48 protein-coding genes (1 of these 48 running past the window's edge) are annotated in these 57671 nt (G+C 56.8%); 28 read left to right on the top strand and 20 right to left on the bottom strand.

The annotated features are described in order from the left end of the window. Positions 1-107 precede the first annotated feature (107 nt). Positions 108-701: an NAAT family transporter YhgN gene (gene yhgN / locus FU672_RS19645; protein WP_003861574.1), complete on the bottom strand. Its 594-nt coding sequence runs from the start codon at positions 699-701 to the stop codon at positions 108-110. Between the two features lie 177 nt (positions 702-878). On the opposite strand from yhgN, the gene asd reads away from it, so the two are divergent. The 6 genes from asd (at position 879) to glgP (ending at position 11600) form a co-directional block, all read left to right on the top strand. Next, positions 879-1982: an aspartate-semialdehyde dehydrogenase gene (gene asd / locus FU672_RS19650; RefSeq protein WP_032662235.1), complete on the top strand. Its 1104-nt coding sequence runs from the start codon at positions 879-881 to the stop codon at positions 1980-1982. 249 nt (positions 1983-2231) lie between these two features. Continuing rightward, complete coding sequence (gene glgB / locus FU672_RS19655; RefSeq protein ID WP_148244485.1) at positions 2232-4418, top strand: 1,4-alpha-glucan branching enzyme; 2187 nt, start codon at positions 2232-2234, stop codon at positions 4416-4418. Next, positions 4415-6388 carry a glycogen debranching protein GlgX gene (glgX, locus tag FU672_RS19660; protein ID WP_148244486.1) on the top strand — a complete coding sequence of 658 codons (1974 nt, stop codon included), beginning with the start codon at positions 4415-4417 and terminating at the stop codon, positions 6386-6388. Before glgB ends, glgX begins: the two co-directional genes overlap by 4 nt. A gap of 17 nt (positions 6389-6405) precedes the next feature. After that, positions 6406-7701 (top strand): glucose-1-phosphate adenylyltransferase, encoded by a 1296-nt coding sequence (glgC, locus tag FU672_RS19665; protein ID WP_148244487.1) that lies wholly within the window; start codon positions 6406-6408, stop codon positions 7699-7701. Then, positions 7701-9134 (top strand): glycogen synthase GlgA, encoded by a 1434-nt coding sequence (glgA, locus tag FU672_RS19670; protein ID WP_148244534.1) that lies wholly within the window; start codon positions 7701-7703, stop codon positions 9132-9134. The genes glgC and glgA overlap by 1 nt, the downstream gene beginning before the upstream one ends. An 18-nt stretch (positions 9135-9152) precedes the next feature. Beyond that, positions 9153-11600 (top strand): glycogen phosphorylase, encoded by a 2448-nt coding sequence (glgP, locus tag FU672_RS19675; RefSeq protein ID WP_148244488.1) that lies wholly within the window; start codon positions 9153-9155, stop codon positions 11598-11600. A gap of 88 nt (positions 11601-11688) precedes the next feature. Here glgP and glpD read toward each other — a convergent pair whose 3' ends face one another. After that, entirely contained in the window at positions 11689-13197 is a 1509-nt protein-coding gene (glpD, locus tag FU672_RS19680) for a glycerol-3-phosphate dehydrogenase (protein ID WP_148244489.1), read from the bottom strand. A gap of 188 nt (positions 13198-13385) precedes the next feature. On the opposite strand from glpD, the gene glpE reads away from it, so the two are divergent. Genes glpE through FU672_RS19695 form a run of 3 tightly spaced genes read left to right on the top strand, consistent with a single transcriptional unit; the run spans position 13386 to position 15371 of the window. After that, a complete protein-coding gene (gene glpE, locus FU672_RS19685) occupies positions 13386-13718 on the top strand; it encodes a thiosulfate sulfurtransferase GlpE (RefSeq protein ID WP_148244490.1) in 333 nt (110 codons plus the stop codon). Positions 13719-13765: 47 nt separating this feature from the next. Beyond that, positions 13766-14596: a rhomboid family intramembrane serine protease GlpG gene (glpG, locus tag FU672_RS19690; RefSeq protein ID WP_148244491.1), complete on the top strand. Its 831-nt coding sequence runs from the start codon at positions 13766-13768 to the stop codon at positions 14594-14596. 16 nt (positions 14597-14612) lie between these two features. After that, positions 14613-15371 (top strand): DeoR/GlpR family transcriptional regulator, encoded by a 759-nt coding sequence (locus tag FU672_RS19695; RefSeq protein ID WP_008503060.1) that lies wholly within the window; start codon positions 14613-14615, stop codon positions 15369-15371. Positions 15372-15433: 62 nt separating this feature from the next. Here the strand turns inward: FU672_RS19695 and malT are convergent, their stop codons facing one another. After that, positions 15434-18139, bottom strand: coding sequence for an HTH-type transcriptional regulator MalT (gene malT / locus FU672_RS19700; RefSeq protein ID WP_148244492.1), 2706 nt, complete (start codon positions 18137-18139; stop codon positions 15434-15436). Positions 18140-18725: 586 nt separating this feature from the next. On the opposite strand from malT, the gene malP reads away from it, so the two are divergent. Beyond that, a complete protein-coding gene (gene malP / locus FU672_RS19705; RefSeq protein WP_148244493.1) occupies positions 18726-21119 on the top strand; it encodes a maltodextrin phosphorylase in 2394 nt (797 codons plus the stop codon). A gap of 9 nt (positions 21120-21128) precedes the next feature. Continuing rightward, on the top strand, positions 21129-23207 hold the full coding sequence (gene malQ / locus FU672_RS19710) for a 4-alpha-glucanotransferase (protein ID WP_148244494.1): 2079 nt from the start codon (positions 21129-21131) through the stop codon (positions 23205-23207). Positions 23208-23316: 109 nt separating this feature from the next. Here the strand turns inward: malQ and gntT are convergent, their stop codons facing one another. The 3 genes from gntT to gntX all read right to left on the bottom strand — a co-directional run bounded on the left by gntT (position 23317) and on the right by gntX (position 26284). Then, positions 23317-24633: a gluconate transporter gene (gene gntT, locus FU672_RS19715; protein ID WP_033146827.1), complete on the bottom strand. Its 1317-nt coding sequence runs from the start codon at positions 24631-24633 to the stop codon at positions 23317-23319. 330 nt (positions 24634-24963) lie between these two features. Beyond that, positions 24964-25539, bottom strand: a complete 576-nt coding sequence (nfuA, locus tag FU672_RS19720; protein ID WP_014072124.1) for a Fe-S biogenesis protein NfuA — start codon at positions 25537-25539, stop codon at positions 24964-24966. Positions 25540-25600: 61 nt separating this feature from the next. After that, the gene (gntX, locus tag FU672_RS19725; RefSeq protein ID WP_148244495.1) at positions 25601-26284 is read right to left on the bottom strand and encodes a DNA utilization protein GntX; all 684 of its coding nucleotides are present in this window, start codon (positions 26282-26284) and stop codon (positions 25601-25603) included. A 36-nt stretch (positions 26285-26320) separates the two neighbouring features. On the opposite strand from gntX, the gene bioH reads away from it, so the two are divergent. Next, positions 26321-27094: a pimeloyl-ACP methyl ester esterase BioH gene (bioH, locus tag FU672_RS19730; protein ID WP_148244496.1), complete on the top strand. Its 774-nt coding sequence runs from the start codon at positions 26321-26323 to the stop codon at positions 27092-27094. Positions 27095-27205: 111 nt separating this feature from the next. Further along, complete coding sequence (locus tag FU672_RS19735; RefSeq protein WP_048226350.1) at positions 27206-27475, top strand: YdgH/BhsA/McbA-like domain containing protein; 270 nt, start codon at positions 27206-27208, stop codon at positions 27473-27475. A gap of 33 nt (positions 27476-27508) precedes the next feature. On the opposite strand, the gene feoC is transcribed toward FU672_RS19735, so the two are convergent. From feoC to greB, 5 genes are all read right to left on the bottom strand, one after another. Next, positions 27509-27745, bottom strand: a complete 237-nt coding sequence (gene feoC, locus FU672_RS19740) for a [Fe-S]-dependent transcriptional repressor FeoC (RefSeq protein ID WP_024907906.1) — start codon at positions 27743-27745, stop codon at positions 27509-27511. Positions 27746-27755: 10 nt separating this feature from the next. After that, entirely contained in the window at positions 27756-30074 is a 2319-nt protein-coding gene (gene feoB, locus FU672_RS19745; RefSeq protein ID WP_148244497.1) for a Fe(2+) transporter permease subunit FeoB, read from the bottom strand. Positions 30075-30103: 29 nt separating this feature from the next. Then, positions 30104-30331 carry a ferrous iron transporter A gene (gene feoA / locus FU672_RS19750; protein WP_008503050.1) on the bottom strand — a complete coding sequence of 76 codons (228 nt, stop codon included), beginning with the start codon at positions 30329-30331 and terminating at the stop codon, positions 30104-30106. 319 nt (positions 30332-30650) lie between these two features. Further along, the gene (locus tag FU672_RS19755) at positions 30651-32972 is read right to left on the bottom strand and encodes a Tex family protein (RefSeq protein WP_148244498.1); all 2322 of its coding nucleotides are present in this window, start codon (positions 32970-32972) and stop codon (positions 30651-30653) included. A gap of 87 nt (positions 32973-33059) precedes the next feature. Continuing rightward, positions 33060-33533, bottom strand: a complete 474-nt coding sequence (gene greB / locus FU672_RS19760) for a transcription elongation factor GreB (protein ID WP_112779962.1) — start codon at positions 33531-33533, stop codon at positions 33060-33062. A 232-nt stretch (positions 33534-33765) separates the two neighbouring features. Here greB and ompR point away from each other — a divergent pair, with 232 nt between their 5' ends. Next, positions 33766-34485, top strand: coding sequence for an osmolarity response regulator transcription factor OmpR (gene ompR, locus FU672_RS19765; RefSeq protein WP_006177890.1), 720 nt, complete (start codon positions 33766-33768; stop codon positions 34483-34485). Continuing rightward, positions 34482-35828 (top strand): two-component system sensor histidine kinase EnvZ, encoded by a 1347-nt coding sequence (gene envZ, locus FU672_RS19770; protein WP_008503047.1) that lies wholly within the window; start codon positions 34482-34484, stop codon positions 35826-35828. The genes ompR and envZ overlap by 4 nt, the downstream gene beginning before the upstream one ends. Positions 35829-35954: 126 nt before the next feature. Here envZ and pckA read toward each other — a convergent pair whose 3' ends face one another. The 5 genes from pckA to FU672_RS19795 all read right to left on the bottom strand — a co-directional run bounded on the left by pckA (position 35955) and on the right by FU672_RS19795 (position 42111). Further along, positions 35955-37574, bottom strand: a complete 1620-nt coding sequence (gene pckA, locus FU672_RS19775; protein WP_047345740.1) for a phosphoenolpyruvate carboxykinase (ATP) — start codon at positions 37572-37574, stop codon at positions 35955-35957. A 350-nt stretch (positions 37575-37924) separates the two neighbouring features. Further along, positions 37925-38809, bottom strand: a complete 885-nt coding sequence (gene hslO, locus FU672_RS19780; protein WP_162269339.1) for an Hsp33 family molecular chaperone HslO — start codon at positions 38807-38809, stop codon at positions 37925-37927. Positions 38810-38826: 17 nt separating this feature from the next. Continuing rightward, positions 38827-39228 carry a ribosome-associated heat shock protein Hsp15 gene (gene hslR, locus FU672_RS19785; RefSeq protein WP_023333710.1) on the bottom strand — a complete coding sequence of 134 codons (402 nt, stop codon included), beginning with the start codon at positions 39226-39228 and terminating at the stop codon, positions 38827-38829. Further along, a complete protein-coding gene (gene yrfG / locus FU672_RS19790; protein WP_032641117.1) occupies positions 39225-39908 on the bottom strand; it encodes a GMP/IMP nucleotidase in 684 nt (227 codons plus the stop codon). Before yrfG ends, hslR begins: the two co-directional genes overlap by 4 nt. 67 nt (positions 39909-39975) lie before the next feature. Beyond that, positions 39976-42111: an intracellular growth attenuator family protein gene (locus tag FU672_RS19795; protein ID WP_148244499.1), complete on the bottom strand. Its 2136-nt coding sequence runs from the start codon at positions 42109-42111 to the stop codon at positions 39976-39978. 321 nt (positions 42112-42432) lie between these two features. Here FU672_RS19795 and nudE point away from each other — a divergent pair, with 321 nt between their 5' ends. Further along, positions 42433-42993, top strand: coding sequence for an ADP compounds hydrolase NudE (gene nudE / locus FU672_RS19800; protein ID WP_148244500.1), 561 nt, complete (start codon positions 42433-42435; stop codon positions 42991-42993). An 88-nt stretch (positions 42994-43081) separates the two neighbouring features. Here the strand turns inward: nudE and mrcA are convergent, their stop codons facing one another. Then, positions 43082-45634, bottom strand: a complete 2553-nt coding sequence (gene mrcA / locus FU672_RS19805) for a peptidoglycan glycosyltransferase/peptidoglycan DD-transpeptidase MrcA (protein ID WP_187360835.1) — start codon at positions 45632-45634, stop codon at positions 43082-43084. Between the two features lie 120 nt (positions 45635-45754). Here mrcA and FU672_RS19810 point away from each other — a divergent pair, with 120 nt between their 5' ends. The 12 genes from FU672_RS19810 to trpS all read left to right on the top strand — a co-directional run bounded on the left by FU672_RS19810 (position 45755) and on the right by trpS (position 55726). After that, entirely contained in the window at positions 45755-46531 is a 777-nt protein-coding gene (locus FU672_RS19810; RefSeq protein WP_148244502.1) for a pilus assembly protein PilM, read from the top strand. Continuing rightward, positions 46528-47010, top strand: a complete 483-nt coding sequence (locus FU672_RS19815) for a PilN domain-containing protein (RefSeq protein ID WP_148244503.1) — start codon at positions 46528-46530, stop codon at positions 47008-47010. Before FU672_RS19810 ends, FU672_RS19815 begins: the two co-directional genes overlap by 4 nt. Before the next feature lie 3 nt (positions 47011-47013). Then, a complete protein-coding gene (locus FU672_RS19820; RefSeq protein WP_148244504.1) occupies positions 47014-47469 on the top strand; it encodes a HofO family protein in 456 nt (151 codons plus the stop codon). Continuing rightward, positions 47459-47863 carry a HofP DNA utilization family protein gene (locus tag FU672_RS19825; RefSeq protein WP_148244505.1) on the top strand — a complete coding sequence of 135 codons (405 nt, stop codon included), beginning with the start codon at positions 47459-47461 and terminating at the stop codon, positions 47861-47863. The genes FU672_RS19820 and FU672_RS19825 overlap by 11 nt, the downstream gene beginning before the upstream one ends. Then, a complete protein-coding gene (hofQ, locus tag FU672_RS19830) occupies positions 47790-49013 on the top strand; it encodes a DNA uptake porin HofQ (RefSeq protein WP_262349031.1) in 1224 nt (407 codons plus the stop codon). The genes FU672_RS19825 and hofQ overlap by 74 nt, the downstream gene beginning before the upstream one ends. Before the next feature lie 286 nt (positions 49014-49299). Then, entirely contained in the window at positions 49300-49821 is a 522-nt protein-coding gene (aroK, locus tag FU672_RS19835) for a shikimate kinase AroK (RefSeq protein ID WP_003861630.1), read from the top strand. A 57-nt stretch (positions 49822-49878) separates the two neighbouring features. Then, positions 49879-50967 carry a 3-dehydroquinate synthase gene (gene aroB / locus FU672_RS19840; protein WP_133551014.1) on the top strand — a complete coding sequence of 363 codons (1089 nt, stop codon included), beginning with the start codon at positions 49879-49881 and terminating at the stop codon, positions 50965-50967. A 92-nt stretch (positions 50968-51059) separates the two neighbouring features. Next, on the top strand, positions 51060-52376 hold the full coding sequence (gene damX / locus FU672_RS19845; RefSeq protein ID WP_148244507.1) for a cell division protein DamX: 1317 nt from the start codon (positions 51060-51062) through the stop codon (positions 52374-52376). Positions 52377-52443: 67 nt separating this feature from the next. Continuing rightward, entirely contained in the window at positions 52444-53256 is an 813-nt protein-coding gene (gene dam / locus FU672_RS19850; protein ID WP_148244508.1) for an adenine-specific DNA-methyltransferase, read from the top strand. Between the two features lie 41 nt (positions 53257-53297). After that, positions 53298-53975 (top strand): ribulose-phosphate 3-epimerase, encoded by a 678-nt coding sequence (gene rpe, locus FU672_RS19855; protein WP_024907923.1) that lies wholly within the window; start codon positions 53298-53300, stop codon positions 53973-53975. Beyond that, positions 53968-54729, top strand: a complete 762-nt coding sequence (gph, locus tag FU672_RS19860; protein WP_148244509.1) for a phosphoglycolate phosphatase — start codon at positions 53968-53970, stop codon at positions 54727-54729. Before rpe ends, gph begins: the two co-directional genes overlap by 8 nt. Then, positions 54722-55726, top strand: a complete 1005-nt coding sequence (trpS, locus tag FU672_RS19865; RefSeq protein WP_148244510.1) for a tryptophan--tRNA ligase — start codon at positions 54722-54724, stop codon at positions 55724-55726. The genes gph and trpS overlap by 8 nt, the downstream gene beginning before the upstream one ends. Before the next feature lie 144 nt (positions 55727-55870). On the opposite strand, the gene FU672_RS19870 is transcribed toward trpS, so the two are convergent. The 3 genes from FU672_RS19870 to nirD all read right to left on the bottom strand — a co-directional run. Beyond that, positions 55871-56041, bottom strand: coding sequence for a YhfL family protein (locus FU672_RS19870; protein WP_008503029.1), 171 nt, complete (start codon positions 56039-56041; stop codon positions 55871-55873). A 143-nt stretch (positions 56042-56184) separates the two neighbouring features. After that, positions 56185-57558 (bottom strand): siroheme synthase CysG, encoded by a 1374-nt coding sequence (cysG, locus tag FU672_RS19875; protein WP_148244511.1) that lies wholly within the window; start codon positions 57556-57558, stop codon positions 56185-56187. Positions 57559-57667: 109 nt separating this feature from the next. Then, positions 57668-57671 carry the 3' end of a nitrite reductase small subunit NirD gene (gene nirD, locus FU672_RS19880; RefSeq protein WP_148244512.1) on the bottom strand. Its footprint extends 323 nt past the window's final position, so 4 of the gene's 327 nt are visible here — the last part of the coding sequence; its start codon lies off the right edge, out of view — the gene reads right to left on this strand; the stop codon is at positions 57668-57670.

Raw genomic sequence — 57671 nt, forward strand, 5'->3', positions numbered from 1 at the left:
AGCCGTATGTTCCCCCTCACCCCAGCCCTCTCCCTCAAGGGAGAGGGGGTTGTCCGTGCAGGCATTATTTTGTGGGGGACCCTCAGCCCTGTTGGAGAGGGAGAAAGTCATCCTTTCATCCACGCCCTGATCCCGTCCAGGAACATCTGCGTCGCCATCATTACCAGAATCAGCCCCATCAGACGTTCCAGCGCATTCACCCCTTTCTCACCCAGCAGGCGCAGGAACAGGGACGACTGCAGCAGGATAATAAACGTCCCGCCCCAGGCAATCAGCAGGGCAATCACCAGATGGCTCATCTGGTTCGGATACTGATGCGACAGCAGCATCAGCGTGGCCAGAATCGTTGGCCCGGCGACGAGGGGGATCGCCAGTGGCACAATAAACGGTTCTTCACCCGCAGGCAGGCCGCTGCTGCTGCCTTCCGCGCTCGGGAAAATCATCTTAATGGCAATCAGGAACAGAATAATCCCGCCGGAAATCGACACGGTTTCGGCGCGCAGGTTCAGGAACGCGAGAATTTTTTCACCCGCAAACAGGAAGATAAACATCACCAGCAGGGCGATGAGCAGCTCACGGATCATGATCGCCCGGCGGCGCTTCGGCTCGGTGTGCTTCAGCACCGACATGAAGATCGGCAGGTTGCCCAGTGGATCCATTATCAGAATCAATAAAACCGCTGCGGAAATGATTTCACTCATGTAAATTATCCCTGAAATTCTCTATGGTTATTATGATAATTAGCTGTATTTCTGATTGCCGGGCAATCATCGATTAATTTCGCTTGCGACTTTGGCAGCATTTTGTAATGTGAAGCATATCCCAGTTCAATACTGGCTTGCACAAACAGCACACACCCTCAGCAGGAAAAAAATGCTATGAAAAACGTTGGTTTTATCGGCTGGCGCGGTATGGTCGGCTCTGTACTCATGCAACGCATGGTTGAAGAGCGCGATTTCGACGCTATCCGCCCGGTCTTCTTCTCCACTTCCCAGCTTGGCCAGGCTGCTCCGTCCTTTGGTGGTACCACAGGCACGTTGCAGGATGCTTACGATCTGGAAGCGCTGAAGGCACTCGACATTATTGTGACGTGCCAGGGCGGCGATTATACCAACGAAATCTATCCAAAGCTGCGTGAAAGCGGCTGGCAGGGCTACTGGATTGACGCGGCCTCTTCGCTGCGTATGAAAGACGATGCCATCATCATTCTCGACCCGGTGAACCAGGGCGTCATCACCGACGGCCTGAACAACGGCGTGAAAACCTTTGTTGGCGGCAACTGCACCGTCAGCCTGATGTTGATGTCCCTCGGCGGCCTGTTCGCGCAGGATCTGGTGGAGTGGGTCTCCGTGGCGACCTACCAGGCCGCGTCCGGCGGCGGTGCGCGTCATATGCGCGAGCTGCTGACCCAGATGGGCCAGCTGCACCACAGCGTGGCGACCGAGCTGGCAAACCCGGCGTCCGCTATTCTTGATATCGAGCGTAAGGTTACTCAGCTGACCCGCAGCGGCGAGCTGCCGGTGGATAACTTCGGCGTACCGCTGGCCGGTGGCCTGATCCCGTGGATCGACAAACAGCTGGATAACGGCCAGACCCGCGAAGAGTGGAAGGGCCAGGCCGAGACCAACAAAATCCTCGCGACTGCGAACACCATTCCGGTTGACGGTCTGTGCGTGCGTATCGGCGCGCTGCGCTGCCACAGCCAGGCCTTCACCATTAAACTGAAAAAAGATGTGTCTATTCCGACCGTGGAAGAGCTGCTGGCCGCGCACAACCCGTGGGCGAAAGTGGTACCAAACGATCGCGATATCACCATGCGTGAGCTGACCCCTGCTGCCGTTACCGGCACGCTGACCACGCCGGTTGGCCGTCTGCGCAAACTGAACATGGGGCCGGAGTATCTCTCTGCGTTCACCGTCGGTGACCAGCTCCTGTGGGGCGCCGCCGAGCCGTTGCGCCGCATGCTGCGCCAGCTGGCGTAATAATTTGTTAAATACCGGGGGTGATTTTCACCCCTTTTTTTTGCGTACTACATGGAGTAACACGCGTATGTCTTATTTTTTATCAGGAGTCATCTAGAGCGTTGGCTATGCTTTAAGGAAGAGTCATTTCTTACCTGAGGTTCGAACGGAGCAGAATGGATGCACATTTTTGTGCTGTCCCGTTCAGGTCACATTAAAAGTCGTCCCGGAGCGCTTAAAAAGGACGACATAAAAAACAGGATGAATACCATGTCCGATCGTGTGGATAGAGACGTGATTAATGCGCTTATTGCGGGTCATTTTGCTGACCCCTTTTCTGTGCTTGGGATGCATCATACTGAGGATGGCCTTGAAGTTCGGGCACTGTTACCGGATGCCACAGAAGTCTGGGTGATTGAACCCAAAACCGGCCGCAAGGTCGGTAATCTTGAATGCCTCGATTCCCGTGGCTTCTTCTCGGGCGTGATGCCCCGTCGTAAAAACCCTTTTCGCTATCAGCTCGCCGTTCTCTGGCACGGTCAGCAAAACCTGATTGACGATCCTTACAGCTTTGGCCCTCTGCTTAAAGAGATGGATGCCTGGCTGCTCTCCGAAGGAACGCATCTTCGCCCTTATGAAACGCTGGGTGCCCATGCCGATACCATGGACGGCATTACCGGCACGCGGTTCTCCGTGTGGGCGCCTAACGCCCAGCGTGTCTCCGTTGTCGGCCAGTTCAACTACTGGGACGGTCGCCGCCACCCGATGCGCCTGCGCCGGGAAACCGGTATCTGGGAGCTGTTTATCCCCGGGGCACATCACGGGCAGCTTTATAAATTTGAGATGATCGACGCCCACGGCAAGCTGCGCATTAAAGCCGACCCGTATGCCTTCGAAGCACAGATGCGCCCGGATACCGCGTCGCTGATTTGCGGCCTGCCGGAGAAGGTCGTTCAGACGGAGGAGCGTAAACAGGCCAACCGCTTTGATGCGCCGATCTCCGTCTATGAAGTACACCTTGGCTCCTGGCGTCGCCACACCGATAACAACTTCTGGCTGAGTTACCGGGAGCTTGCCGACCAGCTGGTGCCGTATGCCAAATGGATGGGCTTTACTCACCTTGAGCTGCTGCCGGTTAACGAGCACCCGTTCGACGGCAGCTGGGGCTATCAGCCCACCGGGCTGTATGCGCCAACGCGCCGCTTCGGCACGCGCGATGACTTCCGCTATTTCATTGATGCCGCGCACGCCGCCGGGCTGAACGTCATCCTCGACTGGGTGCCGGGCCATTTCCCGTCGGATGATTTTGCGCTGGCAGAGTTTGACGGCACGAAGCTGTACGAGCACAGCGATCCGCGCGAAGGCTATCACCAGGACTGGAATACGCTGATCTACAACTACGGTCGCCGTGAAGTCGCAAACTACCTGGTCGGGAATGCCCTGTACTGGATCGAGCGGTTTGGTATTGATGCCCTGCGCGTCGATGCGGTGGCGTCGATGATCTACCGCGACTACAGCCGTAAAGAGGGCGAGTGGATCCCGAACGAGTTTGGCGGCCGTGAAAACCTGGAAGCGATTGAATTTCTGCGCAATACCAACCGCATTATCGGCGAGCAGGTGGACGGTGCCGTGACCATGGCGGAAGAGTCGACCGACTTTGCGGGCGTCTCCCGTCCGCCGTCATTAGGCGGCCTGGGGTTCTGGTATAAGTGGAACCTGGGCTGGATGCACGACACGCTCGACTACATGAAGCTGGATCCGGTTCACCGTCAGTACCATCACGATAAGCTGACGTTCGGGATGCTCTACAACTACACCGAAAACTTCATGCTGCCGCTGTCGCACGATGAAGTGGTGCACGGCAAAAAATCCATTCTCGACCGCATGCCGGGCGACGCGTGGCAGAAGTTTGCCAACCTGCGTGCCTACTACGGCTGGATGTTTGCCTTCCCGGGCAAAAAACTGCTGTTTATGGGCAATGAGTTCGCCCAGGGGCGCGAGTGGAACCACGACGCCAGCCTCGACTGGCATCTGCTGGAAGGCGGCGACAACTGGCACCACGGGGTGCAGCGTCTGGTGCGCGACCTGAACCTGACCTACCGCCATCACAAAGCGCTGCACGAGCTCGACTTCGATCCGTACGGCTTTGAATGGCTGGTGGTGGACGACCATGAACGCTCGGTGTTTGTCTTTGTGCGTCGTGACAAAGCGGGTAACGAGATCATCGTCGCCAGCAACTTCACGCCGGTGCCGCGCGAACACTACCGCTTCGGCATTAACCAGCCGGGCAAATGGCGCGAGATTCTGAATACCGACTCGATGCACTACCACGGCAGCAACGCCGGTAACGGCGGGCTGGTACAGAGCGATGCCATCGAAAGCCACGGGCGACCAAACTCCCTGAGCCTGACGCTACCGCCGCTTGGCACTATCTGGCTGATGCGGGAGGGTGAATGACGCAGCTTACGGCAGGTAAACCCGAACCGCTCGGCGCGCGTTTTGACGGAAAGGGTGTCAATTTCACCCTCTTTTCCGCTCACGCTGAGCGGGTAGAACTGTGCGTGTTTGATGGGGAAGGTAACGAGCACCGTTACGATTTACCTGAGCGCACGGGGGATACCTGGCACGGCTACCTGGCCGGAGGACGGCCAGGCATGCATTATGGCTTTCGCGTACATGGTCCATGGGAACCGGCGCAGGGGCACTGGTTTAACCCGGCGAAGCTGTTGATTGACCCGTGCGCGCACCGCGTGGACGGTGAATTTAAAGACGACCCGCTCTTCCACGTGGGCTACGGCGAGCCAGACCACCGCGACAGCGCGCCCGTCGCGCTAAAAAGCGTGGTGGTGAACGATCTTTATGACTGGGAAGACGATGCCCCACCGAAGACACCGTGGGGCAATACCGTCATTTATGAAGCCCACGTCAAAGGGCTGACGTACCTGCACCCGTCGATCCCCAAAGAGATGCGCGGCACCTATAAGGCGCTCGGGCATCCCACCATGATCGCCTACCTGAAACACCTCGGCATCACCGCCCTGGAACTGTTACCCATCGCCCATTTTGCCAGCGAGCCGCGCCTGCAGCGGCTGGGGCTAAGCAACTACTGGGGCTACAACCCGCTGGCGATGTTCGCGCTTGAACCACGCTATGCCGCCCATCCGGAAAAGGCGCGGGACGAGTTTCGCGATGCGGTGAAGGCGCTCCATACGGCGGGCATTGAGGTCATTCTGGACATCGTGCTGAACCACAGTGCAGAAAGCGATCTCGACGGTCCGACGCTCTCCATGCGCGGAATTGATAACCGTAGCTATTATTGGATCAGGCAGGATGGCGATTATGAGAACTGGACCGGCTGCGGTAACACGCTCAACCTCAGCCATCCGGCGGTTACGCATTTTGCTTATGAATGCCTGAAATACTGGGTGGAGACGTTCCACGTCGACGGTTTTCGTTTTGACCTGGCGCCCGTGATGGGGCGCACGCCGGCGTTCAGCCAGCAGGCGCCGCTGTTTGAGGCGATAAAAAACTGTCCGGTGCTCTCGCAGGTGAAGCTCATTGCCGAGCCGTGGGACATCGGTGAAGGCGGTTATCAGGTCGGGAATTTCCCGCCGCTGTTTGCCGAGTGGAACGATCACTACCGCGATGCCGCGCGCCGCTTCTGGCTGGAACGGAATCTGTCGCTGGGAGAGTTCGCCGGACGCTTTGCCGCTTCAAGCGATCTCTTTAAGCGCGACGGCAAACGCCCGTCGGCCACCGTCAATCTGTTGACGGCACACGACGGTTTTACGCTCAGGGACTGCGTTTGTTTCAATCAGAAACACAATGAGGCAAACGGCGAAGAGAATCGCGATGGTACTAACAATAACCATAGCTTTAATCATGGTATAGAAGGGTTAGGCGGAAGCCTTGATGTTATCGAGCGGCGACGCGCCAGCGTTCATGCGCTACTGACAACGCTTTTATTGTCGCAGGGCACGCCGATGCTGCTGGCAGGCGATGAACACGGCCACAGCCAGCACGGTAACAACAATGCGTATTGCCAGGACAACACGTTAACCTGGCTCGACTGGGGTGAAGCCAACAGCGGGCTGATTCATTTTACCGCTGCGCTGATCCATCTTCGCCAGCAGATCCCCGCGCTGACCGCCGACCGCTGGTGGGAAGAGGGTGACGGCAACGTTCGCTGGTTGAATCAAGACGCGCAACCGTTAAGCGCGCAAGAGTGGCAACACGGCGTACCACGCCTGCAAATCCTGCTCTCGGATAAATGGCTGGTCACGCTGAACGCGACGGATGACGTCGCAGAGATTGTTTTACCTGAAGGGGAATGGCGAGCTGTTCCCCCCTTTGCCGGAGCGGATAATCCGGTAGTAATGGCTGTCTGGCACGGGCCTGCGCACGGAGTGTGCGTATTCCAAAGATGATAAAAAAGGAGTTAGTCATGGTTAGATTAGAGAAGAACGATCCCTTAATGTTGGCACGCCAGCTACCCTTAAAAACGGTTGCCCTGATACTTGCGGGTGGGCGTGGTACCCGTCTGAAAGATTTGACCATCAAGCGCGCCAAACCGGCTGTCCACTTTGGTGGTAAGTTCCGCATCATCGACTTTGCGCTCTCCAACTGCCTGAACTCGGGCATTCGCCGTATTGGCGTCATTACGCAGTATCAGTCGCACACGCTGGTTCAGCATATCCAGCGCGGCTGGTCATTCTTCAGCGAAGAGATGAACGAGTTTGTCGATCTCCTTCCTGCTCAGCAACGCGTCCACGGCGAGAACTGGTACCGCGGGACGGCGGATGCGGTGACGCAGAACCTCGATATCATTCGTCGCTACAGCGCGGAATATATCGTGATCCTCGCCGGGGACCACATCTACAAGCAAGATTACTCCCACATGCTCATCGACCACGTCGAAAAAGGGGCGCGCTGCACCGTGGCGTGTCTGCCCGTGCCCGTTGCTGAAGCGACAGCGTTTGGCGTGATGCACGTGGATGCCGACGACAAAATTATCGAGTTTGTTGAAAAACCGGCGAACCCGCCAACTATGCCGGGAGATGACACCAAATCGCTTGCCAGCATGGGGATCTACATCTTTGATGCAGAATATCTTTATGAGCTGCTGGAAGAAGACGACAAGGACGAAAACTCCAGCCACGACTTCGGTAAAGACATCATTCCGAAAATCACGAAAGCTGGCATGGCGTATGCACATCCTTTCCCGCTGTCCTGCGTGCAGTCCGACCCGAATGCGGAACCCTACTGGCGCGATGTGGGAACGCTGGAAGCGTACTGGAAAGCGAACCTCGACCTGGCGTCAGTCACGCCTGAGCTGGATATGTACGACCAGAACTGGCCGATTCGTACCCATATGGAATCGCTGCCGCCGGCCAAATTTGTTCAGGATCGCTCCGGCAGCCACGGTATGACGCTGAACTCGCTGGTGTCCGGCGGGTGCATTATTTCAGGCTCGGTAGTGGTGCAGTCGGTGCTGTTCCCCCGCGTGCGGATAAATTCATTCTGTAATATCGATTCGGCAGTCTTACTGCCTGATGTCTGGGTAGGTCGCTCGTGTCGTCTGCGTCGCTGCGTGATCGATCGTGCCTGCGTCATTCCTGAAGGGATGGTGATTGGTGAAAACGCGGAAGAAGACGCGCGTCGTTTCTATCGTTCGGAAGAGGGGATCGTGTTAGTCACACGGGAAATGTTGCGGAAGCTGCAGATCAAACAGGAGCGATGATGCAGGTTTTACACGTATGTTCTGAGATGTTCCCGTTGTTAAAAACGGGCGGTCTGGCAGATGTTCTGGGGGCATTACCGGCAGCGCAAATCGCCGGAGGGGTGGATACCCGAGTCCTGCTGCCCGCCTTTCCGGATATCCGGCGTGGTATTCCCGATGCAAAAGTGGTGACCCGCCGTGAGACCTTCGCCGGACGCATCACCCTGCTGTTTGGACATTACAATGGCGTAGGGATTTACCTGATCGACGCGCCGCACTTATACGATCGACCGGGCAGCCCGTATCACGATACGAACCTGTTTGCCTACACCGACAACGTGCTGCGCTTTGCGCTACTCGGTTGGGTCGGTGCAGAAATGGCGGTAGGGCTGGATCCGTTCTGGCGCCCGGACGTGGTGCACGCGCACGACTGGCACGCCGGGCTTGCCCCGGCGTATCTCGCGGCGCGCGGTCACCCGGCGAAATCGGTCTTTACCGTGCATAACCTGGCGTATCAGGGGATGTACTATGCCCATCACATGAGTGAAATCGATCTGCCATTATCGTTCTATAACATGCACGGACTGGAATTTAACGGGCAGATCTCGTTCCTGAAAGCCGGGCTCTATTACGCCGATCATATTACCGCCGTGAGCCCAACCTACGCGCGTGAGATCACCCAGCCGGAGTTTGGCTACGGCATGGAAGGGTTGTTGCAGCAGCGCCATCGCGAAGGCCGCCTGTCGGGCATTCTGAACGGCGTGGATGAAAAGATCTGGAGCCCGGAAACCGATCTCCTGCTGGCAGCACGCTATGGTCGTGATTCTGTGGAAGACAAAGCGGAAAACAAACGCCAGCTGCAGATTGCGATGGGCCTGAAGGTTAACGACAAGGTGCCGCTGTTCGCGGTAGTGAGCCGCCTGACCAGTCAGAAAGGGCTGGATCTGGTACTTGAGGCGCTGCCCGGTTTACTGGAGCAGGGCGGACAGCTGGCGCTGCTCGGCGCGGGTGACCCGGTGCTGCAGGAAGGTTTCCTTGCCGCCGCGGCGGAACATCCGGGGCAGGTGGGCGTGCAGATTGGTTACCACGAGGCATTTTCGCACCGCATTATGGGCGGCGCGGACGTCATCCTGGTGCCAAGCCGTTTCGAACCCTGCGGCCTGACGCAGCTTTACGGCCTGAAATACGGCACGCTGCCGCTGGTACGCCGCACGGGCGGACTGGCGGATACCATATCCGATAGCTCTCTGGAAAACCTGGCGGACGGTATCGCCAGCGGGTTTGTCTTTGAGGACAGTAATGCCTGGTCGCTGCTTCGGGCGATTCGGCGTGCTTTCGTCTTGTGGTCCCGTCCATCACTCTGGCGTTACGTACAGCGCCAGGCGATGTCCATGGACTTTAGCTGGCATGTCGCGGCGCAGTCATACCGCGATCTCTATCAACGCTTGATGTAACGAGGCGAAGTTACTGATATGAATGCTCCATTTAGCTACTCTTCACCTACACTCAGCGTTGAGGCGTTAAAGCACTCCATCGCCTACAAGCTGATGTTCACCATCGGGAAAGATCCGGTTATTGCAAACAAGCACGAGTGGCTGAACGCCACCCTGTTTGCGGTGCGTGACCGTTTAGTGGAACGCTGGCTGCGCTCAAACCGCGCCCAGCTCTCGCAGGAAACGCGTCAGGTTTACTACCTGTCGATGGAATTTTTGATTGGCCGCACGCTTTCCAATGCGCTGTTGTCGCTCGGTATTTATGACGACGTCAAAACCGCACTGGAAGAGATGGGGTTAGATTTAGAAGAACTGATTGACGAAGAGAACGACCCGGGCCTCGGCAACGGCGGTCTCGGGCGTCTCGCCGCCTGCTTCCTCGATTCGCTGGCAACGCTGGCGCTGCCGGGCCGCGGCTACGGTATTCGCTACGACTACGGTATGTTCAAACAGAACATCGTCGATGGGCGCCAGAAAGAGTCGCCGGACTACTGGCTGGAGTACGGCAACCCGTGGGAGTTCAAGCGCCACAATACGCGTTACAAAGTGCGCTTTGGCGGGCGTATCCAGCAGGAAGGCAAAAAATCCCGCTGGGTAGAAACGGAAGAGATCCTGGCCGTGGCCTACGACCAGATTATCCCCGGCTATGATACCGATGCCACCAACACGCTGCGCCTGTGGAGTGCCCAGGCCAGTAGCGAAATTAACCTCGGTAAATTCAACCAGGGGGACTACTTTGCGGCGGTGGAAGATAAAAACCACTCCGAGAACGTGTCCCGCGTGCTGTACCCGGATGACTCGACCTACTCCGGCCGCGAGCTGCGCCTGCGTCAGGAGTATTTCCTCGTCTCCTCGACGATTCAGGATATCCTCAGCCGCCACCATCAGCTGCACAAAACCTACGCCAACCTGGCAGAGAAAACCGCGATCCACCTTAACGACACCCACCCGGTGCTCTCCATTCCGGAGTTGATGCGCCTGCTGATCGACGAGCATAAGTTCAGCTGGGATGACGCGTTTGAAGTGACCTGTCAGGTGTTCTCCTACACCAACCACACGCTGATGAGTGAAGCGCTGGAAACGTGGCCGGTGGACATGCTCGGCAAAATCCTGCCGCGCCATCTGCAGATTATCTTTGAGATTAACGACTACTTCCTCAAGACGCTGCAGGAGCAGTACCCGAACGATACCGGGTTGCTGAGCAGGGCTTCCATCATTGATGAATCGAATGGTCGCCGCGTGCGCATGGCCTGGCTGGCGGTCGTCATCAGCCACAAGGTCAACGGGGTGTCCGAGCTACATTCGAACCTGATGGTGCAGTCGCTGTTTGCGGACTTCGCGAAGATCTTCCCGACGCGGTTCTGTAACGTGACCAACGGCGTCACGCCACGCCGCTGGCTGGCGCTGGCCAACCAGCCGCTCTCTGAGGTGCTGGACGAGAATATCGGCCGTACCTGGCGTACCGATTTGAGCCAGCTGAGCGAGCTGGAACAACATATTGATTTCCCGACGGTGAACAAAGCCGTGCGCGAAGCCAAGCTGCTGAACAAAAAGCGTCTGGCCGTCTGGCTGGCGATGCACCTTAACGTGGTAGCAAACCCGAAAGCGCTGTTCGACGTTCAGATCAAACGCATTCACGAATACAAGCGTCAGCTGATGAACGTGCTGCACGTGATCACCCATTACAACCGCATCAAGGCCGATCCAACGGCCGAATGGGTACCGCGCGTGAAGATCTTCGCCGGTAAGGCGGCTTCTGCCTACTACATGGCGAAGCACATCATTCATCTCATCAACGATGTGGCGAAGGTGGTCAATCAGGATCCGGACATTGGCGACAAGCTGAAGGTGGTGTTCATTCCTAACTACAGCGTAAGCCTGGCGCAGATGATCATCCCGGCGGCGGATCTCTCTGAGCAGATTTCCACGGCGGGTACGGAAGCATCGGGTACCAGTAACATGAAGTTTGCCCTTAACGGCGCGCTGACCATTGGTACGCTTGACGGGGCGAATGTCGAGATGCTGGAGCACGTGGGCGAAGAAAATATCTTTATCTTCGGTAATACGACGGAAGAGGTGGAGGCGCTGCGCAGGAAAGGCTACTCGCCACGTCAATATTACGAAGGGGATGAAGAGTTACGCCAGGTGCTGACGCAGATCGCGACCGGCGTGTTTAGCCCTGATGAACCGAGCCGCTATCGCGATCTGGTGGATTCGCTGATTAACTTTGGCGATCACTACCAGGTGCTGGCGGATTATCGCAGCTACGTTGACTGTCAGGATAAGGTAGACGAACTGTATCGTCAGCAGGAGAAGTGGACCAGCGCCGCGATGTATAACATTGCCAATATGGGGTATTTCTCGTCTGACAGGACCATCAAGGAATATGCCGATACGATCTGGCATATTGATCCGGTGAGGTTGTAAAAACAAAGCCGGGTGGCGGCTTCGCCTTACCCGGCCTACTCGATCCCGTAGGCCCGGTAAGCGCAGCGCCACCGGGCATTTTTTCTAATTACGACGCGAGTGACAATTCACGCTTTCCCGCATTTTGCAGCAACCACTGCGCCACGCGAGACTGCTGCTCGGCGTTGAGCCACATCCCTTCTTTGGTACGACGCCAGATAGCATCATCCAGACGACGCACCCACTCGTGCTCAACCAGGTAGCGCAGCTCGGCTTCATATAGCTCGTGGCCGAAATGTTCGCCCAGATCCGCAATGTCCTTCGCATCGCCCAGGAACAGCTCGGTATTGCTGCCGTAGGTGCGGGCATAGTGGCGCGCCATCCCTTCGGTGATGAACGGGAAACGACGGCGCAGCTTCGCGGCGTAATCATCGCGGTTATCGCCGATATCACCACCGGGCAGTACCGCGCCTTTGGTCCATGCCGGGCCAATGCCTTTATAGTACGGCGCCAGTTTTTCCAGCGCGTGCTCGGCCAGCTTGCGGTAGGTGGTCAGCTTGCCGCCAAACACGGAAAGCAGCGGTGCCTGACCGTCAACGTCGTGAATATCGAGCGTATAGTCGCGGGTAATGGCCTGCGGTGAGTCAGACTCGTCATCGCACAGCGGACGCACGCCGGAGTAGGTCCAGACCACGTCATCGCGTGACAGCTGTTTCCTGAAGTGCGCGTTATACACTTTGAGCAGGTAGTTCACTTCGCTTTCGTCGATCTCGACGTTCTTCGGATCGCCTTTGTACTCCACGTCGGTGGTACCGATGATCGAGAATTCGTCCATCCACGGGATCACAAACACGATGCGCTTGTCTTCGTTCTGCAGAATGTAGGCCTGCTTCTGCGTATGCACGCGCGGTACCACAATGTGGCTGCCCTTGATCAGGCGAATGCCGTACGGCGAAGGCAGATGCATGCCGTCGTCGAAGAACTGCTTCACCCACGGGCCGGTAGCGTTCACCAGGCCGCGCGCTTTCCAGCTGAATTTCTCGCCGGTATCGATGTCTTCCGCTTCCACAATCCACAGGCCGTTTTCACGACGGGCAGCGGTCGCGCGGGTACGGGTTTTCACCTCGCCGCCTTTCTTCTCGACCATCTGGGCATTCGCCAGCACCAGGCGCGCATCGTCCACCCAGCAGTCGGAATATTCGAAACCGCGCACGATTTCAGGCTTAAGGACCGATTCTGAGCCAAAACGCAAACCTTTCGAACCCGGGAGGCTGGTGCGTTTACCCAGATGATCGTACATAAACAGACCAATTCGGATCATCCACGCCGGACGCAGATGCGGGCGATGGGGCAGGCGGAAGCGCATCGGAATAGCCAGATGCGGTGCCATTTGCAGCAGCACTTCACGTTCGGCCAGTGCTTCACTGACCAGGCGGAATTCGTAGTGTTCCAGGTAGCGCAGGCCACCGTGAATCAGTTTTGAGCTGGCGGACGACGTCGCGCAGGCGAGATCGTTAGCTTCCAGCATCAGTACGGATAAACCGCGTCCTGCGGCATCGACCGCAATACCGGCACCGTTGATGCCACCGCCTATCACAATCAGATCTTTGGTTTCCATAACACCCTCACGCACTTTCGTTAAAGCTCAGAAATGTTCGATATCGCTCATAATAGCAAAGGAACGCGCTTTTGGTAACATCAAAAAAACAATTTAGAGTGATATGGATAACATAATGGCGTTTACCCGCCGCCAGGACGTACACTACGGGGTAAAATCGTGTCGTTGACCACTGTAAAGAGAACACCATGGATCAGTTTGAATGTATTAACGTAGAAGAAGCCCGCCAGAAGATGCACCAGGGAAAAGCGGTGCTGGTGGACATCCGCGATCCGCAGAGTTTTGCGATGGGACACACGCCGGGCGCGTTCCATCTCACTAACGACACGCTGGGCGCGTTTATGCGCGATAACGACTTCGAGACGCCGGTCATGGTCATGTGCTACCACGGCAACAGCAGCAAAGGCGCGGCGCAGTATCTGCTTCAGCAGGGCTACGATGCGGTGTATAGCGTCGACGGCGGCTTCGATGCCTGGCATCGTCATTTCCCGGCAGAAGTGGAATACGCTTTTGAGCGCTGATCCCGCTATACTGTCCCCTTTTGTGTGGAAATAAGCGACCGCTGCCCATGTTGATGATCACCTCTTTTACCAACCCTCGCGTCGCCCAGGCGTTTGTCGACTATATGGCGACGCAGGGCATTATTCTGACCATTCAGCAACATACGCAGACCGACGTCTGGCTGGCCGATGAGAGCCAGGCCGGGCGGGTAAACGAGGAGCTGGCGCGTTTTCTCGAGAACCCTGGCGACCCGCGCTATCTGGCAGCCAGCTGGCAGTCCGGCCAGACCGGCAGCGGATTGCATTACAGCCGTTTTCCCTTCCTTGCCACTATCCGGGAACGCGCGGGCCCGTTTACGCTGCTGCTGATGGCGGCCTGCATTATCGTCTTCATTATTATGAACGTGGTGGGCGACCAGAGCGTGATGATTGCCCTGGCGTGGCCCTATGACCCGTCTCTTGATTTTGACGTCTGGCGCTACTTTAGCCACGCGCTGATGCACTTCTCGGTGATGCATATCCTCTTTAACCTGCTCTGGTGGTGGTATCTCGGCGGTGCCGTTGAAAAGCGCCTGGGAAGCGGCAAGCTGATCGTTATCACCCTTATCAGCGCCCTGCTGAGCGGCTATGTGCAGCACAAGTTCAGCGGGCCGTGGTTCGGCGGGCTGTCGGGCGTCGTGTATGCCCTCATGGGCTATGTCTGGCTTCGCGGGGAGCGCGATCCGGAAAGCGGCATCTATCTGCAACGCGGATTAATAACCTTTGCGTTAATATGGCTAATTGCCGGATGGTTTGATCTGTTTGGTATGTCTATCGCCAACGGTGCACACGTCGCCGGGCTGGCCGTGGGGCTGGCGATGGCGTTTGCCGACACGCTCCATGCGCGAAAACGAACATAATTCTCAGGGATAATTGATGAAACAAACACAACGTCATGACGCTATTATCGAACTGGTAAAAAAACAGGGATATGTCAGCACCGAAGAGCTGGTGGAGCAGTTTGCCGTCAGCCCACAAACCATCCGTCGTGACCTGAACGACCTGGCCGATCAGAATCGCATTCTGCGCCACCACGGCGGGGCGGCGCTGCCGTCCAGTTCGGTCAATACCTCCTGGCACGACCGTAAAGCCACGCAGACGGCAGAGAAAGAGCGCATTGCCCGTAAGGTCGCCAGCCAGATCCCGAACGGGGCGACGCTGTTTATTGATATCGGCACCACGCCGGAAGCGGTCGCCCATGCGCTGCTGGATCACGAGAACCTGCGCGTGGTCACCAACAACCTGAACGTGGCCAATACCCTGATGCAGAAAGACGATTTCCGCATCATCCTCGCGGGTGGCGAACTGCGCAGTCGCGACGGCGGGATTATCGGTGAAGCGACCCTCGATTTTATCTCTCAGTTCCGCCTCGATTTCGGCATTCTGGGGATCAGCGGCATCGACAGCGACGGCTCGCTGCTGGAATTTGATTACCACGAGGTGCGCACCAAGCGCGCGATAATTGAAAACTCGCGCCACGTGATGCTGGTGGTGGATCATTCGAAGTTTGGCCGAAATGCGATGGTGAACATGGGCAGCATCAGCATGGTGGATGCGGTCTACACCGACGTGATGCCGCCGGCGGGCGTGATGCAGGTGATTAAAGATAATAATTTGCAGTTAGAGTTGTGTTGAAAAGCCGTTCTCCCTCTCCCTGTGGGAGAGGGCCGGGGTGAGGGCATCAGGCCGCACCAAACCTAAACGCCGTACCCCATCATCTTCAACAGCTGCTGCGCATGCTGTACTGCATCCTGGCGATGCGCCACACCCAGTTTCTGATACAGATTGCGGATATGCGTTTTGATGGTGGTCGCCGCCACCGCAAGCTCACCGGCAATCTGCTCATTGCTGTAGCCTGAATAGATCAGCCCCAGAACCTGCCATTCACGCTGGGTGAGCGGGCTGGTGCGGATAAGCTCCGGCACTTCCGGGTGGTTCAGCAGACGTTCAACAAAGTTCTCATCGAAATGCGCGAACTTGTGCCGATGATGCTGGTTAATCTCACGCAGAATGCGCTGGGCGCGATGCTGATCCAGCTCCGGCAGCGTGTTGAGCTGAATTAGCTGACGCAACTGCTGCGCCATCACTTCACCTTCAATCACAAAGTGGCTGATAAAACCGGTGCGGTTAGCCAGTTGCAGCGCTTCCAGCAGCACGCGCTGGGCATCGTTTTTACGACCCGCCTGCCAGTAGAGCTGGTTCAGCAGCAGCAGGTTGCGGTTCAGGTCGCTCATCAGACGCAGGCTGCGCGCGTTCTCATTCAGCTCTTCCAGCACAATCTCTGCGGGCTCTAATTCACCGAGCAGGATCTGCACGCGGGCAATATTGCGCCACTGGCTCTGCAGGAAGTGGTTGTTAGCAAATTCCGGTTTTGGCGTCTGACGCAGCCAGTTGGCGGCGGATTTTTTATCGCCGGTCATCTGCCAGTAAATCACCCGGACCTTATCGGCGTTAGAGACCCAGTCGCTATGATAATGACCGTTGCCGAGCAGATTCTCCAGGCGGTTCAGATGGTTGCGGGCGTTATCGAGATCGCCGCGCGCCAGCGAGCACTGCACCAGCAGCGCCAGACACTGCAGCTGCTGCTGAGGCTGGAAGCTGGAAAGGACATCCACACCCTGGCGGGCGCAGCTTTCCGCCTCATCCAGACGCGACCATGCCCACAGCAGCTGAGCGCGAATACGCAACAGGAACTCGTGCATCGGCAGCTGTTCCAGATGCTGTTCACGAATCAGCTGGAACGCTTTTTCCTGATTTTCCCAGGCGGCCTGCAGGAACCCCTGTGCGAATAAAATCTCGCTCTGTTGGATCAGGCTCCACAGCGCGTAATGCCAGACATCATGACGACGCGCCATCTGTTCGGTTTGCTGCATCAGTGAAAGCGAACGGGTGAGGTCGCCTTTGCAGTGCAGCACTTCGCCGTGCACCGAGGTCGCAACGATGCGGCTGTAGAAGTTGGCCAGCGGCAGTTCATCCAGCGCGACCATCGCCAGCCGTTCAGCTTCGTCCGGGTCGCCGTCGTTAATGGCTACCTGAGCGCGCAGCGCGTTGAACTCGCCGTGCAGGGTGGCATCCATCTCGCTTTCCATCTCCTGCTCGGCGCGCGCCAGTAGGGTGTTAACTTCGCTGTAGCGGTGCTGGCTTTGCATCAGCCAGGCCTGCAGCAGCACCAGACGCGGGTTCTCCAGCAAACTTTCCCACGGCAGGGCTTTGAGAGACTCTTCCAGCAGCGTCAGTTCGCTGTGGTTAAACAGGCCCCATGCATGATTGAGGAGGATATCGCGCAGCATGCTGGCATCACCGGCGGCCAGCGCGTGGTGGATGGCCTCGCTCGGGAAGCCTTGTGCCATCCAGCTTTCGGCAGCGGCGCGGTGGATCTCCGGGAGTTCAACCGCCAGTTCCCACTGACAGCGCTGGCGCAGGAAGCTACCAAACAGCGGGTGATAGCTAAACCACTCGCCCGGATCGTCCATGCGCGTCAGGAAAAGGCCCTGACGTTCAATCTCTTCGAGCTGTAGCTGACCGTTTTCACAGCCCGTCACGCGCACGATGAGCGCATCGTTCATGGAGCGCAGCAGAGAGCTTTTCAGCAGGAAATTACGCGTCGAGGGATCGACGCTGTCCAGTACTTCATCCACAAGGTAGTCAGAAAGGTGGCTGGCGTTGATGCCCGCCAGACGTCGCGCAGACTGATGCGCCGGACTGTTGTTTTGCCGGGCAGAGAGCGCGATAAGCTGCAGCGCTGTGGCCCAGCCGGCAACGTCATCACACAGACGGCTGCTTTCGGCGGCCTCAATGGGCGATGTCAGGCGGCAGTCAAAGAATTGTTTCGCTTCCTGGTGTGTAAAGGCCAGCTGTTGGCTGCCCACTTCCAGAAGCTGATCGCGCACGCGCAGGTTGGCAATACCCAGCTGCGGCAGGTTGCGTGACAGCACGACTAAGGTCAGGTTTTCCGGCTGATGGCGCAGGAAGAAACGCATCGATTCATGAATCACCGGGTTAGTGATGAGATGGTAATCATCAATCACCACGTAAAGCGGGCGATGCCATTCGGCCAGTTCGATAAACAGTTGAGAGAAAAGGGAGGACAAGCTGGCGTACTGGCGCTTTTGCACCATCACCTCACTGGCGACGCAGTGTCCATGGGTTGCTTGCTGTATGGCGGCAATCAGATAGCTGGCAAAACGCTCTTGCTGGTTATCGCCCTCATCAAGGGAGTACCAGCCAAGATCGCTCTTACCCGCGGCCCATTGCGAAATGAGCGTTGTTTTTCCATAGCCTGCAGGGCTCGTAACCAGCGCCAGTCGGAAATTATGCGCGCCGGAAAGTTTAGCCAACAGACGCTCGCGGACCACTGTATGGTCAAGGCGAACCGGGCGACTTAATTTAGACGGAATCAACATAGGTTTCACTTCACTGTGGGGAACGAGAGATTTTATTTTTTTTGCGCTTCGTAATTAATACGATATAAGGTCGGACAGAAAGAGAACTATTGCAAGTTATGTCTGGGTTTTGTGGTTCTGAATTTGCACTCTGTCACAAAACATTCAGGCAAATGTTGGAACTTTCTCGAAAGGGTCTTAACGCCGCGTCACTGCTGGCTTGTCTGTACTCATTACCGCTGCGCTGAAACTGGTTTCAGAAAGGTATAGTGACGTCAAATTTAATAAAGTGCGGGTAAAGTTGAGTGAGAGTAATAGTCTCCTGAGAGGTGACCCGATGACTAAATTATTATTCTACGTAAGTAATCATTTCAGAGCGGATTAATTTCACCCGAAACTGCATTTCATTTCTTTGACATTCTCCCTGGTTACTTTTTTATCTTCAGGGCACACTCGGACTATGCTCTGAGAGTGGCCTCGATCACACTTTTCTGCTCATCCCCGCTACTCCTCCCTGTCTAATCCCCCACAGGAGGAGGAAGAGGAGAAATGAGCCAGGCACACTAGCGCCAACTTGTGTTTTCTTTCTAAAGGATGCCGATCCCCTATGTCACAGCCTACTTTCAACAAAGCTCAATTCCAGGCTGCCCTGACGCGTCAGTGGCAGCGTTTTGGCCTTCATGCTGCAAACGAAATGACGCCTCACCAGTGGTGGCAGGCAGTGAGCGGTGCGCTCGCAGAACAGCTGGATGCTCAGCCTTTGGCAAAGCCGGTGAAGAACCAGCGTCATGTAAACTACATTTCAATGGAATTCCTGATTGGCCGTCTGACGGGCAACAACCTGTTGAACCTCGGCTGGTATCAGGACGTCGGTGACGTCCTCAAAGAACACGACATTAACCTGACCGATCTGCTGGAAGAAGAGACTGACCCGGCGCTGGGCAACGGCGGCCTGGGGCGTCTGGCGGCCTGTTTCCTGGACTCCATGGCGACCGTCGGCCAGTCGGCGATTGGTTACGGTCTGAACTACCAGTACGGCCTGTTCCGTCAGTCGTTTGCCGACGGTCATCAGATGGAAGCGCCGGACGACTGGCATCGCAACACCTATCCGTGGTTCCGCCACAACGCGCAGCTGGATGTACAGGTCGGCATTGGCGGAAAAGTCACAAAGCAGGGTCGCTGGGAACCGGCGTTCACCATTACCGGTGAAGCCTGGGATCTGCCGGTGCTTGGCTACCGTAACGGCGTGGCGCAACCGCTGCGTCTGTGGCAGGCGAAGCACGCGCATCCGTTTAACCTGACAAAATTCAACGACGGCGATTTCCTGCGTGCCGAGCAGCAGGGCATCGACGCCGAGAAGCTGACCAAAGTCCTTTACCCGAACGACAACCACCTGGCCGGTAAAAAGCTGCGCCTGATGCAGCAGTACTTCCAGTGCGCCTGCTCCGTGGCGGACATTCTGCGTCGCCATCACCTGGCGGGCCGCAAGCTGGCGCAGCTGCCGGACTTCGAAGTGATTCAGCTCAACGACACGCACCCGACTATTGCGATCCCGGAACTGCTGCGCGTGCTGATCGACGAGCATCAGCTGAGCTGGGATGACGCCTGGGCCATCACCAGCCGTACCTTTGCCTACACCAACCACACCTTGATGCCTGAAGCGCTGGAGTGCTGGGATGAGAAGCTGGTGAAAACGCTGCTGCCGCGTCACATGCAGATCATCAACAAGATTAACGACCAGTTTAAAACCCTGGTGGATAAAACCTGGCCGGGCAAAAAAGCAGTCTGGGCGAAACTGGCGGTGGTTCATGATAAGCAGGTGCGCATGGCGAACATGTGCGTGGTAAGCGGCTTCGCGGTGAACGGCGTGGCGGCGCTGCACTCGGATCTGGTGGTTAAAGATCTCTTCCCGGAATACCACCAGCTGTGGCCGACCAAATTCCACAACGTGACCAACGGCATCACGCCACGTCGCTGGATCAAGCAGTGTAACCCCCTGCTGGCTGGCCTGCTGGATAAAACCCTGAAGAAAGAGTGGGCCAACGATCTGGACCAGCTCATTAACCTGGAAAAACAGGCTGACGACGCGAAATTCCGCAAGCAGTACCGTGCGATCAAGCTGGAGAACAAGGTTCGTCTCGCCGAGTTCGTGAAACTGCGTACCGGGATTGAGATCAACCCGAATGCCATTTTCGATATCCAGATCAAGCGTCTGCACGAGTACAAGCGTCAGCACCTGAACCTGCTGCACATTCTGGCGCTGTACAAAGAGATCCGCGAGAACCCGCAGGCCGACCGCGTGCCGCGCGTGTTCCTGTTCGGTGCGAAAGCGGCGCCGGGCTACTACCTGGCGAAAAACATTATCCTCGCCATTAACAAAGTGGCGGCGGCGATCAACAGCGATCCGAAAGTGGGTGACAAGCTGAAGGTGGTGTTCCTGCCGGATTACTGCGTCTCTGCGGCTGAAATGCTGATCCCGGCGGCGGATATCTCCGAGCAGATCTCGACTGCGGGGAAAGAAGCGTCCGGCACCGGCAACATGAAGCTGGCGCTGAACGGCGCGCTGACCGTCGGTACGCTCGACGGGGCAAACGTCGAAATCGCCGAGAAGGTCGGTGAAGAGAATATCTTTATCTTCGGCCATACCGTGGAAGAGGTGAAAGCCATCAAGGCCAAAGGCTATGACCCGGTGAAATGGCGTAAGAAAGACAAAGTGCTCGACGCGGTGCTGAAGGAGCTGGAAAGCGGTAAATACAGCGACGGCGACAAGCACGCGTTTGACCAGATGCTGCACAGCATGGACAAACACGGCGGTGACCCGTATCTGGTCATGGCGGACTTCACGGCTTATGTAGAAGCGCAAAAGCAGGTCGACGTGCTGTATCGCGACCAGGAGGCGTGGACGCGCGCATGCATTCTGAACACTGCCCGCTGCGGTATGTTCAGCTCTGACCGTTCAATCCGTGATTATCAGGCCCGTATCTGGCAGGCGAAACACTAAGGAAGCGCGATGGAGAGTAAACGTCTGGACAGCGCCGCGCAGGCGGCGGGGATCAGCCTCAGTTACATTAATGCTCACGGCAAACCGCAGTCTATTGGCGCCGATACCAAAAGACGTTTGCTGGACGCCATGCACAAAACCGACGCGAAAGCGTCGGTTGCACCGGTGCCGAACGTGAAGGTATTCACCGCAGGCAAAAAGATGCCGCTCGCGGTGGAGGGGCGTGGCGAGTTTAGCTGGCTGCTGACCACCGAAGAGGGGCATCAGCATAAAGGCCACGTCACCGGTGGCAAAATGCTTAACCTTCCGGTGAAGCTGCCGGAGGGCTATCACACCCTAACACTCACCCAGGACGATCGGCGTTTCCATTGCCGGGTGATCGTCGCGCCAAAACGCTGCTACGAGCCGCAGGCGTTGCTTGAAGGCAAAAAGCTTTGGGGCGCCTGCGTGCAGCTCTATACGCTGCGTTCCGACAGCAACTGGGGCATCGGTGATTTTGGCGATCTGAAAAAGATGCTGGCATCAGTGGGCGAGCGCGGCGGCGCGTTCATCGGCCTCAACCCGATTCACGCGCTCTATCCGGCGAACCCGGAGAGCGCCAGCCCGTATAGTCCGTCGTCCCGTCGCTGGCTGAACGTGATTTATATCGACGTTAACGCGTTAGATGACTTCAAAAACAGCAAAGAGGCGCAGGCGTGGTGGAAACTCAGCACCACGCAGCACGCGCTGAAGCAGGCGCGTGATGCCGACTGGGTGGACTACGCCACCGTCACCGCGTTGAAAATGGCGGCATTGCGTCTGGCATGGAAAGGTTTTGCGAAGCGTGGTGACGAGCAGATGTCGGCCTTCCGTCAGTTTGTCACCCAGGAGGGCGAGAGCCTGTACTGGCAGGCGGCATTTGATGCACTGCACGCGTATCAGGTTAAAGAGGACGAAATGCGCTGGGGCTGGCCGGTCTGGCCGGAAGCGTATCAGTCCGTCGACACGCCGGAAGTCAAAGCGTTCTGTAAAAAATATGCCGATGAAGTGGACTTCTACCTGTGGCTGCAGTGGCTGGCGTACAGCCAGTTTGCCGCCTGCTGGCAGGTGAGCCAGGGCTATAAAATGCCGATCGGCCTGTATCGTGACCTGGCCGTGGGTGTGGCAGAAGGCGGCGCGGAAACCTGGTGCGACCGTGAGCTTTACTGTCTGAAAGCGTCCGTGGGTGCGCCACCGGATATCCTTGGCCCGCTCGGTCAGAACTGGGGTTTGCCGCCAATGGATCCGCACGTCATGGTGGCGCGCGCCTACGAGCCGTTTATCGACCTGCTGCGCGCTAACATGCAGAACTGCGGCGCGTTGCGTATTGACCACGTGATGTCCGTGCTGCGTCTGTGGTGGATCCCGTACGGTGAAACGGCGGATCACGGGGCATACGTGCAGTACCCGGTTGACGATCTGCTGTCGATCCTGGCGCTGGAAAGCAAGCGCCATCAGTGCATGGTGATCGGTGAGGATCTCGGTACCGTGCCGGTGGAAATTGTCAGCAAGCTCCGCGACAGCGGCGTCTACTCCTATAAAGTGCTCTATTTTGAAAACGACCATGAGAAAACCTTCCGCGCGCCGAAAGCGTACCCTGAACAGTCAATGGCAGTCGCGACGACGCATGACCTTCCTACGCTTCGTGGCTATTGGGAAAGCGGCGATCTGACGCTCGGTAAAACGCTGGGTCTGTATCCTGATGAAGAGGTTTTGCGCGGCCTGTATCAGGATCGCGAGCTCTCCAAACAGGGGCTGCTGGATGCGCTGCACAAGCAGGGCTGTCTGCCAAAACGAGCCGGACATAAGGCGTCATTGATGTCGATGACCGCTACCCTCAATCGTGGTTTGCAGCGCTATATTGCCGACAGCAATAGCGCCCTGCTGGGCCTGCAGCCGGAAGACTGGATTGATATGGCGGAGCCGGTGAACATCCCGGGCACCAGCTATCAGTACAAGAACTGGCGTCGCAAGCTGTCCACAACGCTTGAGAAGATGTTTGCCGATGATGGGGTGAACAAGCTGATTAAGGATTTGGATAAGCGGCGAAAAGCGGCCGGGAAAAAGTGATAAAAAACCGCCAGATGGCGGTTTTTTATTGCCCGGTGGCGCTGCGCTTACCGGGCCTACATGGATCGGGTAGGTCGGGTAAGGCGTAGCCGCCACCCGACTTATTACATTAAACCACCATATTCAACAGCAGCACCCCGACCAGACCACATACCGAAATGATGGTTTCCAGCGCGGACCAGGACTTGATGGTTTCACCGATAGTCAGGTTGAAGTACTCCTTGAACAGCCAGAAGCCAGGGTCGTTAACGTGAGAGAAAATCACGCTACCGGAACCAACGGCGATAACCATCAGCTCAGGACTCACGCCCGTGGTCGCAATCAGCGGGGCAACGATACCGCCTGCGGTGATCGCCGCAACGGTCGCAGAACCCAGTGCAATACGCAGAACCGCAGCAATAGACCAGGCCATCAGGAGCGGCGACACGTTGGTTTCATGCATCATGGCAGCGATGTATTTGTCCACGCCGCTGTCGACCAGAACCTGCTTGAATGCACCGCCACCGCCGATGATCAGGAGCATCATGGCAATGATTTTGATGGAAGAGGTCAGCGTGTCGTTGATCTGATCCATTGAACGGCCACGGTTCAGACCGAAGGTGAACATCGCGATCAGCACCGCAATCAACGTTGCCATTACCGGGTCACCCAGGAATTCTGCAACGGACAGGAACGCATGACCTTTCGGCAGGATCATCTCTGCCACGGCACGCATCGCCATCAGGATCACCGGTACCAGAGAGGTCCAGACGCTGACGCCGAAACCAGGCATCTCTTCTTCGGTGAAGGTTTTGGCGCTGTACAGACCTTCCGGAATCGGCTTATCAATGCCTTTCAGGAAGCGGGCATAAACCGGGCCTGCCAGAATCACCGTTGGGATCGCCAGAATCGTACCGAACAGCAGGGTTTTACCCATATCCGCGTGGAAGATGGTCGCGATAGCGGTTGGACCCGGGTGCGGCGGCAGGAAGCCGTGGGTCACGGACAGCGCCGCAGCCATTGGCACACCGACATACAGCAGCGGGATGTTTGCCGCAGCCGCGATGGTGAACACCAGCGGCAGCATCAGCACGAAGCCCACTTCATAGAACAGCGCGAAACCAACGGTAAAACCGGTTAATACCACCGCCCACTGGATGTTCTTCTTGCCAAATTTGGCGATGAGGGTGGTGGCAATACGCTGGGCGCCCCCGCAGTCTGCCAGCATTTTGCCGAGCATGGCGCCGAAGCCCATGATCAATGCCAGGCTACCGAGCGTGCCGCCGACACCGGCTTTAATCGAGCTGATGACTTTCACCAGCGGCATCCCTTGCATCAGACCGACTGCAAGTGCCACCAGAACCAGAGCGATAAATCCGTTCATTTTGAAACGGATCATCAAGAGCAGTAATAACACAACACCGATAGCAACGATGACTAATGGCATGATTTACCTGGCCTTTGAATTGTTATGGGTAACGTCATTGTTTCAACGACAAATTCCGATTGTCCCAACTGGGAACAGAGTGTTAACGGCACTCATACTGATGCCTTCGAAACCATTAAGTTTAGTCGGCTGTTATAAGGATGCTGAGTGCCCACGAGAATGATACGGGTAACATGACGTGATTGAGAATCACCCCGGGAGGGTAAATTTGAATTATGAGACGCAGGTCAACATATAGAGGGGGAGGGCTGGAGAGAAGGTATCAGGCCCGCACTGTTTCTGTAGGCCCGGTAAGCGCAGCGTCACCGGGCGATACAGACGGGCACTGAATTAGTAGTAAGAGTGCTCGCCGCGCTGGTGCTCGGTCAGGTCACGCACGCCTTTCAGTTCCGGGAACTCGTTCAGCAGCTGCTTCTCGATCCCTTCTTTCAGGGTCACATCGACCATTGAACAGCCGTTACAGCCGCCGCCGAACTGCAGGATCGCCAGGCCGTCTTCCGTGATTTCCATCAGGGAAACGCGACCGCCGTGGCCCGCCAGCTGTGGGTTGATCTGGGATTGCAGCAGATACTCGACGCGCTCCATCAGCGGGGCATCGTCAGACACTTTACGCATTTTCGCGTTCGGCGCTTTCAGGGTTAGCTGAGAACCCAGCTGATCGGTGACGAAGTCGATCTCCGCATCGTCAAGATACGGTGCGCTCAGCTCATCAACGTAGGCGGTGAGCTGTTCAAATTTAAGGGCAGTGTCAGTTGCTTCCACAGCGTCCGGAGGACAATAAGAAACACCACATTCTGCATTCGGAGTGCCTGGATTAATCACAAACACGCGGATCTGCGTCCCTTCTTCCTGATTTGCCAGCAGTTTGGCAAAGTGTGCTTGTGCAGAATCGGAAATACGGATCATAGCTTTGGCCTAATAGTTGACTAAATTACCTGGGTATAATCATACGCCCATTGAAGAAGGGCTACAAGGTACGGCACAGACACCATACCTGAACCGACGCGGCGCCGCTTCGCAAAAGCAGTCGGGAAAGTTCAGCAACGGTACTGCCCGTGGTGACGACATCATCCACAATCGCGATATGGAGACCGTCGACCGGCAATTCAAGGCGAAAGGCATTTTTGAGGTTCCTTTTGCGAAGCCGGGCGCTGAGCTGATGCTGGATGGCGGTGGCATGAACTCGTGTAAGCGCGCCGGCATCATACCGACAGCCGAGCCACCGTGCGAGGGGACGGCAGATCAGGTCACTCTGGTTATAGCCACGCCGCCAGTGCCGACGTCGGTATAAGGGGACATTCACCACCATGTCGATTTTCGGCAGTGCGCGATGACGCCGTGCCTGCAAAACTGCCAACAATAGCAGGCGGGCAAGGGGCTGTGCCAGCGAGCTCTGCCCGGAAAACTTCAGCGCGTGAATCAGCCTGCTCAGCGGTGGAACATAATCATCCACGGCCACCAGCGCGCTCCACGGCGGGGATTTTTTCAGGCAACGGCCACAGGGCAAAGAGGGATTTGTGGCCGGTAAACCACATTGTGGACAGGTCCCGATACGCCATTCCAGCGAGCGCGTGCAGACGGAGCAGACGCCCCACCGGCTGAGTGCCAGCGGCATTTGGCATAGCCAGCACAAGCCAGGTACTGTTAGCATATGCAACCTCCATGTGAAAAAAGAGAACAGTAACTGATGAAGACGCTGTGGTGGCAGACTGTAGGGACAGGAAATTGCCATCTTGTGCTGCTGCACGGATGGGGCCTGAATGCGGAGATATGGCATTGCATACGTGAGGAACTTGCCTCGCATTTCACACTGCATCTCGTGGATTTGCCCGGCTTTGGCCGCAGCCGCGGTTTTGGCGCGTTATCGCTTGATGAGATGGCGCAGCAGCTTCTGGACGCTGCGCCGCAAAACGCGGTCTGGCTGGGCTGGAGTCTGGGCGGACTGGTGGCGAGTCAGATTGCGCTGTCGCGGCCTGACCGCGTACAAGCGCTGGTGACGGTGGCGTCGTCGCCCTGTTTTAGCGCGCAGGACGCGTGGCCAGGGATCAAACCTGAAGTGCTGGCGGGCTTCCAGCAGCAGCTGAGCGAAGATTTCCAGCGGACCGTCGAGCGGTTTCTTGCATTGCAGACAATGGGCACTGACACCGCGCGTAAGGATGCCCGAACGCTGAAGCAGACCGTGCTTTCGCTGCCGATGCCGGAGGTTGAGGTGCTTAACGGCGGTCTTGAGCTTCTGAAAACGGTTGACCTGCGCGAGCCCCTGGCCGCGCTGACGGTGCCGCACCTGCGTATCTACGGTTACCTCGACGGGATTGTGCCGCGCAAAGTGGTTCCGCTGCTGGATTCGCTCTGGCCGGACAGCGAATCGCAGATCATTGCCAAAGCCGCACATGCCCCGTTTATCTCTCATCCGACGGAGTTTTGTTCAGCGCTCATTGCGTTAAGTCAACGTTTCGACTGATTATTTTCTATCCAGCCTGGAAAAAGTAACACACCGCAACCATACTCCAGATGTCGTTGCGGTTGTTCTGCCTACGATAATCAAAACAACAATCCTATGGAGAGTCAGGTTATGAAACTTGTTACAGGTATTGTCACTTCTCTGGTTATTGGGTCACTGTCATTTGGCGTCTTTGCGGCAAAAGAGCTGGAAAAAGATAAAGTTGCCGGCATGAATCTGACGAAAATTGGTGAGATTACTACGTCTGACACCACCGCGCCGATGGACGCGAGAAAAGAGCTGTCGAAGAAAGCGGATGAGCTGGGCGGAACGTACTACGTCGTCACCAGCGCTGAAAAGCAGACCAAAAACGTACGCGCAACGGCGGACGTCTACAAGTAATACGATAAAGCCAGGCAGCGATGCCTGGCTTTATTAACGCAGTGCCCACCACTCCCTGAGGCAGGCTTTTCCTTCCGGACAGCTTTTACAACTGCCGGAGAGACAGCCGTCCGCGTCTTCCTGAATCCGCACGGCTTTCCCCATGGCTTCCAGTCTTTCCAGCATGGCATCGATCATCGGCTGCGGCGTATGCAGGCTGAGGCTCAGCTGTTTCGCCTCCATCCTACCTTGTAGTGCCAGCAGGTCACGAACCTGAATCAACGATGCCATGGTGTGCTCCTTAGTGACAGTCGCCCGCCGGGCTGCTGCAGCAGGTCGCGGCGGTTTTACGGTTTGCCAGCAGATCGATGTCGACGCGGCTGCGTGCCCGCCGCAACAGACCGAGCACTATCACGTTAAATAGGACAACCGCGAGAATGCAGACCAGGCTGTAGCGCGGATGCTGGCTGAAGTTAACGGTTTGATAAAAGAGCGTCGACAGCGAGTACGCAATGTTTAACCCCCACAGGATGGAGAAGCCCATCCAGCCGCGGCTGGACTCGCGGGCAATCGCCCCCATCACGGAGATGCACGGAATGTAGAGCAGAACAAAGATGAGGTAGCTGTAGGCCGCGGACGCGCTGCCAAATTTCTCGCCCATCACGCCCATGGCACCCGTCGCCATTTCGCCGTCGCCTTTGCTGGCCTCAATGGGGTTCGCCAGCACGCTCAGGCTGAAGGTATCTTTCAGGCTCTGCCAGGTTTCCTCTACGGCACCCAGTAGTTCATGTCCGAGATGAAACTCTGCCGGATTAAATTCCTGCTCCTGAATGTTCTCTGCGGTGTAAAGCGTGTTCAGGGTGCCGACAACCACCTCTTTCGCCATCGCACCGGTGAACAGCCCGACGGTTGCCTGCCAGTTATCCTCATGTACGCCAATCGGTTTGAAGACCGGCGTGATGACGCGGCTGACGGAGGCGAGGGCAGAGTCGTTGATGTTATCTGCCGCCTGTCCACTGAGGGTGAAGCTGTTCAGCGCGCTCAGGAAAATACTGACGATGACAATCACCTTACCGGCGCGCAGCACAAAGCCTTTCAGGCGCTGCCAGGTCTGGATTGCCAGGCTTTTCAGATGCGGCACGTGATACACCGGCAGCTCCATCACAAACGGAGACGCTTCACCGCGCATAATGGTGTGCTTCAGCATTAAACCGGTGAGGATGGCCATCACGATGCCCAGCACATACAGCGAGAAGACCGCCAGCGCGCCCTGCTGACCAAAGAAGGCGGCGGCAAAGACCGCAAAGATTGCCAGACGGGCACCGCAGGACATAAACGGCGCCATCATGATGGTCATCAGGCGTTCACGCGGCGCATCCAGGGTGCGTGCACCCATCACCGACGGCACGTTACAGCCGAAGCCGACAATTAACGGGACGAAGGATTTGCCCGGCAGACCCAGCGCCTGCATCAGACGATCCATCACGAACGCGGCGCGGGCCATGTAACCGGAATCTTCCAGGAACGAGAGGAACAGATACATCATGCCGATCTGCGGCACCAGAGGCAGAACGGTGTTGATACCGCCGCCAATCCCCTGTGCGAGGAAAATGGTTAACCATTCCGGGAAGTGCAGGGTGTAACCCACCCACTGAATACCGTGTACGAAGACCGCGACAGAACCGGCGTCGAAAATGGGCTGGAGTGCGCCACCGATGTTAATGGCAAGCAGGAACATCACGTACATCACCAGCAGGAAGATGGGCAAACCGAGGAAGCGGTTAAGCACAACCCTATCCACCGCTGCCGTAAAGCGGCTGGGTTCTGCCGTCAGGGCGTTACTGACAACGTCGCAAATCGAGGCGATGGCCTGGTAACGCGCATCGGCGATGTGCAGCGCCGGGTCGTCCAGCTCGTCGCTAAGACGGGCCACCGTCGCGTCCAGCTTATCTGCCGCATGCCCGGCGTAAGCGCGGCTGTAGATGTCTCCTTCCAGCATCTGCAGGCCGAGCCACAGGCGCTGTTTCGCAGGCATGCTGTTGTCCATCTCCTGCGCCAGCACATTGGCTTCGCGCAGGAGAGGCTTCGCGTAATGCACCAGCTCAATGTCGCGATTACCCGCGTGACGGTCAATCGCCAGCTTCAGCGCATCAATACCGCGAGCGCGCGTCGAGACCAGCGGAACGACCGGGCACCCCAGGCGCGCGGAGAGGGCATCGACGTCGATGCGCAGCTTTTGTTTCTCCGCAATGTCGAGCATGTTGAGCGCCACGATGCAGGGGATCCCCAGCTCCAGCAGCTGCAGCGTCAGATAAAGGTTACGCTCGAGATTGGAGGCATCGACCACGTTGATCAGCAGGTCCGCGTCGCCGCCAAGAATATAGTGGCAGGCAATCTGCTCATCGAGCGAGGTTTGCGACGAAATGGTGGTTAAAGAGTAGGTGCCGGGAAGGTCAACCAGCGTCACCTGGTTGTCTGTTGTCGTGAACTGGCCCTCTTTACGCTCAACCGTCACGCCCGCCCAGTTGCCCACGCGCTGGCGTGCGCCGGTCAGCTGGTTAAAAAGGGTGGTCTTGCCGGAATTAGGATTGCCAATTAAGCCAATAGTTAACTTTTTCATTTTTTAGACTCACTGAAACCGCTGGCTTGTTATCGGGATAAGGCTTCGACTTCTATTAATGCGAGGTCTTTCTTACGCAGCACCAGATTCACGCGGCGGGTTTCGATGTGAACCGGATCACCTAGCGGCGCCACGCGCACGACCTGAAATGACGAGCCGGGCAGCATGCCCAGCGACAGCAGCTTTTGCCGATAGGCCGGGCTAATTTCGCGGGTAAAACCGGTAATCTTCCATGCACTGTCTGGAGTGAATTGCATAACGCCTGATTCCACGAAAGGTTAAATTATCTACTATGGGATGATAATGAGAATAGTTTTTATCAGCAATATTAAAACTGTGACGGAATGTTGTTTGCGGTATTAATTTACGGCCTGTTTGACCTTGCTCAATATTTGCTGAATTGCCTGGGAAACGAAAAGGGGGGTATTTGTTAACGGGGTGATAATTAGTGGTTTAAATATGGCTACATCCTGTTTATTTTAATTCCCTGCGGCCTGCTTGCCGGGCGGCACTGCGTTTGCCCGGCCTACAAAACCGTAGGCCCGGTCAGCGCAGCGCCACCGGGCAGGTACGTCATTATCGTTTTTTACCCATTGCCGCCGCCAGCGCATCCATCATCGCGCTGTTGCCTGCAGGCTGAGCATCACGTCCGCGCGGTTTTGCCGCCGGACGCTGCTGCTCGCGGCCACCGCCATTGCCGCCACGGCGCGCGTTGGTGTCGCCCGGCTGCTCGTCCAGACGCATGGTCAGCGCGATACGCTTGCGCTGCAGATCCACTTCCAGCACTTTGACCTTCACGATGTCGCCCGCTTTGACCACGGTGTGTGGGTCTTCAACGAACTTGTCGGCAAGGGATGAGATATGCACCAGACCATCCTGATGTACGCCGATATCCACGAACGCGCCAAAGTTGGTGACGTTGGTCACCGCGCCTTCCAGCACCATGCCAGGCAGCAGGTCGTTCATGGTTTCCACGCCGTCAGCAAAGGTCGCCGTTTTGAACTCAGGACGCGGGTCACGGCCTGGTTTTTCCAGCTCTTTGATGATGTCGGTGACGGTTGGGACACCAAATTTGTCGTCGGTGAAATCAACGGCTTTCAGGTTGCGCAGGGCGCTGTTGTCACCCATGAGATCTTTCAGCGCCTGCTGGGTGGCGGCCAGAATGCGTTCCACCACAGGGTACGCTTCCGGGTGAACGGTGGAGGCATCCAGCGGGTTATCGCCGTGGTTGATACGCAGGAAGCCCGCACACTGCTCAAAGGCTTTCGGCCCCAGACGGCTCACTTTAAGCAGCTGCTGACGGTTCTGGAACTGACCATTCTCATCACGCCAGGCGACGATGTTCTGCGCCATCATGCGGGTTAAGCCCGCCACGCGGGTCAGCAGGGGTACGGAGGCAGTGTTCAGGTCAACACCGACGGCGTTTACGCAGTCTTCCACGACCGCATCCAGCTTGCGCGCCAGCTGCGTCTGGCTCACGTCGTGCTGATACTGGCCCACGCCGATGGATTTCGGGTCGATCTTCACCAGCTCCGCCAGCGGATCCTGCAGGCGGCGAGCGATAGAGACCGCACCGCGCAGGGAAACGTCCAGGTCCGGGAACTCCTGGGCCGCCAGCTCGGACGCGGAATAGACGGATGCCCCCGCTTCGCTGACGATCACTTTCTGTGCCGTCACTTTCGGGAACTGCTTCTGCACGTCGAGGTAGAAACGCTCGGTTTCACGTGAGGCCGTACCGTTGCCGATGGCAACCAGCTCCACGTTGTATTTTTCGCACAGCGCCGCCACGACGACGGCCGCTTTCGCTGCCTGGCCGGTGTGCGGATAAATGGTATCGGTAGCCACCAGCTTGCCGGTGCCGTCAACCACAGCGACCTTCACGCCGGTACGCAGACCCGGATCGAGACCCATGGTCGCGCGCAGGCCGGCAGGGGCGGCCATCAGCAGGTCGTGCAGGTTACGGGCGAAGACGTTAATCGCTTCGTCTTCGGCGCGTTCGCGCACGGTGCCCATCAGTTCGGTTTCGAGGTGCATCAGCACCTTGATGCGCCAGGTCCAGCTCACCACGCCTTTGCGCCAGCTGTCCGCCGGGGCGTTGTTCAGGCGCAGGCCAAGATGGTCTATGATGATCTGCTCGCAGTGGCTCTCTTTCGGCGGCTCGTCAAACTGCGGGTCGGCGTTCAGGGAGAGCTGGAGCACGCCTTCGTTGCGGCCGCGGAACATCGCCAGCGCGCGGTGTGAAGGGGTGGTAGAGATTGGTTCGTGGTGATCGAAGTAGTCGCGGAATTTCGCACCTTCTTCCTCTTTCCCCGCGACGACGGTAGAGACGATGTGGGCATTCTTCCACAGGTAATCACGCACTTTAGCGAGCAGGGCGGCGTCTTCGGCGAAGCGCTCCATCAGAATGTAGCGTGCGCCGTCGAGGGCGGCCTTGGTGTCCGCTACGCCTTTGTCGGCGTCGATAAATTTCGCCGCTTCGGTATCGGGATCGTGGGACGGCTCGTTCCACAGCAGGTCGGCCAGCGGCTCAAGACCCGCTTCAATCGCAATCTGCCCGCGCGTGCGGCGCTTCGGTTTGTACGGCAGATAGAGATCTTCGAGTTCGGTTTTGCTCAGGGTGCCGTTAATGGCGCTTTCCAGCTCGCTGGTCAGTTTACCCTGTTCGCCGATGGATTTGAGGATCGCCTGACGACGTTCTTCCAGTTCGCGCAGATAGCCCAGACGGGTCTCCAGGTTACGCAGCTGCGTGTCATCCAGACCGCCGGTGACTTCCTTACGATAGCGTGCAATAAACGGCACGGTGTTCCCTTCATCAAGCAGGCGAACGGCAGCTTCTACCTGTTCGGCTCTGGCCTGAATATCACCCGCAATAATGCGGCAGAGCGAATCTTTCATCATGGCTTTATCATCTGTTGAGTCGAAAAATCAGGGGATAGTTATACGGGCTGACACGGCAAAATGCCAGCCGGGGAGGGCGCTCTCGGACTATTTTACGTAGACGATCTCATTGACGTACCAGCTGGCTTCACCGGATGGGGTCTGAACGACGGCCAGATCGCCCACTTCCTTTTTCAGCAGCGCGCGGGCCATCGGGGAGTCGATGGAGATGTAATCCTTACGACCAAAAATTTCATCGTAGCCGACAATGCGAAAACGCAGGGTGTCACCGTCGTCGTTTTCAATCTCCACCCATGCGCCGAAGAACACTTTGCCCTCCTGCTGCGGGGAGTAATCGACAATTTTGAGATTCTCGAGGCACTTCGTCAGATAGCGAACCCGGCGATCAATTTCGCGCAGCCGCTTTTTGTTGTACTGGTAGTCAGCGTTTTCGCTGCGATCGCCCAGGCTTGCCGCCCAGGTCACCTTTTTGGTCACTTCAGGACGCTCTTCGCGCCAGAGGTAATCCATCTCTTTTTTGAGTTTCTCATACCCTTCGCGGGTGATCAGGGGCGTTTTCATGGTAAAGCCTTTGCTGCCTGCCGATTAACTGTCTTGCGCACAATACGTACCACACAGTGTAACAGACAGGATTAATAATGATTTATGTGATGAAATGAGCAGATAAGCTGCTGTTAAATATGCTTTGTAACAATTTCGACTAGAATTTATACCAGAATTAGCTGGTCGAATACGTGCACTTTTTTAGAATACGCTGTTACAAAGACTATCCGAACCTTTGGGAGTACACACAATGCAAGAGAACTACAAAATTCTGGTCGTGGATGACGACATGCGCCTGCGTGCGCTGCTGGAACGTTATCTGACCGAGCAGGGCTTCCAGGTTCGTAGCGTCGCGAACGCTGAGCAGATGGACCGTCTGCTGACCCGTGAATCTTTCCACCTGATGGTGCTAGACCTGATGCTGCCTGGCGAAGATGGGCTCTCTATTTGCCGCCGTCTGCGCAGCCAGAGCAACCCGATGCCGATCATCATGGTGACGGCGAAGGGCGAGGAAGTTGACCGTATCGTGGGCCTCGAAATCGGTGCGGACGACTACATTCCAAAACCGTTTAACCCGCGTGAACTGCTGGCGCGTATTCGCGCTGTGCTGCGCCGTCAGGCGAACGAACTGCCTGGCGCACCGTCTCAGGAAGAAGCCGTCATTGCCTTCGGCAAGTTCAAGCTGAACCTCGGCACGCGCGAGATGTTCCGTGAAGATGAGCCAATGCCGCTCACCAGCGGCGAGTTTGCGGTACTGAAAGCGCTGGTCAGCCATCCGCGTGAACCGCTTTCCCGTGACAAGCTGATGAACCTGGCGCGCGGTCGCGAATACTCCGCAATGGAACGCTCCATTGACGTGCAGATCTCTCGCCTGCGCCGCATGGTGGAAGAAGATCCTGCGCATCCTCGTTATATTCAGACCGTATGGGGTCTGGGCTACGTGTTCGTCCCGGACGGCGCTAAAGCATGAGGCGAATGCGCTTCTCGCCGCGTAGCTCGTTTGCCCGCACCCTGTTACTGATCGTCACCCTGCTGTTCGTCAGCCTGGTGACGACCTATCTGGTGGTGCTGAACTTTGCGATCCTGCCGAGTCTCCAGCAGTTTAATAAGGTCCTGGCCTACGAAGTCCGTATGCTGATGACCGACAAACTGCAGCTGGAGGACGGCACGCAGCTGGTTGTTCCCCCGGCGTTTCGCCGTGAAATCTACCGTGAGCTGGGCATTTCGCTCTACTCCAACGAAGCGGCGGAAGACGCTGGCCTGCGCTGGGCGCAGCACTACGAATTTCTCAGCCAGCAGATGGCGCAGCAGCTGGGCGGCCCAACGGAAGTGCGCGTTGAGGTCAACAAAAGCTCGCCTGTTGTCTGGCTGAAAACCTGGCTGTCACCCAATATCTGGGTGCGCGTCCCGCTGACCGAAATCCATCAGGGCGACTTCTCGCCGCTGTTCCGCTACACCCTTGCCATCATGCTGCTGGCGATAGGCGGCGCGTGGCTATTTATCCGTATACAGAACCGACCGCTGGTCGACCTGGAGCATGCTGCGCTGCAGGTCGGTAAAGGGATTATTCCTCCTCCGCTGCGCGAGTATGGCGCCTCGGAAGTCCGTTCAGTGACGCGGGCGTTTAACCATATGGCGGCAGGCGTGAAGCAGCTGGCGGATGACCGTACGCTGCTGATGGCGGGCGTCAGCCATGACCTGCGCACGCCGCTAACGCGTATTCGTCTGGCGACGGAGATGATGGGGGAAGAAGACGGTTACCTTGCCGAGTCCATCAACAAGGACATCGAAGAGTGTAACGCCATCATTGAGCAGTTCATCGACTACCTGCGCACCGGGCAGGAGATGCCAATGGAGATGGCGGATCTGAACGCGGTGCTGGGCGAGGTGGTGGCGGCGGAAAGCGGCTACGAGCGCGAGATTGATACCGACCTTCAGGCGGGGGAGATCCAGGTACGCATGCACCCGCTCTCCATCAAGCGTGCGGTCGCCAACATGGTGGTTAACGCGGCGCGCTACGGCAATGGCTGGATTAAAGTCAGTAGCGGGTCTGAACTCAACCGCGCCTGGTTCCAGGTGGAAGACGACGGTCCGGGCATCAAGCCCGAGCAGCGTAAGCATCTGTTCCAGCCATTTGTGCGTGGCGACAGTGCGCGCAGCACCAGCGGTACAGGCTTAGGCCTGGCGATCGTGCAGCGTATTGTGGATAACCATAACGGACTGCTGGAGATTGGCACCAGCGAGCGGGGTGGGTTGAGCATTCGCGCCTGGCTGCCGGTACCGGTGACGCGGGGGCAGGTGAAAGAGAGTTAAAAAAAGGGTGGCACTAGCCACCCTTTTTTGTAGGTCGGGTAAGGCGAAGCCGCCACCCGACAACATAAGACCTCTGCGGGCTGATGCCCTCACCCCGGCCCTCTCCCACGGGGAGAGGGAGAAGGGCTACAGCTTCGGACCCGCACTCACCAGCGCTTCACCTGCCGGAGTATCGGTATACTTCTCGAAGTTCTCAATAAACAGCTTCGCCAGCGATTCCGCCTTCTCACGCCACTGCTCCGGAGAACCGTACGTATTGCGCGGGTCGAGGATATGCGTATCCACACCCGGCAGCGACGTTGGGATCGCCAGGTCAAACATCGGCAGCGTGAAGGTTTCGGCATCGTCCAGAGAACCATCCAGAATGGCGTCGATAATGGCGCGGGTATCTTTGATAGATATACGTTTGCCGGTACCGTTCCAGCCAGTGTTCACCAGGTACGCCTGCGCGCCGGATGCCTGCATGCGTTTCACCAGCACTTCAGCGTACTGCGTCGGGTGCAGCGACAGGAAGGCCGCGCCGAAGCAGGCGGAGAAGGTTGGGGTTGGCTCCGTCACGCCGCGCTCGGTACCCGCCAGCTTGGCGGTGAAGCCGGAGAGGAAGTGGTACTGCGTCTGGCTGGCCGTCAGGCGAGACACCGGAGGCAGCACGCCGAACGCATCCGCCGTCAGGAAAATGACCTTCGTGGCATGACCCGCTTTTGACACCGGCTTCACGATATTGTCGATGTGGTAGATCGGGTAAGAGACGCGGGTGTTTTCCGTTTTCGACGCATCGTCGAAGTCGATGGAGCCATCGGCACGCACGGTGACGTTTTCCAGCAGCGCATCGCGACGGATCGCGTGGAAGATATCCGGCTCGGCCTCTTCAGACAGGCGAATGGTCTTCGCGTAGCAGCCGCCTTCAAAGTTGAATACGCCGTCGTCATCCCAGCCGTGTTCGTCATCGCCAATGAGACGACGTTTTGGATCGGTGGACAGAGTGGTTTTGCCGGTGCCGGACAGGCCGAAGAATACCGCTACGTCGCCTTTTTCACCGACGTTAGCCGAGCAGTGCATGGAGGCGATGCCCCGCAGCGGCAGCAGGTAGTTCATGACGGAGAACATCCCTTTCTTCATTTCGCCGCCGTACCAGGTACCGCCGATCAGCTGGATACGCTCGGTCAGGTTGAAGGCAACAAAGTTTTCGGAGTTCAGACCCTGCTCTTTCCACTGTGGATTCGTGCATTTCGCACCGTTCATCACGATGAAATCCGGGGTGAAATCCTGCAGCTCTTCGTCGGTTGGACGAATAAACATGTTTTTCACGAAATGCGCCTGCCAGGCCACTTCAGTGATAAAACGCACGGAGAGACGGGTGTCGGCGTTAGCGCCGCAGAAAGCGTCGACAATGAACAGGCGCTTGCCGGAAAGTTGATGGGTGACGAGGCCTTTCAGGTGCTGCCAGGTTTCCGGGGAGAGCGGTTTGTTGTCGTTCTTCCCTTTGCCCTTGTCAGCCCACCACAGCGTATCGCGGGTGGTTTCGTCTCGGACGATATACTTATCTTTCGGCGAACGACCGGTAAAGATACCGGTATCGACGGCGATAGCACCAAGATTCGTCAACACACCGCGCTCGTATCCTTCCAGTGCTGGATTGAGCTCTTCCTGATACAGCGTATCGTAGTCGGGGTTGTAGACGATTTCCTGGACGTCGTGAATTCCATAAGCCTTGAGATCTTGCGGGGTTAAACCAGTAACACGCATATCACTGCTCCTTAGCCAATATGTACTGCCTGAAATTGTAGGGTTTTTCTGAGGTTGTTAACCGCGACGGGGCTCATAGATTTACGCATCTGGACAAAACCCTTACTAACGGAAAACGCTGCGACTCCAGTCACAGCGCAGGCGGATTATCGCAGGAATCGCTTTTTGGTTGGGGAAAATGTTCCGAAAAGGTTAAAGAGTGGTGATTTTATCGGAAGGAATGTGAATGTAATCGCATACACGTAAGAAAATTACGTAAGAGTTACATAGGGAAAACGATTCAGCTTAAGCGGGGATTATTGCCCTCACCCTAACCCTCTCCCTGTGGGAGAGGGAACAGGATGGGGATATTAGTGAACCTGCGGATCCGCCGGGGAGGCGTTATTGCGGATCTCAGCGATATCCATCGAATTGAACACGTAGTGTGTACCGCAGTAGTCACAGTGCATATCAATTTCGCCGTCTTCCGCCATGATGCTGTCGATCTCTTCATCCGGCAGGGTTTTCAGTGCGCCAGCGCAGCGCTCGCGGGAGCAGGTGCACTTAAATTCCACCGCCTGCGGGTCGTAGACCGTCACTTCTTCTTCGTGGTACAGACGCCACAGCACGTCGGTCGCCGACAGGTTGAACAGCTCTTCCGCTTTGATGGTTTCGGTCAGCGTCGCCAGGTGCTCAAAGTCATTGGTCTGCGCGTCCTGCGCAGGTAGAACCTGCAGCAGCATACCGCCCGCAGCAGGCTGACCGTCCACTTCACCGGTGCGGATAAACAGACGCGTTGGCAGCTGTTCAGAACGCATGAAGTAATCTTCCAGGCAGGCCGCCAGGGTATCGCCTTCCAGACCCACCACGCCCTGATAGCGTTCACCTTCTTCCGGGGAGATGGTGATCACCAGGTAGCCATTGCCCACCAGTGTTTTCAGATCCGCGTTTTCAGGAACGTCGCCCTGAACGCGCGCCACGCCGCGCATCTGCTGCTGGTTATTGCCGTTGATCACTGCCAGCGTCATCGGACCGTCACCCTGCAGCTGCACGGTGATATCACCGGCAAACTTCAGCGTCGCCGTCAGCAGGCTGGTGGCAACCAGCAGTTCGCCCAACAGGGTCTTCACCGGCAGCGGGTAGTTGTGGTTTTCCAGAATCTGTTTCCAGGTTTCGGATACGGTGACCAGCTCGCCGCGCACGGCGAATTGTTCAAACAGATAGCGGTGTAATTGGTCGTGTTGGGCCATTTTCATCTCTCGTGCGGGTGAGGTTACTCAGTCTCACCGTGTTTAAATTTCATCAGATCGCGGCGCTCTTTTTTATCTGGTCGCCGGTCCGGGTGAGGCATCGTCAGCGCGTTCATTTTGCGCGCCAGCGCGGTCTTCTCGCGTTTTTCAATGCTCTCCGCCGTCTCTTCATAAAGCAGTACGGCTTCCGTTGCGGGCCGTCGTTGTTCGGTAATGGCTTTAATCACCACCGTACGTTCATCGTTGCCCTGACGCAGCGTTAAGGTGGCATTCAGTTCAACCAGCTTGCTCGGTTTGCTGCGCTGGCCGTTGTAATGCACTTTTCCGCCGTCAACCATCTCGCGGGCAAGGGCGCGTGTTTTATAAAAACGCGCTGCCCACAGCCATTTATCCAGTCTTACCCCGTCAGAGGGTTTTTCTTTCATGGCGTCTCCTTCACGGTCAGTGAGGGGATCATCTGGCGATAGTCGTTCAGTCCAGGGTGGCGCAGATAGCTTTTTTCAGCCAGGCCAGAGTCAGGGTTGGTAACGCCCAGACAGTAGCGAATGCCAAACCTTGCCGCGGAATCCAGAATGGGCTCGCTGTCATCGATGAACAGCGTACGTTCTGGCTGCAAACCCGTCTCTTCCTTCACCGCATGCCACAACCGCTGATCCTCTTTCGGATAACCAAATGTGTGGGTGGAAAGTAATAAATCAAGGTGCGACGCCAGACCCGTATGCTCCAGCTTCACTGCCAGATTATGTGGATGCGCGTTGGTCAGCAAAATACGGCGCTTGCCGCTTGCTTTCAGCGCATCCAGAAAGGGCACGGTATCCTCGCGCAGAACGGCGCGCGGGCCCTGGGCGGTGGTCATGGCACAAATATCCAAACCGAGGCGCTCGCTCCAGTAGTCAAGACAGTACCAGTTTAGCGTATGTTGCACCGCGCTATATTGCGAACGAATGAATGCCTGCGCTTCTGCCGGGGAGATCCCCTGCTGCTCGCCATAGGTTTCAGGAACCAGCGTTTGCCAGAAATAGTTATCAAAGGCGAGATCGAGCAGCGTGCCGTCCATATCCAGCAGAACGGTATCTACCTCCTGCCAGGCGATATCAAGATGCATTAGGGGGAACTCCAGCCAGAAGAAACGTGCGCGACAGGGTAGCACATCTTGTCGCGCAACGACGTTATCAGATCAGGCTCTCAGACGAGGGGAGCAGCTTAGGATTGAGGCAGTTTTCATAATACTGCTGGATGTCGGCAAGGCGGGTGCGTGAGCGCTGGTAGCGGCGCAGGGCCATAAAGCCGTTCCAGAAAATGGCGATCAGCATCGCGGTCATCAGCAGAGAGGTACCGATGTAACGCCACAAACCTGCGCTATCCGGCATCCGGTGCAGGCCGATATGGCGAGTGCCGTTGGCATCGGTATAAATACTCGTGACAATTCCTTCGGCGCTGAACGGCGTTTGCATCAGCATCTGCGCCAGGCGCTGGAATTGGCTCCACTGCTCCTGCGCCGGGTAGTCATAAAGCGCGACCTGCGGGTAAGGCTGATCGACCAGGTCGCTGCCTTCATCGCTGACAATCACAAACCCGCCCGGAGCCGGGCTGTTCAGCGCCTGAGCCGCTCGGGTGGTCTCGCGCATCATGAACGGCGAGGTCGAGGTGGCGACAAGGTTATCCAGCGATTCAGCGCTCACCGGACGCAGCAGCACGTTAACGCCATCCAGCCGTCCGGCTTCGGCGCGTTTCACCAGCGAGTCCCAGTCTTTACTGTTCCCCAGGTTTACCAGGGCGTTTTTAAGACGTATGCACTCATCCTGAGAGGAGCATAAATCCTGTGTTTTCAGGACGATGTCACCAAAATCATCCAGCAGAACCATACCTGATTTCTGAATGGCCGAGCGCAGCGCAGGGCTGACGTGCGAATCATCGTCCGGTTTCGGGTGCAGCTGGCGGTTAACCGTCTGGGTAAGCGCCGTGGCTTTATTCACCACTTCGGATTCCGGCAGCGGCAGCGGCGGCGCGTCGTTCCAGATAATTTGCGAGCAATCGAACGGCATGAACGGTGAGTTCTGGCGGGTGTTCCACGTCCCTGGGGTGTGAATATTACACATCCCGGTACCCTTCAGGCGCAGCGTATCCCCCACGCGTACACCGGCTTCATCCAGTTTGTTGACGCTGGTCGCTTCAATGGTTTGCGCCCCTTTGATCCACGACAGGGTGAATTTGATGGGCATATCCAGCGGCACGAAAAGCAGCAGCATGGCTAAGACCAGCGCGGCGCCGCCGGCAATGACCGCGCTGCGCAGCCAGTGCTGAAGCGGGAAATTTGTCACTTCATCATGCAGAGACAGGAAGCGCCCCTGACGCACAACGTGGCGGTCAAGGTAGATATCAATATCGGTTTTCTGCCCTAAGTCTTGCGCAATCCACGGTTGCCAGTGGCGCGGGTAGATCAGATCGATAATACCGAGCGAGATATTGTTGAGATGTTCCTGATCGTTTTCACCGAACAAGCCCCAGCGCTTTGGCGTACCGCGCAGGCAGTGGATCTCTCGCAACGAGGTTTTGGCCGGTGGGGCAAAGAGTCCCCAAAGCCCGGCAGCCAGCAGCAGCACCGCGCCTCCCGCCAGCCAGGGGACAAACACATCCGGCGTGAGCAGGCAGAAAAAAAAGAGCAGGAAGGCCGCGACGATCAGAATGGCTTCACGTATTCCGTCCGGGCGGCTCAGGGCGTACTCTTCATGCGTCTCCTGGCGAATGTTCAGCAGTTCGATCTGCTCAGTCTCTTCGCCACGAATGGAAGCCTGCGTCGAACTCGCGCGCTCCAGCGCAAAACGCGGGGCTTCCTGAAGGTATTCATTCAGCGTATGGCCGTTAAGTGAGATAACCAGGGGCAACGAATCGGTGTGAATCAGCTCAACGCTGTTTTCATCATTAATGTATTGCTCCCAGGACGGGGGCAGATGCACTTCGACGGAATCAAGGTAATAGCGCCATTTATTGGGGTCATCAGTGGTGATGCCATAGCGCGTGATGGAGCGCGTCACGCAGAGCACGGTATCACTTTGCGCATTAAGCTTTAGCGCGACGGGCGCAGCGGTGGCTCCCGTTGGCCCAGGCGTTAACTGAGAACGGTTCAGGATTTCGAGGTAGTTTTCAACCGCATCGCGCTCGTCTTGCGTGAGTTTGCGCGTGCTCGCACCCGCAAATGCATTTAAAAAGGGCAGACGATAACGGCGCTGTACGCGGCGCCTGTACAACCACCCTGCAACCAATGCGCTGGCCAGCATAGCAGCGAGAACAATCAAAATGGTGCTCATGCTTTCCCCATCTTACTTATCTTACAGGTGTAGTCAGTAGCACCTTTACATTGAATGAGAGTCTGTGGTTGGCTATCGGCAAGTATGGAGTCGAACTTGAGCATTCTGAAGCGCATCCCAGTGACCGGTGATGATAGCAAAGCCTGTTATGGCGCGATATCAGCAAATTCCTGGAAACATTTCAACCTCTTGACATTTGTTTTGAATTGAGGATTGATCCCTGCTACGTTGCATAAATGTAAATAAAGAACGATTGACATTGCCGAAACCGTGCGGCATATCGCACAATAACGCCAGTTCTTACTGCTAAGACCCATCACGATGAGCAAACCACTACAAAAACCCACCATTCTGAATGTTGAAACTGTCGCCAAATCGCGTCTGTTTAATATCGAAAGTGTGGACCTGGAGTTCAGCAACGGTGTGCGTCGCGTTTATGAACGTATGCGCCCCTCTTCGCGCGAAGCGGTGATGATTGTTCCCATTGTCGACGATCATCTGATTTTGATCCGCGAATACGCTGTGGGAACGGAATCTTACGAGCTTGGGTTCTCGAAAGGGCTTATCGACCCGGGTGAAACCGTCTTTGAAGCGGCAAACCGTGAGCTGAAAGAAGAGGTCGGCTTCGGGGCCAATGAGCTTTCGTTCCTGAAAAAACTGAGCATGGCGCCGTCCTATTTTTCCAGCAAAATGAATATCGTGGTGGCTGAAGATCTCTATCCTGAATCGCTGGAAGGGGATGAGCCGGAGCCGCTGCCGCAGGTTCGCTGGCCGTTAGCGCACCTGATGGATCTGCTGGAAGACCCTGACTTTAATGAGGCTCGCAACGTGAGCGCGCTGTTCCTGGTCCGGGAGTGGTTGAAGGGGCAGGGGCGACTGTAGTGGCCTGATGCCCTCACCTCAACCCTCTCCCACGGGAGAGGGAGCAAACACAAAAACGGCAACCAGAAGTTGCCGTTTTGCTTTGTTGTCAGAACAACTCGTGCGTTTCGCCGTTATCAATAATCTCTGTCCCCACCTCATGCACCGCCTGTGTGGTTGGCTGCGTGCCCTCGATGAAATACTCTTCGCGACTATTACCGCCGTTGGCGAGCTGACCCGTACTGCGGTCGATATTGACCGTCACTACGCCTGGCGGTGGCGTCAACGGCTGCTCCGGCACGCCTTCAAGAACGGACTTCATGTAGGCGTCCCAGGCCGGCTGCGCGCTCTTCGCGCCGCCTTCGTAGCCGGAAATCTGATCCTTAATCGCGCCGGATGCCGTTGTACGACCTAAGTCACGGCGGTGATCGTCGAAACCGATCCAGACCGATGTCACCACGCCCGGACCGTAGCCGGAGAACCACGCATCTTTCGAGCTGTTAGTTGTCCCCGTTTTGCCGCCGATATCATGGCGCTGCAAATCACGCCCTGCACGCCAGCCTGTACCCTGCCAGCCCGGTTCACCGAAGATGTTGGTGTTCAGCGCGCTTTTGATCAGGAACGACAGCGGCGTGTTGATCACATGCGGGGCATACTCCGGCGCACCGGTTTGTGCCACCAGCGACTGGTTAGCCTGCTCCAGCTGCGGCTGCGGTACAACGCCGTTCGGCTGCTCCTGCGATACGGCAGGGTCTTCCATGTCCTTATTCTCAAGCACGTCAGATTTCGGTGTATTACCGTAAATCACAGGAATATCGCACTCTGCACAGGCAATTTTCGGCTTCGCCTCGAACAGCACGCCGCCCTGATCGTTCTCGATCTTGCTGATGAAGTACGGGTCAATCAGGAAGCCGCCGTTGGCCATCACCGAGTACCCGCGTGCAACCTGAAGCGGCGTAAAGGAGGCGGAGCCTAACGCCAGCGACTCGGTGCGAACGATGTTCTGCGCCGGGAAACCGAAGCGCTGCAGATACTCTGCGGCATAGTCGACGCCCATCGCGCGCATGGCACGCACCATCACCACGTTTTTCGACTGTCCCAGGCCCTGACGAAGACGAATGGGACCGGCATATTCCGCAGGTGAGTTCTTCGGCTGCCAGTCGGAACCGGCACCGGCATCCCAGCGGGAAATTGGCACGTCGTTAAGGATGCTGGCGAGGGTCAAGCCTTTATCCATCGCTGCCGTGTAGAGGAACGGTTTGATATTGGAACCGACCTGACGCAGCGCCTGGGTGGCGCGGTTAAATTTGCTCTGGTTGAAATCAAACCCGCCGACCAGGGCCAGGACGGCACCGTTCTGTGGATTGATAGAGACCAGGGCCGAGTTGACGTCCGGCACCTGTGCCAGCCACCAGGCTTCGCCTACCTTGCGCACCCAGATTTGCTGCCCGGTTTGTACCGCATCGGTCACTTTACGCGGCGTAGGGCCTTGCAGCGTATCCGAGCGGTATGGACGCGCCCAGCGGATACCGTCCATACGCAGGGAGACGGAGGTACCGTCCGCGAGCGTCGCAACGGCTTCCTGAGGATCGGCCTGCGTCACCACGGCAGGAAGGAGCGGACCATAGGTTGGCAGCGCCTTCAGCGTGCTGGTGATTTTTTTGCTGTCCCACGCGCCTTCGCCCACTTTCCAGAGCACGTTTGACGGGCCGCGATAGCCGTGACGCATATCGTAGTCCATCACGTTGTTCCGCACCGCCTCCTGAGCCGCCTGCTGGACTTTGCGGGTGACGGTGGTGTACACGCGATAGCCATCTTCATAGGCCTTGTCACCATAACGATTCACCATCTCCTGGCGAACCATTTCGGTCAGGTAAGGTGACGCGAAGGCGATCTCAGGGGCGTGGTAGTTAGCGTCAATGACATCGTTACGCGCCTGGTCGTACTCGCTCTGGCTGATGTAGCCTTCGCTCAGCATACGTGACAGGACGACGTTACGACGCGCGGTGGCGCGATCGAGCGAGTAGAGCGGGTTAAACGTGGACGGCGCTTTCGGCAGACCGGCAATAGTTGCCATTTCGCTTAAGGTGAGTTGCTCAACAGGCTTACCGAAGTACACCTGTGCGGCAGCCCCCACGCCATAGGCGCGGTAGCCCAGGTAGATTTTGTTGAGGTACAGCTCAAGGATTTCGTCTTTGCTCAGCAGCTGCTCAATACGGATCGCAAGGAACACCTCTTTGATCTTACGTATCAGCGTCTTTTCAGGGCTGAGGAAGAAGTTACGCGCCAGCTGCTGCGTAATGGTACTCGCCCCCTGAGAGGCGTGACCAGAGAACAACGCAATGCTCGCGGCACGGAAAATCCCCACCGGATCGACACCGTGGTGCTCGTAAAAACGGCTGTCCTCCGTGGCGATAAAGGCTTTCACCATCACGGGGGGGATTTGGTTTAAGGTCAGCGGAATACGACGCTTCTCGCCATACTGCGCCATCAGCTCGCCATCGGCGCTATAGACCTGCATCGGGATCTGGAGTCGCACATCGCGAAGCGTGGCGACATCAGGTAGCTGTGGCTCAATATATTTGTACAAACCGTAAATCGAGCCTGCTCCCAGCAGAATGCAACAGACTGCAAGGATGAATAAATACTTTACGAACTTCACCGGAGATTTCCCATTTGGTTTCACTTGGGCAGTTTCTAAACAATCGCGCGGTAGTATAAAGGCAAGCCTGATTCATTGATATAGCCGTCAAGGCGACGGGCGATAAGGAGATCGTGAAGCATGGCTTTCAAAACATGGCAGACGGGCGTTCATATTCAACAGGATAGGGTGCTGATCGTCGCGTTGGCCCGGGAGAAGTCCGGCTGGTGCTTGCGCCGCTGGTGGGCGATTCCTCTGGCCGAAGGCATCATTCGTGACGGCAAAATTTGTCAGCCAGAACAGCTGGTTGATGCGTTACGCGACTGGCGGAAAACGCTGCCGCACTACCACCGGGTGTTCCTCTCTTTCCCGGCAGCACGCACCCTGCAACGGTCGCTCCCTCGCCCGACCGTTGCGCTGCGCGACAGCGAGCAGCTCTCATGGCTTGGCGCGGCGCTCGCACGCGAACTGGAGATGTCTGCCGATACGCTCTGTTTCGATTACGCGCAGGACACCTTCAGCAATTCCTTTCACGTGACTGCCGCGCAAAACAACGAGGTTGATACCCTTCTGGCGCTGGCGAAAACGCTGCGTTTGCGGCTGGTGGCCATTACTCCGGATGCCAGCGCGCTGGCGAATCTTCTTCCTGCGGTGGCGCCAGCGACGTGCATCGCCTGGCGGGACGATCGGCAGTGGCTGTGGGCGATGCGCCACCAGTGGGGACGCCGCTTTACTACAGAAGCCGAAAACGTGGCTGAGCTGTCGGCGCTGCTGGCGCTTGGTCCGGATGACATCGCACGGTTTGATAACCGACGTGACCCGTGGGAAATCCTGGAACGCTGCCATGCCCCACTACCGGACTGCGGCGCAGATTATACCGTTGCGCTGGCGTTGGCCATGAGTGAGGTGCCCGGATGAGCATCATGAACTTTCTGCCCTGGCGACAGCAGCGGCGCGCGCGTTGCCTGCGTTTCTGGGGCGCAATGTGTGTCGGCACCGTGCTGTTGATGTTCGTGGTCATTTTCTGTCTGCGGATAAACCCTCTTATGAGACTGCACGCGCTGCAAACGGATCTGACGGGAATGCAGTCCGTGCAGCGCGCGCTTATCTCCCGGCAGAGACCCGGCGCACAAGCGCAGACACTTCAACGACGCGCATGGCAACCGGTGCTGGAATCCCTTTCCCGCGCCATTCCGGCACAGGTCTGGCTGACAGAGCTGCGCTATCAGCCTCCTGCGCTGATGTTGAGCGGGTATGCCATAACCCTGCCGGCCCTGTCTGCTCTGCGCGATGCGCTTGGCCAAATAGCGGGTTTTACGGCCGGGACGGCGGGTGAGCTTCGGCAGGACAGCCAGGGGCGCTGGATGTTCACCCTTCATCTTAAAAGCGAGGGGTAACGCGTGGATACCCTGTTAGAACGCTGGTGCGAAAGCCGTCTCTGGAATCGGGTGCTCTTCTGGTGTCTGGGGAGTCTTCTGGCCGGACTGGCTGCGTGGGGCACCTTGCTCAGGCCGGTAGACAGGCAGTGTGCTGAACGACAACGCCAGCTGATTCAGGACGCGAGGACTAACGCAGCGTTATGGCCTGCCGTCAGAAAGGTGCCGTTTCGTCCGGATACAACGGAATCACGGGAGCTGACGCCGTTTTCCCCGCTCGATTTTCAGGACGATGACACGACGCTGGTTCACTGGAAGCCGCTGCAGAACGGAGGAGAACTGATGCTGGAGGTTGAGTGGCAGGCACTCCCGGGGCTTTTTTCCCGGCTGGCGCAGCGGGATGTGCAGATCGCCGCTTTCGCGATTGCGCCACAAGGTACGGCGTTGCGCCTGCGGCTGGAGCTGGAACATGCGAAATAGCGCGCGATATTTGCTGGTTTGCTCAGCGCTGCTATTGACCGGCATGCGCGATCCGTTTTGCCCGCCGGACGATCCCTGCGCTATTGGCGAGCTGGCGCAGTGGCACTATCGCGGCATGGTGGGAGGACAGAATGCTATCGGCATTTTACAGGATGGGCAAAAGCGCTGGTACCGGCTGAAAACGCATGAGCGCTTTCCGGCAGGCTGGACGATAACAGCCATCAATGAAACGGAACTGGTTGTTGATGTGGGTGACACATGTGAACCAGGAAAATGGACGTGGCAACGAGAAGGAACGGACAAGAATGAATTTACGGGTAATGCTGTGGCTGCTGGCGTTCAGCCATCCGCTGTGGGCCGCCGCGCCAAAGCCGGTCACGCTGGTGGTGGATGATGTTCCTGTGGTCCAGTTGCTGCAGAGCCTGGTCACACAGGAGAGCCGTAATCTGGTGATATCGCCTGATGTCGGCGGCACGCTTTCACTTAACCTGACGCGCGTCCCCTGGCGGCAAGCGTTACAGACGGTTGTCACCAGCGCTGGCCTCGTTTTGCGAGAGGAGGGCGGCATTTTTTACGTGCATACCGCAGCCTGGCAGCGTGAACAGCAGGAACGTTCAGAACAGGAGCGGGCGCGTCGACAGCTTGATGCGCCGCTGGTGTCTCACAGCATCCCTTTTTCCTATGCCGATGCTGGAGAGCTGCAAAAAGCCGCGGAAAAACTCCTGAGCCCGAAGGGGAGTTTATCTGTCGACAAACGTACCAACCGGCTGCTAATTCGGGATAACCAGACGGTGGTGGATACCCTGCTGCGTTGGGCCGCTCAGATGGATATTCCCGTCGAACAGGTCGAGCTGGCGGCGCATATTGTGACCATTAATGAAAAAAGTCTGCGTGAGCTGGGAGTGAAGTGGAATCTCGCCGACGCCACCGACGCGGGTAAGGTTGGTCAGCTCACCACGCTTGGCAGCGATCTTTCCGTCGCCAGCGCCACCAGCCACGTCGGTTTTAACATCGGACGAATCAATGGTCGGCTGCTGGATCTTGAGCTCTCTGCGCTGGAGCAAAAACAGCAGGTCGATATCATCGCCAGCCCGCGGCTGCTGGCCTCGCATATGCAACCGGCCAGCATCAAGCAGGGGAGTGAAATTCCGTATCAGGTCTCAAGCGGTGAAAGCGGCGCCACCTCCGTTGAGTTTAAGGAGGCGGTATTAGGGATGGAGGTCACGCCGGTGGTATTACCGGGGGGACGCGTGCGCCTGAAATTGCACATCAGTGAAAATATGCCGGGACAGGTTCTGCAGCAGGCTGACGGTGAAACGCTGGCTATCGACAAACAAGAGATAGAAACCCAGGTGGAGGTAAAAAGTGGAGAAACGCTGGCGTTGGGCGGAATTTTTTCGCAGAAGAACAAAACCGGCAGTGACAGTGTGCCGGGGCTGGGAAAAATCCCCTGGCTTGGGCAGCTTTTTCGCCACGATGGGAAGGATAATGAACGGCGCGAGTTAGTGGTGTTTATTACACCACGCCTGGTCGGTATTCGCTGACGGGTAACGATCCCCGCAATGATTTTGCATTCAGTTTGTTGCAGATGTTTGACGTGGGGCATGAATTAGCATACAAGGAGTACCGATTTGAGTTGGACTTACGTCTTATTACCTTATGCGCCCGACGCGGTGATTTAATCAGTTGCCAAACAAGCCGGAGTATTGAGATAATTTTTAGTCTGACTCTCGCTCTATTGCATATGAGGTTTCAGTTCATGTCCTGCTACGCTGAGTGTCTGCGCAGCGGGGATTACCATTAACGAATAGTCTTAGTAGTACCGATAAAATGGCAGAGAAACGCAATATCTTTCTGGTTGGGCCTATGGGTGCCGGCAAAAGCACTATTGGGCGTCAGTTAGCTCAACAACTCAATATGGAATTTTACGATTCTGATCAAGAGATTGAGAAACGAACCGGAGCTGATGTGGGCTGGGTTTTCGACGTAGAAGGCGAAGAAGGTTTCCGTGACCGAGAAGAAAAAGTGATCAACGAACTCACGGAAAAACAGGGCATCGTTCTGGCAACAGGCGGCGGCTCTGTGAAATCTCGCGAAACCCGCAACCGTCTCTCCGCCCGTGGCGTAGTGGTCTATCTTGAGACGACCATCGAGAAACAGCTGGCACGTACGCAGCGCGATAAAAAGCGCCCGCTGCTGCAGGTTGAAACGCCACCACGCGAAGTTCTGGAAGCGTTGGCCGATGAACGCAATCCGCTGTATGAAGAGATTGCCGATGTGACCATTCGTACTGACGACCAGAGCGCTAAAGTGGTTGCAAACCAGATTATTCATATGCTGGAAAGCAACTGATTCTGGCTTTATATACACTCGCCTGCGGGTAAAAGCATTAAAGGTGGATGTCGCGTCATGGAGAGGATTACAGTTACTCTCGGGGAACGTAGTTACCCTATCACCATCGCGGCTGGTTTGTTTAACGACCCAGCTTCCTTTTTACCACTGAAAGCGGGTGATCAGGCGATGCTGGTCACCAATGAGACGCTGGCTCCGCTTTATCTCGACCGTGTACGCCACCTGCTTGAGCAGGCGGGCGTAAAAGTCGACAGTGTGATTCTCCCCGATGGCGAGCAGTATAAAAGCCTGACGGTACTGGATACCGTCTTTACCGCATTGCTGCAAAAACCGCACGGTCGCGATACAACACTGCTTGCCCTGGGCGGCGGTGTTGTGGGCGATCTGACCGGCTTTGCGGCCGCAAGCTATCAACGTGGCGTCCGTTTTATTCAAATCCCGACCACGTTGCTGTCCCAGGTCGACTCCTCTGTGGGTGGCAAAACGGCAGTCAACCATCCGCTCGGCAAAAACATGATTGGCGCGTTCTACCAGCCCGCATCGGTGGTGGTGGATCTCGACTGTCTGAAAACCCTGCCGAAGCGCGAACTGGCCTCTGGTCTGGCGGAAGTGATCAAATACGGCATTATTCTGGATGGCGAGTTCTTTAGCTGGCTTGAAGAGAATATGGATGCGCTGCTGTGCCTGGATGAGGCTAAACTGGCATACTGCATTCGTCGTTGTTGTGAGCTGAAAGCAGAAGTTGTCGCAGCAGACGAGCGTGAAACGGGCTTACGTGCTTTACTGAATCTGGGGCATACGTTTGGTCACGCGATTGAAGCCGAAATGGGTTACGGTAACTGGCTGCACGGTGAAGCCGTTGCGGCCGGAATGGTAATGGCTGCCCGCACCTCAGAACGTCTCGGGCAGTTCACACCGGAAGAGACGGCACGCATCATTGCGCTGCTTGAACGTGCAGGTTTGCCGGTGACCGGACCGCAGGAGATGTCGGCGCAAGCGTATTTACCCCACATGATGCGCGATAAAAAAGTATTGGCAGGTGAGATGCGTCTTGTACTCCCGCTTGCAATAGGGAAGAGTGAAGTGCGCGGCGGAGTGCCGCACGATGTCGTTCTTGGCGCTATCGCTGATTGTCAGCAGGCGTAACAACTAGAAAGGTCAGGCCACTGTCGCAGGTGGTCGTTTAGCTTCAGGTGAAATGCAAAGTCGTTAGCATAAGCCTTTGAGTGGGGTGTTAAATGGATGAATTCAAACCAGAAGACGAGCTGAAACCCGATCCCAGCGATCGTCGCACTGGTCGTTCTCGTCAATCTTCAGAACGTGATAACGAGCCGCAGATCAACTTTGACGATGTTGATCTGGATGCAGACGATCGTCGCCCTTCGCGCAGCCGCAACGCGCACGAAGAGCGAGCAGAAGAGGATTATGAGTCCGAAGAAGATTCAATGGACGAACAGCCTGTAGAGCGTCGCCCGCGTAAACGTAAAAAAGCCGCTGCGCCGAAACCGGCTTCCCGCCAGTACATTATGATGGGCCTTGGCGTTCTGGTGCTTGTGCTGCTGATTGTCGGCATTGGCTCCGCGCTTAAAGCACCGTCAACGAACTCAACCGAGCAAACTGCTTCCGCTGAGAAGAGCATCAACCTGTCCGGTAACGATGCGACCAATCAGGCGAATGGCGCACAGCCTGCACCGGGTGCGACGTCCGCAGAGCAGACCGCAGGTAACACCACAGCGCCGCAGGATGTTTCTCTGCCGCCCGTTTCTTCAACCCCTGCTCAGGGTCAGGCACCTGCTACGTCTGAAGGCCAGCAGCGCGTAGAAGTTCAGGGAGACCTGAACAATGCGCTGACGCAGCCGCAGAACCAGCAGCAGGTTGATAACGTCGTGGTTAACTCCACGCTGCCAACTGAGCCGGCAACCGTTGCACCGGTTCGCGGTGGTAACGCTCAGCCACAAACGGCTGTGACGGAAACCAAACCGCGCCAGACGCAAACTGCAACACGTCCTGAACGTAAGCAGGCGGTGATTGAGCCTAAGCGTGAAACCAAACCTCAGGCAGTCGTCAAAGCGCCTGAAGTGAAAGCCGTACCGGCACAGCCGAAACACACCGAAACGGCTGCGGTGAGCGAGCCCGCTAAAGCGCCAGTCACGCAGACTGCGCCAAAAGCAACGGCGACCACAACGGCACCGGCTGCCACAGCTGCACCTGCAGCAACGGCTCCAGCAGCCACGGCAACAGCCTCCAGCAGCGCCGCAGGCAAAACTGCAGGTAACGTTGGCTCGCTGAAGTCTGCGCCATCCAGCAACTACACGCTGCAGCTGAGCAGTTCGTCTAACTATGACAACCTCAACAGCTGGGCGAAGAAATCAAATCTGAAAAACTATGTTGTTTATCAGACGACCCGTAACGGTCAACCGTGGTATGTGCTGGTCAGCGGTGTTTATACGTCCAAAGATGAAGCGAAACGTGCCGTGGCGGCACTGCCAGCTGATGTTCAGGCAAAAAATCCCTGGGCGAAGCCGATTCATCAGGTTCAGGCCGATCTGAAGTAATGTTTAAAGCGCAGGATGCTGTCGGAGCTTTCTCCACAGCCGGAGAAGGTGTAATCAGTTAGTCAGCATGAAAAAAAATCGCGCTTTTCTGAAATGGGCAGGGGGGAAATACCCCCTGCTCGATGATATTAAAAAGCACCTGCCTAAAGGCGAGTGTCTTATCGAGCCTTTCGTGGGTGCGGGATCGGTGTTCCTCAACACCGATTTTTCTCGTTATATCCTGGCGGATATCAACAACGACCTTATCAGCCTCTATAACATCGTTAAGCTGCGTACCGAAGAGTATGTCGCAGAGGCGCGCAAACTGTTTACGCCGGAGAATAATCACCCGGACGTTTACTACCAGTTCCGCACTGAGTTTAATCAGAGCAAGGATCCGTTCCGCAGAGCGCTACTGTTTCTCTATCTCAACCGCCATGGTTACAACGGCCTGTGCCGGTATAACCTGCGCGGGGAATTTAACGTGCCGTTTGGTCGCTATAAGCGCCCGTATTTCCCGCAGGACGAGCTGTATCACTTTGCCGAAAAAGCGCAGAACGCAGAGTTTCATTGCCTCTCCTATGAAGAGTGTATGGAACTGGCAGGCGTAAACTCGGTGGTCTACTGTGACCCGCCTTACGCCCCCTTGTCTGCAACGGCGAATTTCACCGCTTATCACACCAACAGCTTCAGCCCGGCTGAACAGGCTCGTCTGGCGGAGATGGCGGAAAAGCTGGTCAGCAAAAGAATTCCGGTGTTAATTTCGAATCACGATACCCCTGATACGCGCGAATGGTACAAAGCCGCGAAGCATTTTCAGGTCAAAGTGCGGCGTAGCATTAGCAGCAACGGCGGCACACGTAAAAAGGTGGACGAACTTCTGGCTCTTTATCGCCCCTGAGCCGTTTTGCCCGCCGGTAAACACATTTCAAGGAGAAGCGGATGAAACAGTTTTTGATTGCTCCCTCAATTCTGTCGGCCGATTTTGCCCGCCTGGGTGAAGACACCGCCAAAGCTCTCGCGGCTGGCGCAGATGTCGTCCATTTCGACGTTATGGACAACCACTACGTCCCGAATCTGACCATTGGCCCAATGGTGCTCAAGGCATTACGTAACTATGGCATTACCGCACCGATTGACGTTCACCTGATGGTGAAACCTGTTGATCGCATCGTGCCTGACTTCGCCGCAGCGGGTGCCAGCATCATCACTTTCCATCCGGAAGCCTCTGAACACGTGGACCGCACGCTGCAGCTGATCAAAGAGAACGGCTGTAAGGCGGGGCTGGTGTTTAACCCGGCCACGCCGCTGAGCTATCTCGACTATGTCATGGACAAGCTGGACGTGATCCTGCTGATGTCCGTTAACCCGGGCTTTGGCGGTCAGTCGTTTATCCCCCACACGCTGGATAAGCTGCGTGAAGTGCGCCGTCGTATTGATGAGTCAGGTTACGATATTCGTCTGGAAGTGGACGGCGGTGTGAAAGTGAATAACATTGGTGAAATTGCGGCAGCGGGTGCGGATATGTTCGTTGCCGGTTCGGCAATTTTCGACCAACCGGATTACAAAAAAGTCATTGATGAAATGCGCCGCGAGCTGGCGAAGGTAAGTCATGGATAAATTGCAGGCAATTCGGGGTGTGGCATTCGACCTCGACGGCACGCTGGTCGACAGCGCGCCGGGCTTAACGAGCGCCGTAGACCAGGCGCTGTACGCACTTGAACTCCCCGTTGCGGGTGAAGAGCGCGTGGTAACGTGGATTGGCAACGGTGCCGATGTCCTGATGGAACGTGCGTTGACGTGGGCTCGCCAGGAGCGCGCGTCGCAGCGTTCCGCGCAGGGTAAACCGAGCGTTGACCACGCTGACATCCCTAAGGATGAGCAACTGCGTATTCTGCGCAAACTGTTCGATCGTTTCTACGAAGAGATCGTCGAGGAGGGCAGTTTCCTGTTCCCGGACGTTCAGGAAACGCTGAGCGCGCTGCACGCGAAGGGCATCCTGCTGGGGCTGGTCACGAACAAACCAACCCCATTCGTTGCGCCTCTGCTGGAAGCGCTGGATATCGCGAAGTATTTCTCCGTGATTGTGGGCGGCGATGACGTGCAGAACAAAAAGCCGCATCCGGAACCGCTGTTGCTGGTGGCAGGAAAATTATCCTTAACGCCTGCGGAGCTGCTCTTTGTCGGGGATTCGCGCAATGATATTCTGGCTGCCCGTGCGGCAGGGTGTCCTTCCGTCGGTTTAACCTATGGCTACAACTACGGTGAGGCCATCACGCTAAGTGAGCCGGATGTGGTCTTCGACCACTTCAAAGATTTGTTGCCCGCACTCGGGCTTTCGTACAGTGAACATCAGGAATTGAATAATGACTAAGCCCATCGTTTTTAGTGGCGCACAGCCTTCAGGTGAATTGACCATTGGTAACTACATGGGTGCGTTACGTCAGTGGGTCAGCATGCAGGATGACTACCATTGCATTTACTGCATCGTCGATCTCCACGCGATTACCGCGCGTCAGGATCCTGAGAAGCTGCGTAAAGCCACCCTGGATACCCTGGCGCTGTACCTGGCCTGCGGCATCGATCCTGAGAAAAGCACCATTTTCGTTCAGTCTCACGTGCCAGAGCACGCGCAGCTGGGCTGGGCGCTGAACTGCTACACCTATTTCGGCGAGCTGAGCCGCATGACCCAGTTCAAGGATAAATCCGCGCGCTACTCTGAAAACATCAACGCCGGTCTGTTCGACTATCCGGTGCTGATGGCGGCAGACATCCTGCTGTATCAAACCAATCAGGTGCCGGTGGGTGAAGACCAGAAGCAGCACCTGGAGCTGAGCCGCGACATCGCCCAGCGCTTTAACGCTATTTACGGCGATGTGTTTAAAGTGCCAGAGCCGTTTATTCCGAAATCCGGCGCGCGCGTGATGTCGCTGCTGGAGCCGACCAAAAAGATGTCCAAGTCTGACGATAACCGCAACAACGTTATCGGTCTGCTGGAAGATCCGAAATCCGTTGTCAAAAAGCTCAAGCGCGCAGTCACCGACTCCGACGAGCCGCCTGTTGTGCGCTACGATGTGCAGAACAAAGCGGGCGTCTCCAACCTGCTGGATATCCTCTCCGGCGTGACCGGCCAGAGCATTTCTGAGCTGGAACAGCACTTCGAAGGCAAGATGTACGGCCACCTGAAAGGTGAAGTGGCAGACGCCGTTTCCGGGATGCTGACCGAGCTGCAGGAGCGCTATAACCGCTATCGCAACGACGAAGCTTTCCTGCAGAAGGTGATGAAAGACGGCGCGGAAAAAGCCAGCGCGCGCGCGTCCGAAACCCTGAAAGCGGTGTATGAAGCGATCGGGTTTGTTGCGAAGCCGTAGGTAAAAGCAAAACGGTAACCATGTTACCGTTTTTAGGGTTTGTTCCCTCTCCCCGTGGGAGAGGGTCAGGGTGAGGGCATCAGGCCGCACTTCCCTAAACTAAAAAACCGGGAAGCCCCGGTTTTTTTTACGCCTGAAAAACGCTTACTGCTGCGCCGCCGGGCCGCAACCGCCGATGATCTTCGAAATGGAGATCGCCGGGTGCAGCAGGTAATCGTAGCTGCAGTTATTTTTGGTGTTCTGTACGTGACCGGTGCAGGCAGTCAGAGTCGATAACAGGCCAACCAGAACGGCGGCTTTTGCCAGTTTGAACATACGCATTCCTTGTCTTAAAAACGAAAATTGGATGTAACTCAAGGGAATAAAGGGAAAATTTCCACTTCGGGGCGGTATGTTATCGACAGCGGTAAGAGGGGAGTAGTCCGCTTAAGGACTACTCTGGAAAGGAATAATATGCGTTAGTGATTCGAGAACCAGTTCAGCTTGTCGCGCAGTTCAACCACACGGCCCACCACAATCAGCGCCGGGCTTTCAACCTGCTGCGCAAGTTCACCGAGCTGCGTCAGCACGCCATTCACCACGCGTTGCTTGATGGACGTACCGTTTTCCACCAGCGCAACGGGCATATCAGCCTCCATGCCGTGCTCCAGCAGTTTCGCCTGAATCGTCGCGGCCTGGTTCAACCCCATATAGAACACCAGCGTCTGCTTTTCGGCGGCCAGGTTATGCCAGTCCAGCTCGCTGCCGGTTTTCAGGTGCCCCGTCACCAGACGCACGCTCTGGGCGTAGTCGCGGTGGGTCAACGGAATGCCAGAGTAAGCTGAGCAGCCGGACGCCGCCGTAATGCCCGGCACCACGGAGAACGGAATGCCCGCGTCACACAGGGTTTCCAGCTCCTCGCCACCGCGACCAAAGATAAACGGATCGCCACCCTTCAGGCGCACCACGCGTTTGCCTTTTTGCGCCTCGCGCAGCAGGATCTGGTTAATCTCCTCCTGCGGCACGCAGTGATAGCCCGCCCGTTTGCCAACGAATACGCGGTCGGCATCGCGGCGCACCAGGTTCATGATGTCATCGGAGACCAGGCGATCGTAAACCACGATATCGGCCTGTTGGATCTGCTGTAGACCTTTGAGCGTCAACAAGCCCGCATCGCCCGGGCCAGCGCCCACCAGCACCACTTCGCCGTGATGGTCCAGCGGTTCAGAGAATAACTGCGCCGTTGTCTCTTCAACCGCTTTGCTGTCCTGATTGGCCAGCGACTGCGCCAGCCTGTCGTTCACAAAGAATTTTTCCCAGAAGCGACGGCGCTCGCCAACGGTCGAGAAGGTTTGCTTCACGCGGGAGCGGAGCTGCCCGGCGTAATGGGCAATCTGACCAAGATGCTGAGGCAGCACGGCCTCCAGTTTTTCCCGCAGCAGGCGGGCGAGAACCGGCGAGCGTCCGCCGGACGACACCGCGATCATCAGCGGCGAGCGGTCGATAATCGACGGCATGATAAAGCTGGCCTCTTTCGGCGCATCCACCACGTTGCAGAAGATACGGCGTACCTCGCAGGCATCGCTAACGCGCTGGTTCACTTCATCGTCATCCGTAGCGGCAATCGTCAGCCAGCAGCTATCGAGCAGGGATTCATCAAACTTCCCCTGCACCAGCGTGAGCATCCCTTCCTGGGCCCAGACCTCAAACTGTGGGGCAAAGGCGAGGGCGTTGACGGTCAGTCGCGCGCCAGCCTCTAACAGCAGGCGCGCTTTGCGTTCAGCCACGTCGCCGCCGCCCACGAGCAGGCAGTCGCGGTTGCGTAATTGACAAAAAATCGGCAGGTGATCCACGACGTTACCTCGCAGCATGCATGGAGGGGGTAAGAATTGACGTCAGGATAACAGCAGGAATCGTACAGAACATACGACTTTCCTGCCGCTATCCCTAAAAGGGCGGAGGTTAG

Source organism: Enterobacter asburiae, assembly GCF_008080435.1.
Lineage (GTDB): Bacteria > Pseudomonadota > Gammaproteobacteria > Enterobacterales > Enterobacteriaceae > Enterobacter > Enterobacter asburiae_C.

Excerpts from the sequence above, each read along its gene's own strand:
- greB (WP_112779962.1), bottom strand. The coding sequence starts at position 33,533 with ATGAAAACGCCCCTGATCACCCGCGAAGGGTATGAGAAACTCAAAAAA.
- gntT (WP_033146827.1), bottom strand. The coding sequence starts at position 24,633 with ATGCCATTAGTCATCGTTGCTATCGGTGTTGTGTTATTACTGCTCTTG.
- feoC (WP_024907906.1), bottom strand. The coding sequence starts at position 27,745 with ATGGCATCGTTGATTCAGGTTCGTGACCTGCTGGCACTACAAGGTAGG.
- feoA (WP_008503050.1), bottom strand. The coding sequence starts at position 30,331 with ATGCAATTCACTCCAGACAGTGCATGGAAGATTACCGGTTTTACCCGC.
- hofQ (WP_262349031.1), top strand. The coding sequence starts at position 47,790 with ATGCTGTGGCTGCTGGCGTTCAGCCATCCGCTGTGGGCCGCCGCGCCA.
- yrfG (WP_032641117.1), bottom strand. The coding sequence starts at position 39,908 with ATGCATCTTGATATCGCCTGGCAGGAGGTAGATACCGTTCTGCTGGAT.
- glgX (WP_148244486.1), top strand. The coding sequence starts at position 4,415 with ATGACGCAGCTTACGGCAGGTAAACCCGAACCGCTCGGCGCGCGTTTT.
- asd (WP_032662235.1), top strand. The coding sequence starts at position 879 with ATGAAAAACGTTGGTTTTATCGGCTGGCGCGGTATGGTCGGCTCTGTA.
- nfuA (WP_014072124.1), bottom strand. The coding sequence starts at position 25,539 with ATGATCCGTATTTCCGATTCTGCACAAGCACACTTTGCCAAACTGCTG.
- FU672_RS19870 (WP_008503029.1), bottom strand. The coding sequence starts at position 56,041 with ATGTTCAAACTGGCAAAAGCCGCCGTTCTGGTTGGCCTGTTATCGACT.
- hslR (WP_023333710.1), bottom strand. The coding sequence starts at position 39,228 with ATGAAAGAAAAACCCTCTGACGGGGTAAGACTGGATAAATGGCTGTGG.
- glpG (WP_148244491.1), top strand. The coding sequence starts at position 13,766 with ATGTTGATGATCACCTCTTTTACCAACCCTCGCGTCGCCCAGGCGTTT.
- pckA (WP_047345740.1), bottom strand. The coding sequence starts at position 37,574 with ATGCGTGTTACTGGTTTAACCCCGCAAGATCTCAAGGCTTATGGAATT.
- FU672_RS19755 (WP_148244498.1), bottom strand. The coding sequence starts at position 32,972 with ATGATGAAAGATTCGCTCTGCCGCATTATTGCGGGTGATATTCAGGCC.
- glpD (WP_148244489.1), bottom strand. The coding sequence starts at position 13,197 with ATGGAAACCAAAGATCTGATTGTGATAGGCGGTGGCATCAACGGTGCC.
- malT (WP_148244492.1), bottom strand. The coding sequence starts at position 18,139 with ATGTTGATTCCGTCTAAATTAAGTCGCCCGGTTCGCCTTGACCATACA.
- FU672_RS19815 (WP_148244503.1), top strand. The coding sequence starts at position 46,528 with ATGAGCATCATGAACTTTCTGCCCTGGCGACAGCAGCGGCGCGCGCGT.
- gntX (WP_148244495.1), bottom strand. The coding sequence starts at position 26,284 with ATGCTAACAGTACCTGGCTTGTGCTGGCTATGCCAAATGCCGCTGGCA.
- malQ (WP_148244494.1), top strand. The coding sequence starts at position 21,129 with ATGGAGAGTAAACGTCTGGACAGCGCCGCGCAGGCGGCGGGGATCAGC.
- gph (WP_148244509.1), top strand. The coding sequence starts at position 53,968 with ATGGATAAATTGCAGGCAATTCGGGGTGTGGCATTCGACCTCGACGGC.
- feoB (WP_148244497.1), bottom strand. The coding sequence starts at position 30,074 with ATGAAAAAGTTAACTATTGGCTTAATTGGCAATCCTAATTCCGGCAAG.
- bioH (WP_148244496.1), top strand. The coding sequence starts at position 26,321 with ATGAAGACGCTGTGGTGGCAGACTGTAGGGACAGGAAATTGCCATCTT.
- glgP (WP_148244488.1), top strand. The coding sequence starts at position 9,153 with ATGAATGCTCCATTTAGCTACTCTTCACCTACACTCAGCGTTGAGGCG.
- dam (WP_148244508.1), top strand. The coding sequence starts at position 52,444 with ATGAAAAAAAATCGCGCTTTTCTGAAATGGGCAGGGGGGAAATACCCC.
- FU672_RS19810 (WP_148244502.1), top strand. The coding sequence starts at position 45,755 with ATGGCTTTCAAAACATGGCAGACGGGCGTTCATATTCAACAGGATAGG.
- aroK (WP_003861630.1), top strand. The coding sequence starts at position 49,300 with ATGGCAGAGAAACGCAATATCTTTCTGGTTGGGCCTATGGGTGCCGGC.
- trpS (WP_148244510.1), top strand. The coding sequence starts at position 54,722 with ATGACTAAGCCCATCGTTTTTAGTGGCGCACAGCCTTCAGGTGAATTG.
- glgB (WP_148244485.1), top strand. The coding sequence starts at position 2,232 with ATGTCCGATCGTGTGGATAGAGACGTGATTAATGCGCTTATTGCGGGT.
- damX (WP_148244507.1), top strand. The coding sequence starts at position 51,060 with ATGGATGAATTCAAACCAGAAGACGAGCTGAAACCCGATCCCAGCGAT.
- FU672_RS19695 (WP_008503060.1), top strand. The coding sequence starts at position 14,613 with ATGAAACAAACACAACGTCATGACGCTATTATCGAACTGGTAAAAAAA.
- malP (WP_148244493.1), top strand. The coding sequence starts at position 18,726 with ATGTCACAGCCTACTTTCAACAAAGCTCAATTCCAGGCTGCCCTGACG.
- aroB (WP_133551014.1), top strand. The coding sequence starts at position 49,879 with ATGGAGAGGATTACAGTTACTCTCGGGGAACGTAGTTACCCTATCACC.
- yhgN (WP_003861574.1), bottom strand. The coding sequence starts at position 701 with ATGAGTGAAATCATTTCCGCAGCGGTTTTATTGATTCTGATAATGGAT.
- envZ (WP_008503047.1), top strand. The coding sequence starts at position 34,482 with ATGAGGCGAATGCGCTTCTCGCCGCGTAGCTCGTTTGCCCGCACCCTG.
- FU672_RS19735 (WP_048226350.1), top strand. The coding sequence starts at position 27,206 with ATGAAACTTGTTACAGGTATTGTCACTTCTCTGGTTATTGGGTCACTG.
- ompR (WP_006177890.1), top strand. The coding sequence starts at position 33,766 with ATGCAAGAGAACTACAAAATTCTGGTCGTGGATGACGACATGCGCCTG.
- FU672_RS19825 (WP_148244505.1), top strand. The coding sequence starts at position 47,459 with ATGCGAAATAGCGCGCGATATTTGCTGGTTTGCTCAGCGCTGCTATTG.
- glgC (WP_148244487.1), top strand. The coding sequence starts at position 6,406 with ATGGTTAGATTAGAGAAGAACGATCCCTTAATGTTGGCACGCCAGCTA.
- nudE (WP_148244500.1), top strand. The coding sequence starts at position 42,433 with ATGAGCAAACCACTACAAAAACCCACCATTCTGAATGTTGAAACTGTC.
- glpE (WP_148244490.1), top strand. The coding sequence starts at position 13,386 with ATGGATCAGTTTGAATGTATTAACGTAGAAGAAGCCCGCCAGAAGATG.
- hslO (WP_162269339.1), bottom strand. The coding sequence starts at position 38,809 with ATGAAAATGGCCCAACACGACCAATTACACCGCTATCTGTTTGAACAA.
- glgA (WP_148244534.1), top strand. The coding sequence starts at position 7,701 with ATGCAGGTTTTACACGTATGTTCTGAGATGTTCCCGTTGTTAAAAACG.
- rpe (WP_024907923.1), top strand. The coding sequence starts at position 53,298 with ATGAAACAGTTTTTGATTGCTCCCTCAATTCTGTCGGCCGATTTTGCC.
- FU672_RS19795 (WP_148244499.1), bottom strand. The coding sequence starts at position 42,111 with ATGAGCACCATTTTGATTGTTCTCGCTGCTATGCTGGCCAGCGCATTG.